The organism is Acinetobacter sp. SwsAc5, from assembly GCF_013391485.1.
In the GTDB taxonomy this organism is placed as follows: Bacteria; Pseudomonadota; Gammaproteobacteria; order Pseudomonadales; family Moraxellaceae; genus Acinetobacter; species Acinetobacter towneri.
This window is the reverse complement of sequence record NZ_JACAXD010000001.1, coordinates 115,221-172,891: the sequence shown is the minus strand read 5'-3', so window position 1 is coordinate 172,891 and position 57,671 is coordinate 115,221. Positions and strand designations below refer to the sequence as shown.

General features: G+C 41.2%; 52 protein-coding genes, 1 tRNA gene and 1 pseudogene (2 of these 54 cut by a window edge). 35 read left to right on the top strand and 19 right to left on the bottom strand.

The features are described from left to right. The 3 genes in view from recO to HYG89_RS00840 are tightly spaced (at most 39 nt apart) and all read left to right on the top strand, a layout consistent with a single transcriptional unit that may run on beyond the window. On the top strand, positions 1-111 hold the end of the coding sequence (recO, locus tag HYG89_RS00850; protein WP_178865723.1) for a DNA repair protein RecO. The gene continues 603 nt to the left of window position 1, outside the view; 111 of the gene's 714 nt are visible here — the last part of the coding sequence; its start codon lies off the left edge, out of view; the stop codon is at positions 109-111. 11 nt (positions 112-122) lie between these two features. After that, on the top strand, positions 123-848 hold the full coding sequence (pdxJ, locus tag HYG89_RS00845; RefSeq protein WP_026438307.1) for a pyridoxine 5'-phosphate synthase: 726 nt from the start codon (positions 123-125) through the stop codon (positions 846-848). A 39-nt stretch (positions 849-887) separates the two neighbouring features. Continuing rightward, complete coding sequence (locus tag HYG89_RS00840; protein ID WP_178865616.1) at positions 888-1,541, top strand: tRNA-(ms[2]io[6]A)-hydroxylase; 654 nt, start codon at positions 888-890, stop codon at positions 1,539-1,541. Positions 1,542-1,822: 281 nt separating this feature from the next. Here the strand turns inward: HYG89_RS00840 and HYG89_RS00835 are convergent. Next, positions 1,823-1,898, bottom strand: a tRNA-Asn gene (locus HYG89_RS00835). Between the two features lie 250 nt (positions 1,899-2,148). On the opposite strand from HYG89_RS00835, the gene HYG89_RS00830 reads away from it, so the two are divergent. Together HYG89_RS00830 and HYG89_RS00825 are read left to right on the top strand one after the other, a co-directional pair. Continuing rightward, positions 2,149-2,607, top strand: a complete 459-nt coding sequence (locus tag HYG89_RS00830) for a hypothetical protein (RefSeq protein WP_154320886.1) — start codon at positions 2,149-2,151, stop codon at positions 2,605-2,607. A 139-nt stretch (positions 2,608-2,746) separates the two neighbouring features. Beyond that, positions 2,747-3,574 carry a DMT family transporter gene (locus HYG89_RS00825; protein WP_096901096.1) on the top strand — a complete coding sequence of 276 codons (828 nt, stop codon included), beginning with the start codon at positions 2,747-2,749 and terminating at the stop codon, positions 3,572-3,574. A 198-nt stretch (positions 3,575-3,772) separates the two neighbouring features. Here HYG89_RS00825 and HYG89_RS00820 read toward each other — a convergent pair whose 3' ends face one another. After that, entirely contained in the window at positions 3,773-5,008 is a 1,236-nt protein-coding gene (locus HYG89_RS00820) for a pyridoxal phosphate-dependent aminotransferase (protein ID WP_004971708.1), read from the bottom strand. A 218-nt stretch (positions 5,009-5,226) separates the two neighbouring features. Between HYG89_RS00820 and HYG89_RS00815 the strand changes: the two genes are divergently transcribed. Further along, positions 5,227-5,406, top strand: coding sequence for a hypothetical protein (locus HYG89_RS00815; RefSeq protein WP_004971707.1), 180 nt, complete (start codon positions 5,227-5,229; stop codon positions 5,404-5,406). Positions 5,407-5,463: 57 nt separating this feature from the next. Here the strand turns inward: HYG89_RS00815 and HYG89_RS00810 are convergent, their stop codons facing one another. Beyond that, positions 5,464-6,252 carry a hypothetical protein gene (locus HYG89_RS00810; RefSeq protein WP_004971705.1) on the bottom strand — a complete coding sequence of 263 codons (789 nt, stop codon included), beginning with the start codon at positions 6,250-6,252 and terminating at the stop codon, positions 5,464-5,466. Positions 6,253-6,504: 252 nt separating this feature from the next. Between HYG89_RS00810 and uvrB the strand changes: the two genes are divergently transcribed. From uvrB to HYG89_RS00785, 5 genes are all read left to right on the top strand, one after another. Beyond that, complete coding sequence (uvrB, locus tag HYG89_RS00805; protein ID WP_178865613.1) at positions 6,505-8,532, top strand: excinuclease ABC subunit UvrB; 2,028 nt, start codon at positions 6,505-6,507, stop codon at positions 8,530-8,532. A gap of 170 nt (positions 8,533-8,702) precedes the next feature. Next, positions 8,703-9,302 carry a lipocalin family protein gene (locus HYG89_RS00800; RefSeq protein ID WP_004971700.1) on the top strand — a complete coding sequence of 200 codons (600 nt, stop codon included), beginning with the start codon at positions 8,703-8,705 and terminating at the stop codon, positions 9,300-9,302. A 177-nt stretch (positions 9,303-9,479) separates the two neighbouring features. Continuing rightward, entirely contained in the window at positions 9,480-10,400 is a 921-nt protein-coding gene (gene rarD, locus HYG89_RS00795) for an EamA family transporter RarD (protein ID WP_004971698.1), read from the top strand. A gap of 268 nt (positions 10,401-10,668) precedes the next feature. Beyond that, positions 10,669-12,126, top strand: a complete 1,458-nt coding sequence (locus HYG89_RS00790) for a glyceraldehyde-3-phosphate dehydrogenase (RefSeq protein ID WP_178865610.1) — start codon at positions 10,669-10,671, stop codon at positions 12,124-12,126. A 217-nt stretch (positions 12,127-12,343) separates the two neighbouring features. After that, entirely contained in the window at positions 12,344-12,697 is a 354-nt protein-coding gene (locus HYG89_RS00785) for a helix-turn-helix domain-containing protein (RefSeq protein ID WP_178865608.1), read from the top strand. Here HYG89_RS00785 and HYG89_RS00780 read toward each other — a convergent pair whose 3' ends face one another. Beyond that, positions 12,698-13,891: an MFS transporter gene (locus HYG89_RS00780; RefSeq protein WP_178865605.1), complete on the bottom strand. Its 1,194-nt coding sequence runs from the start codon at positions 13,889-13,891 to the stop codon at positions 12,698-12,700. Here HYG89_RS00780 and HYG89_RS00775 point away from each other — a divergent pair. From HYG89_RS00775 to proB, 3 genes are read left to right on the top strand one after another with little or no spacing between them, the layout of a single operon-like run. Next, positions 13,872-14,060 (top strand): hypothetical protein, encoded by a 189-nt coding sequence (locus HYG89_RS00775; RefSeq protein WP_178865602.1) that lies wholly within the window; start codon positions 13,872-13,874, stop codon positions 14,058-14,060. The two genes, HYG89_RS00780 and HYG89_RS00775, sit on opposite strands and share 20 nt — an antisense overlap. A 47-nt stretch (positions 14,061-14,107) precedes the next feature. Next, positions 14,108-15,322 (top strand): Obg family GTPase CgtA, encoded by a 1,215-nt coding sequence (gene cgtA, locus HYG89_RS00770; protein ID WP_004971687.1) that lies wholly within the window; start codon positions 14,108-14,110, stop codon positions 15,320-15,322. A 27-nt stretch (positions 15,323-15,349) separates the two neighbouring features. Further along, positions 15,350-16,483, top strand: coding sequence for a glutamate 5-kinase (gene proB, locus HYG89_RS00765; protein ID WP_178865599.1), 1,134 nt, complete (start codon positions 15,350-15,352; stop codon positions 16,481-16,483). A gap of 101 nt (positions 16,484-16,584) precedes the next feature. Here proB and HYG89_RS00760 read toward each other — a convergent pair whose 3' ends face one another. Beyond that, positions 16,585-17,289, bottom strand: coding sequence for an SIMPL domain-containing protein (locus HYG89_RS00760; protein WP_178865596.1), 705 nt, complete (start codon positions 17,287-17,289; stop codon positions 16,585-16,587). A 494-nt stretch (positions 17,290-17,783) separates the two neighbouring features. Between HYG89_RS00760 and HYG89_RS00755 the strand changes: the two genes are divergently transcribed. The 9 genes from HYG89_RS00755 (at position 17,784) to HYG89_RS00715 (ending at position 28,578) form a co-directional block, all read left to right on the top strand. Continuing rightward, entirely contained in the window at positions 17,784-19,157 is a 1,374-nt protein-coding gene (locus HYG89_RS00755; protein WP_004971681.1) for a diaminobutyrate--2-oxoglutarate transaminase, read from the top strand. A 4-nt stretch (positions 19,158-19,161) separates the two neighbouring features. Next, positions 19,162-20,694: an aspartate aminotransferase family protein gene (locus HYG89_RS00750; RefSeq protein ID WP_178865593.1), complete on the top strand. Its 1,533-nt coding sequence runs from the start codon at positions 19,162-19,164 to the stop codon at positions 20,692-20,694. A 475-nt stretch (positions 20,695-21,169) separates the two neighbouring features. Beyond that, the gene (locus HYG89_RS00745) at positions 21,170-22,192 is read left to right on the top strand and encodes a substrate-binding domain-containing protein (RefSeq protein ID WP_178865590.1); all 1,023 of its coding nucleotides are present in this window, start codon (positions 21,170-21,172) and stop codon (positions 22,190-22,192) included. A gap of 100 nt (positions 22,193-22,292) precedes the next feature. Then, entirely contained in the window at positions 22,293-23,672 is a 1,380-nt protein-coding gene (gene pstC / locus HYG89_RS00740; RefSeq protein WP_004971674.1) for a phosphate ABC transporter permease subunit PstC, read from the top strand. Then, a complete protein-coding gene (gene pstA / locus HYG89_RS00735) occupies positions 23,672-25,060 on the top strand; it encodes a phosphate ABC transporter permease PstA (protein ID WP_004971672.1) in 1,389 nt (462 codons plus the stop codon). Before pstC ends, pstA begins: the two co-directional genes overlap by 1 nt. 15 nt (positions 25,061-25,075) lie before the next feature. Beyond that, positions 25,076-26,002 (top strand): phosphate ABC transporter ATP-binding protein PstB, encoded by a 927-nt coding sequence (gene pstB, locus HYG89_RS00730; RefSeq protein WP_167845917.1) that lies wholly within the window; start codon positions 25,076-25,078, stop codon positions 26,000-26,002. Positions 26,003-26,098: 96 nt separating this feature from the next. Further along, entirely contained in the window at positions 26,099-26,743 is a 645-nt protein-coding gene (locus HYG89_RS00725; RefSeq protein ID WP_178865588.1) for a hypothetical protein, read from the top strand. Between the two features lie 73 nt (positions 26,744-26,816). Next, positions 26,817-27,779, top strand: a complete 963-nt coding sequence (sohB, locus tag HYG89_RS00720; protein WP_004971667.1) for a protease SohB — start codon at positions 26,817-26,819, stop codon at positions 27,777-27,779. A gap of 172 nt (positions 27,780-27,951) precedes the next feature. Further along, positions 27,952-28,578: a cytochrome b/b6 domain-containing protein gene (locus HYG89_RS00715; protein WP_004971665.1), complete on the top strand. Its 627-nt coding sequence runs from the start codon at positions 27,952-27,954 to the stop codon at positions 28,576-28,578. Between the two features lie 30 nt (positions 28,579-28,608). Here HYG89_RS00715 and HYG89_RS00710 read toward each other — a convergent pair whose 3' ends face one another. The 9 genes from HYG89_RS00710 to HYG89_RS00670 form a co-directional block, all read right to left on the bottom strand. Further along, positions 28,609-29,229, bottom strand: coding sequence for a DUF2238 domain-containing protein (locus HYG89_RS00710; protein WP_178865585.1), 621 nt, complete (start codon positions 29,227-29,229; stop codon positions 28,609-28,611). A gap of 91 nt (positions 29,230-29,320) precedes the next feature. Beyond that, positions 29,321-30,709, bottom strand: coding sequence for an adenylosuccinate lyase (purB, locus tag HYG89_RS00705; RefSeq protein WP_019837658.1), 1,389 nt, complete (start codon positions 30,707-30,709; stop codon positions 29,321-29,323). 55 nt (positions 30,710-30,764) lie between these two features. Further along, positions 30,765-31,496 (bottom strand): high frequency lysogenization protein HflD, encoded by a 732-nt coding sequence (gene hflD / locus HYG89_RS00700; protein WP_004971659.1) that lies wholly within the window; start codon positions 31,494-31,496, stop codon positions 30,765-30,767. Between the two features lie 12 nt (positions 31,497-31,508). After that, positions 31,509-32,642, bottom strand: a complete 1,134-nt coding sequence (mnmA, locus tag HYG89_RS00695) for a tRNA 2-thiouridine(34) synthase MnmA (protein ID WP_178865581.1) — start codon at positions 32,640-32,642, stop codon at positions 31,509-31,511. 4 nt (positions 32,643-32,646) lie between these two features. After that, positions 32,647-33,132 (bottom strand): NUDIX hydrolase, encoded by a 486-nt coding sequence (locus tag HYG89_RS00690; protein ID WP_096901080.1) that lies wholly within the window; start codon positions 33,130-33,132, stop codon positions 32,647-32,649. Between the two features lie 162 nt (positions 33,133-33,294). After that, the gene (locus tag HYG89_RS00685) at positions 33,295-33,825 is read right to left on the bottom strand and encodes a gamma carbonic anhydrase family protein (protein WP_178865579.1); all 531 of its coding nucleotides are present in this window, start codon (positions 33,823-33,825) and stop codon (positions 33,295-33,297) included. Between the two features lie 106 nt (positions 33,826-33,931). Further along, complete coding sequence (gene dacC / locus HYG89_RS00680) at positions 33,932-35,080, bottom strand: D-alanyl-D-alanine carboxypeptidase PBP5/6 (RefSeq protein ID WP_004971646.1); 1,149 nt, start codon at positions 35,078-35,080, stop codon at positions 33,932-33,934. Between the two features lie 117 nt (positions 35,081-35,197). Continuing rightward, complete coding sequence (locus tag HYG89_RS00675) at positions 35,198-35,590, bottom strand: MCR_0457 family protein (protein ID WP_004971644.1); 393 nt, start codon at positions 35,588-35,590, stop codon at positions 35,198-35,200. Positions 35,591-35,907: 317 nt separating this feature from the next. After that, positions 35,908-36,279, bottom strand: a complete 372-nt coding sequence (locus HYG89_RS00670) for an MCR_0457 family protein (protein ID WP_178865577.1) — start codon at positions 36,277-36,279, stop codon at positions 35,908-35,910. Positions 36,280-36,490: 211 nt separating this feature from the next. Between HYG89_RS00670 and surE the strand changes: the two genes are divergently transcribed. The 3 genes from surE (at position 36,491) to HYG89_RS00655 (ending at position 39,216) form a co-directional block, all read left to right on the top strand. Further along, entirely contained in the window at positions 36,491-37,267 is a 777-nt protein-coding gene (surE, locus tag HYG89_RS00665; protein ID WP_096901077.1) for a 5'/3'-nucleotidase SurE, read from the top strand. Between the two features lie 106 nt (positions 37,268-37,373). After that, entirely contained in the window at positions 37,374-38,192 is an 819-nt protein-coding gene (locus HYG89_RS00660) for a peptidoglycan DD-metalloendopeptidase family protein (RefSeq protein ID WP_178865575.1), read from the top strand. Positions 38,193-38,286: 94 nt separating this feature from the next. Further along, on the top strand, positions 38,287-39,216 hold the full coding sequence (locus HYG89_RS00655; RefSeq protein WP_104851775.1) for a LysR family transcriptional regulator: 930 nt from the start codon (positions 38,287-38,289) through the stop codon (positions 39,214-39,216). A gap of 82 nt (positions 39,217-39,298) precedes the next feature. Here the strand turns inward: HYG89_RS00655 and HYG89_RS00650 are convergent, their stop codons facing one another. Then, positions 39,299-40,510: an aspartate aminotransferase family protein gene (locus HYG89_RS00650; RefSeq protein WP_178865573.1), complete on the bottom strand. Its 1,212-nt coding sequence runs from the start codon at positions 40,508-40,510 to the stop codon at positions 39,299-39,301. Positions 40,511-40,671: 161 nt separating this feature from the next. On the opposite strand from HYG89_RS00650, the gene grxD reads away from it, so the two are divergent. Then, entirely contained in the window at positions 40,672-41,013 is a 342-nt protein-coding gene (gene grxD / locus HYG89_RS00645) for a Grx4 family monothiol glutaredoxin (RefSeq protein ID WP_019837647.1), read from the top strand. A 123-nt stretch (positions 41,014-41,136) separates the two neighbouring features. Here grxD and HYG89_RS00640 read toward each other — a convergent pair whose 3' ends face one another. Further along, complete coding sequence (locus HYG89_RS00640) at positions 41,137-43,830, bottom strand: Lon protease family protein (protein WP_131261142.1); 2,694 nt, start codon at positions 43,828-43,830, stop codon at positions 41,137-41,139. A 194-nt stretch (positions 43,831-44,024) separates the two neighbouring features. Between HYG89_RS00640 and HYG89_RS00635 the strand changes: the two genes are divergently transcribed. From HYG89_RS00635 to rpmE, 4 genes are all read left to right on the top strand, one after another. Continuing rightward, entirely contained in the window at positions 44,025-46,223 is a 2,199-nt protein-coding gene (locus HYG89_RS00635) for an MFS transporter (protein WP_178865571.1), read from the top strand. 1 nt (position 46,224) lies between these two features. After that, the gene (gene gloA, locus HYG89_RS00630; RefSeq protein ID WP_004971627.1) at positions 46,225-46,626 is read left to right on the top strand and encodes a lactoylglutathione lyase; all 402 of its coding nucleotides are present in this window, start codon (positions 46,225-46,227) and stop codon (positions 46,624-46,626) included. 190 nt (positions 46,627-46,816) lie between these two features. Then, positions 46,817-47,815, top strand: a complete 999-nt coding sequence (locus tag HYG89_RS00625; protein ID WP_171062555.1) for a bile acid:sodium symporter family protein — start codon at positions 46,817-46,819, stop codon at positions 47,813-47,815. Positions 47,816-48,018: 203 nt separating this feature from the next. Further along, positions 48,019-48,243, top strand: a complete 225-nt coding sequence (gene rpmE / locus HYG89_RS00620) for a 50S ribosomal protein L31 (protein ID WP_004971624.1) — start codon at positions 48,019-48,021, stop codon at positions 48,241-48,243. Positions 48,244-48,329: 86 nt separating this feature from the next. Here rpmE and HYG89_RS00615 read toward each other — a convergent pair whose 3' ends face one another. From HYG89_RS00615 to epmB, 3 genes and pseudogenes are all read right to left on the bottom strand, one after another. After that, positions 48,330-50,453: an EAL domain-containing protein gene (locus tag HYG89_RS00615; RefSeq protein ID WP_178865569.1), complete on the bottom strand. Its 2,124-nt coding sequence runs from the start codon at positions 50,451-50,453 to the stop codon at positions 48,330-48,332. Beyond that, positions 50,435-52,180 (bottom strand): annotated as a pseudogene (locus HYG89_RS00610) (GTPase). The gene HYG89_RS00615 and the pseudogene HYG89_RS00610 overlap by 19 nt, the downstream one beginning before the upstream one ends. 14 nt (positions 52,181-52,194) lie before the next feature. Continuing rightward, positions 52,195-53,211: an EF-P beta-lysylation protein EpmB gene (epmB, locus tag HYG89_RS00605; RefSeq protein ID WP_096901068.1), complete on the bottom strand. Its 1,017-nt coding sequence runs from the start codon at positions 53,209-53,211 to the stop codon at positions 52,195-52,197. A 312-nt stretch (positions 53,212-53,523) separates the two neighbouring features. On the opposite strand from epmB, the gene efp reads away from it, so the two are divergent. From efp to HYG89_RS00585, 4 genes are all read left to right on the top strand, one after another. Beyond that, positions 53,524-54,093 carry an elongation factor P gene (efp, locus tag HYG89_RS00600; RefSeq protein ID WP_004971615.1) on the top strand — a complete coding sequence of 190 codons (570 nt, stop codon included), beginning with the start codon at positions 53,524-53,526 and terminating at the stop codon, positions 54,091-54,093. A 577-nt stretch (positions 54,094-54,670) separates the two neighbouring features. Continuing rightward, on the top strand, positions 54,671-56,770 hold the full coding sequence (locus tag HYG89_RS00595; protein ID WP_004971612.1) for a carbon starvation CstA family protein: 2,100 nt from the start codon (positions 54,671-54,673) through the stop codon (positions 56,768-56,770). 10 nt (positions 56,771-56,780) lie between these two features. Further along, positions 56,781-57,086 (top strand): YbdD/YjiX family protein, encoded by a 306-nt coding sequence (locus tag HYG89_RS00590; RefSeq protein WP_171324790.1) that lies wholly within the window; start codon positions 56,781-56,783, stop codon positions 57,084-57,086. Positions 57,087-57,243: 157 nt separating this feature from the next. Continuing rightward, a protein-coding gene (locus tag HYG89_RS00585; protein WP_104853219.1) for a MoxR family ATPase crosses the window boundary here: on the top strand, positions 57,244-57,671 show its beginning. 532 nt of this gene lie beyond the right edge of the window; only the first 428 of its 960 coding nucleotides appear in the window; the start codon lies at positions 57,244-57,246; its stop codon lies off the right edge, out of view.

The window sequence follows — 57,671 nt, the reverse complement described above, 5'->3', positions numbered from 1 at the left end:
CAGTTACAATTACTGTCTCGGCTGTATCGACAAATGATTAGTTCACTGTTGGGTGATCGACCTTTAAAAAGTCGCCAATTGTGGATTCAGAATTCTCAAACCCAAGCGTAATGTAGGAACCTATTATGGCTTTACTCGGTGTCAATATTGACCATGTGGCAACTTTAAGACAAGCGCGTGGCACGAACTATCCAGACCCTGTGAAGGCCGCATTAGTTTGTGAACAGGCGGGTGCAGAGGGGATTACTTTGCATTTGCGTGAAGACCGTCGTCATATTCAGGATGATGATGTGCGTCGTATGCGTCCGTTGCTAAAAACTCGTATGAATTTGGAAATGGCAGTTACTGAAGAAATGATCGAGTTTGCCAAAGAAATTCGTCCACAGCATGTATGTTTGGTACCTGAGCGCCGTGAAGAAGTAACCACTGAAGGTGGTTTGGATGTAGTAGGCAATTTTGCAGCAGTTAAGGCCGCTACTCAGGAATTAACAGCAATTGGCTGTGATGTGTCACTGTTTATTGATGCAGATCTTGCACAAATTGATGCGGCCGTTGCATGTGGTGCACCGACCATTGAAATTCATACAGGCGCGTATGCCAATGCAGAAAATGAAGCTGCACAGCAAGCCGAATTGACCCGTATTGTTCAGGGCGTAGAATATGCAGCTAGCCGTGGCTTAGTGATTAATGCAGGGCATGGCTTGAACTTGGACAATGTAGGTGCAATTGCCGCTATTCAACACATCCATGAGTTAAATATTGGTCATGCTTTAATTGGTGATGCTGTATTTGTCGGCTTGGAACAGGCTGTTAAACGCATGAAAGCTGCGATTGATGCAGCGCGTTAATCTGCATATTTAAAATTGAAAGATAAAATTTGAAACGTTATGTCCAGCATAAATTATGATGAATTGATGCAGCCTGTGATAGCATTTTTAGGCTGCGAAACACCCAAAGAATGGTTGAACGAAGCATTAAATAATTTAGATATTTTGATGCAAGATCATGCTAACTGTGAGAAAAAAGCAGCAGGCACAGCCATGAATCTGATGTTTCGTTACAGCTTTTTTACCGATTTGCAGGTCAAACTGGCACAGTTGGTACGCGAAGAAATGCTGCATTATGAGCAGGTGCTAGAGTTCATGGCAAAGCGTGGGCAAATGTGGCAGGGTTTAAGTGCAGGGCGTTATGCAGGCGGTTTACGTAAAGAAATCCGCACCTATGAACCCGAAGCATTGATTGATGTTTTGGTGATTGGTGCCTTTGTAGAAGCACGTTCATGCGAGCGGTTTTATGCGCTAGCACCACTGGTGGATGAAGAATTAGGTAAGTATTACCGTTATTTGCTTAAATCAGAATCACGTCATTATGAAGACTATTTAGCACTGGCTTTGGATGTTGCAAAAACGGAAAAACTGAAAAACCCTGAAGAAGATATTCAGGGACGAATTCAGCATATACGTGAAGTGGAAAAGAATCTGATTTTAAGTCCAGATGATTTGTTCCGTTTTCATAGTGGCGTGCCTGTGCAAGCCGCTTAAAACTTGTAGATGATCTAAGATAGAAAACGGAACTTCGGTTCCGTTTTTTTATCAATCAAGTTATTGCTTAGGTATTTTGATTGTGGATTGTTGCCTAAGTCACTTAGAAATGATCAAGGCTAAGATTAGGAATTACATTAAGCTGAATTGCCCAAAACAGTTACATTCATCTTTTTGAACGATTAAGGCATGAATCGCTGCTTGGTTATTTACAGACCACATTATCCATAAATTTTAGGCAATAAAAAACCCAAGTCGTTATGCTTGGGCTTTTTAGAATTTGGCTCTCCCACCTGGGCTCGAACCAGGGACCTGCGGATTAACAGTCCGTCGCTCTACCGACTGAGCTATGGGAGAATCTGAATGCGATTATAAGCAGATTTAAGCAAGGGTCAAGCATAAATTGTCATGTTTCTTTCATTTTGACTTTATATGCTTTTTATTTGAACAAAAAACAAAATTTTATTAAAAAATCACCCACAAGACTTGCGTTACACAAAATCGGTTGTTAGTCTGAGTGACAGAACAAAGCGTTTAAGTAGCATCTTAAACAGTGTGGATTTAACCCAACTTGCCAGCACTAAAATGGCTAAATCGGAGTAAGCGAATGAATACGCTCAGCATTTCTGACATTTTTTCTCAATTTTCTTATTATCAAGAACATTATCTTTCTATCTTGTCTACGCCTGAACAATACTACACTGCTGTAGAAGGCGCGTTTATTCATGTCTGGCCTTTGGCACCTCAAGATTTGTATTTGGGCGATTTATTGCAGTTGTGGTTTAGTGAAAAATGGCTCATTCAATCGACCTGCCAATTGCTTTCAGACCATCCAGACAACGGCACAAAAAAACCATTGCAGCGTGATCATGATTTGTATTTGTACCAACTGGCGGGCAGCGCGCTTTCGGGGAGCAACCGTTCACGCGTGTGGTCTGTGTCTGAACAAAAACAATTGCGTGTAGAATTAGACTCTGCTTTTCGCTATTTATGTGAATATAAAGCGACAACTCAACCTGTAGTGTCTAAATCAGAGTTGATCGCAGCATTGAAAAACAGTATCTAATCTAAATAGTATTTAATCTAAGATGATTTATCATTTCAGCCAAATAGATTTGTATTGAATTGAGCGAAATGACTTGCACTAAAATAGTGTTCTAAACTGCGATAAAGATTTGCGAACAGCTTGAAAAGGATATTCAGCCGTGTGGATTAAAATATGCATTGCCATGCTCGCATTTGCTGCAAATTCCTTGCTGTGTCGTTTGGCATTGGCTGAACAGCAAATTGACCCTATTAGTTTTAGTTTGCTCAGGGTTGGCAGTGGAGCAGTGTGCTTAGGACTGTTCTATGCTGTTTTGCAGGTTCAACAACCAATTCAATTCCAATGGAAATCTGCACTCAGCCTTGCTGTATATCTGCTCGGTTTTTCGTTAGCATATTTGCATATAGACGCAGGCATAGGCGCATTGATTCTATTTGGCGCAGTGCAAATCACCATGATCAGTTATGCGATTTTGCATGGTGAGCGCATGACTTTGCCGCGCTGGGTCGGGTTAGGTTGTGCTATATTGGGGATGGGTTTGTTGCTATTGCCTGAAGCCAGTACGCCAACGTTCAAATATGCATTGATGATGTTACTGGCAGGTATTGCATGGGGTTTTTACAGTATTGCTGCAAAGACGATGCAGCATGCTTTAACTAATACTCTGTCTAATTTCATTCTGGCGACACCACTTGTTGCTGTATTTTTTCTTTGGCATTTACCTGAAAGTTTTATCACTTGGCAGGGTGTGGTTTTGGCAGTGTTGTCGGGTGCATTGGCTTCGGCTGGCGCGTATGTGTTGTGGTACAGCATTGTGAAAAAAATTGATCACATTACCGCAAGTACTGTGCAACTTTCTGTACCGTGTTTGGCGATTTTAGGCGGTGTGATTTTTTTAGGTGAACAACTCACCCTGTTGATGGTCGTGGCAACCTTGATCGTGTTGTGTGGTATTTTGATGGTGATTTTAACCAAACCTCGTGTATAAAACCGTTTAGATTGCTGTTGTTTTGATTTTTTTGTATTGGAATTTTTATATCAATCAAGAAATGATCTTGAGGCTTTTTAAAAGCGTTATTTGTGATCTCTCTCCTCAGAAATGAGGAAAAATGATGAGTGAAAAAACGTAATTAAAACAAAAACCCACGGTTCAATCGTGGGTTTTGTTCATCTAAACAGGTTTAGATTATTTGGCAGCTTTTTCAGCTTCGATTGAAGCAATCGCTTCATCTACACCTTCAATTGATTCTGCTGCTTTTTTGATACGTGCAAGCGCATCTACAAGCACTTCGTCTGCAGTTGCATAAGAAATACGCATGAAACCGCCTAAACCGAACGCATCACCAGGAACAACGGCAACACCAGTTTCTTCCAATAACCAAGCAGAGAATTCTGTGCAAGATTTTAAGCCTTTCGCACGAATCAATGGTTTGATGTTTGCATACGCATAGAATGCGCCATCTGCAGGTAAGCAAGAAATACCTTTGATGTCATTCAAACCATTTACAACTAAGTCGTGACGGCGTTTGAATGCTTCAACCATTGGCTCAAGTACGTCTTGTGGGCCGTTCAATGCAGCTTCTGCAGCAACTTGCGAAATAGAAGTTGGGTTAGAAGTCGATTGAGATTGAATTTTCTTCATCGCACCAATTAGTTTAGCAGGGCCCGCTGCATAGCCAATACGCCAGCCAGTCATTGCATAAGCTTTAGACACACCGTTTAATACGATTGTGCGGTCATAAAGGTCTGGTGCAACTGTTGCGATGTTATAGAACTCATCATCCCAACGGATTGGTTCATACATATCGTCAGATGCAATGAATACTTCAGGGTATTTACGTAGTACAGCAGCCAAAGCTTCTAATTCAGCTTTGGTGTAGATCATACCTGTAGGGTTAGATGGGCTGTTTAACACCACTAAACGTGTTTTGTCAGTGATCGCAGCTTCTAATTGTTCAGGCGTGATTTTGAAACGTTGTTCTTCACCACATTCCACAATGACTGGCACGCCTTCAGCAATAATCACCATATCTGGATAGCTTACCCAGAACGGTGCAGGGATAATCACTTCATCACCCTTGTTTAACAAAGCCAACGCCAAGTTAAAGAATGATTGCTTACCACCACAAGACACCAAAATTTGGTTCGCTTGGTAGTCAAGATTATTGTCACGTTTTAATTTTGCGATAATGGCTTTTTTAAGACCAGGCGTACCGTCAACAGCAGTATATTTTGTAAAACCGTTATTAATTGCTGCAATAGCTGCATCTTTGATGTGTTGTGGTGTATCGAAATCCGGTTCACCTGCACCCAAACCAATAACGTTATGACCCGCAGCTTTAAGTTCAGCGGCTTTATTGGTTACTGCAAGTGTTGGGGACGGTTTGATGGCATTGACACGATCAGAGAGACGTACGTCCACGGCATATTCCTTCTTATAGGGATAAAAAAATAAAAAGCATATTATCTTAGCCTAAATTCGATGTCTGCGTCGTTTAAAATTGCATCAAATTAATAAAAAATCACCAAATTAGACCAATTTCCTATGAAATCGTGATTAAAACTGCTGTGAGGTGGAAGTTTCTCGCATCGGGCGGCAAAAAACTTTAAAATAGTCCAAATTTTATAAGAGTGATGGTCATGAGTAAGCAGCAGCCTACTTCAAAAAAACCATTGGTGAATCTCCCATTCCCAATGCCAAACACAGCGCAGGATAATGATCAGGCGGTACATAATTCGGTGCGTCCTAAACCTGAGCAATATGCGGATAAGACTTGGCCACCGCCACGTGGTACTCGTCGTTCGATGGGTAAGCGCTAAAAAAAATGCCACAATTACGTGGCATTTTTTATTGATGGGGATTTAAAAGTATTGAAATTAACGAACATGCTTACGCGCTTTGTTGGCAGGTTTTGGCGGCGAGATTTCACGTACGCCATGCCATACATCGCTAAAATCTTGCTCGTTGATATTATACAATTCCAATAAAGCCAAAATCGCTGCACCAAATAGCATTGGGCCTTCTGAATTATTTTGGAACTCGAATACCTTACCATTTAAGTTGTGCAAAATATCCTGAATTTCAAAGACCCGATCACGCCCATTGCTGTCAGTTGGGTACATTTGTGTATTCAATATGATTTTAGCCAAGGCTTTTTCATTATCGCTCAATGCCAAGACTTCAATTAATTCATCGGTGGCAGGGGTAAAAATCACAGAATCACGGTAAATGGTGTGTAGTAATTTTTGCGTTAGTTTAGGCAATGCTTTTTCGACAAAAGGACGAAACGACGCAGGAAAAATCACATTATGGGCAATGCCTTTAAACATAGGGGCAATTTCTTCAACCGTATAACCTGCAATACCACAACCAATTGAAGTTAAAAAATACTTCATTTTAGGATGGTTTTTGGCATAGATTTTAAAGTCATCCACATAGTGCTGAATTTGCGAAAGGGGCATTTGTTGTAAATGTTCATTCATGGTTGGAATGGCAAAACTTTGTCCTGCCCAACCGCGCCCGACGCCTTCAACGGCACCAAAAAATTCTTTGGCTGTTCGTGCTGCACCACCTGCATGTTGTCCTGCCATGTTACTGCCAAATACGAAAACAGTATCTTCAGGGAGGCTTTTGATAATTGATTCGTCGTGATATTGGTAAGTCATGAATGTGTGCTTTTATGGTTGTCGTCCTGAAATTTCATGTTGCCTTTGAATAGCCAGTGGGTCAAGTATTAAAGCAGTTTCCCCGTGCTCAATTTAGTCGTAGCACATCTTCGTTCTAACAGCGTCCACTACAGAATTAAAACCGAGCAATGGCTTTGTAGCTACGCAACATCGCCACAACATATTCGGATGTCCTGAGTGTAGGCAAATCTGCTAAAATATTAGGTCGCATCAAACCTGAGAGCTGCATTTGTGAGTGATAAGCAACCTTTCGATTTAGTCACCAACTATCAACCTGCGGGTGACCAACCACAAGCCATTGAAAAATTGGTTCAAGGGATAGAACAGGGCTATCATGATCAGCTATTACTTGGGGTTACAGGCTCAGGTAAGACTTATACCATGGCCAATGTGATTGCCAGAACACAGCGTCCGACCATTGTCATGGCACATAACAAAACGCTGGCAGCGCAGTTGTATGGTGAGTTTAAAGCGTTCTTTCCGAACAACGCAGTCGAATATTTTGTCAGTTATTATGACTATTATCAGCCTGAAGCCTATGTACCATCTTCCGATACTTTTATTGAAAAAGATGCGGCTATTAATGATCATATTGACCAAATGCGACTCTCGGCCACACGTGCTTTGCTAGAGCGTCGTGATGCCATTATTGTCGCATCGGTATCTGCAATTTACGGTTTGGGTGACCCCAATGCTTATATGAGCATGTTGCTGCATGTGGTGCAAGGTGATCGGGTGAATCGTGATGATTTGATCCGTCGTTTGGTGGAAATGCAATATAGCCGTAATGAGCTAGAGTTTTTGCGCGGTACTTACCGTATTCGTGGTGAAATTTTAGATATTTTCCCTGCTGAATCTGATCAGCATGCTATTCGCATAGAATTATTTGATGATGAAGTCGATTCGATTCGTTGGTTTGATCCATTAACAGGCAAATTGGTGCGTAAAGTGCCGCGCGTGACTATTTATCCTAAAAGTCACTATGTTACGCCTAAGGATAATTTGGAACGTGCGATTGGTACCATTAAAGAAGAACTAAAAGAGCGTTTGGTGTTTTTTCGCGAACATGACAAATTGCTAGAAGCGCAGCGCATAGAACAACGTACCCGCTATGATTTAGAAATGATGCAGCAATTGGGCTATACCAACGGCATCGAAAACTATTCACGACATTTGTCTGGACGACCTGCAGGCGAAGCACCGCCCACTTTGTTTGATTATGTACCTGATGATGCCTTGCTGATTATTGATGAATCGCACGTGACCGTTCCGCAAATTGGCGCGATGTATAAAGGTGACCGATCACGTAAAGAAAACTTGGTGAATTATGGTTTCCGTTTACCTAGTGCGTTAGACAACCGTCCAATGAAATTTGAAGAATGGGAGCGCATCGTCCCATCCACAATTTATGTGAGCGCTACACCTGCACAATATGAGTTGGAAAAATCGCAACAAATTGTAGAGCAAGTGGTGCGTCCAACAGGATTGATTGACCCAGAAATTGAAATTCGTCCTGTGTTAACGCAGGTGGATGATGTGCTGTCTGAAATCAATTTGCGTAAAGAATTGAATGAGCGGGTGTTGGTCACCACTTTAACCAAACGCATGGCTGAAGATTTGACCTCGTATTTAAAAGAATACGGCATTCAAGTGGCTTATTTACACTCTGATATTGATACCGTAGAACGCGTCAAAATTATTCACGAATTACGTACAGGCGTGCATGATGTCTTGGTTGGCATTAACCTGTTACGAGAAGGTTTAGACATGCCTGAAGTGTCTTTAGTGGCAATTTTAGATGCCGACAAAGAAGGCTTTTTACGTTCAGAACGTTCGTTGATTCAAACCATTGGACGTGCAGCACGTAACTTGAAAGGTAAAGCAATTTTATATGCAGATCGCATTACCGATTCAATGCAAAAGGCGATAGATGAAACAGAGCGTCGTCGTGCCAAACAAATTGAATTTAATGAATTGCACGGCATTACTCCACGTAGTGCAGTGCGTCAGGTGGTTAAAGAAATCGACACAGGTGAAGTGCTGAACGATGAGCAAATTGATGAAAAAATCAATGCACAAAGCCGTGCTTTAAGTGACGATGAACAGCACATTTTGGCTGATCCTAAACTGTATGCCAAACATATTGCCAAACTTGAAAAAGAGATGTTGAAAGCATCTAAAGAACTGCAATTTGAACAAGCGGCTCGTTTACGTGATGAAATTTTGCGTTTAAAAGCGCAAATGTTGCAATCTGGCTAAATTGGGGCGAATTGCACTGTCAGTGTAAGTGCGAGTTTGCATACTAAACTTGCTATGTAAAATTTGAGTTGCAAAAATTACATATCCATACAGTAAATTGAAATGCTTGCGGTTATTTTTGAAGAAGATAAACAAAATTGACTGAACATTAGAGTTTAGAGGTTGGGACAATGGCTAAAAAACTTCCGTTTGCAGGTGCGCGACTTGCCAAAATTGCCCTTGGTGGTGTGGTGCTGATTGGTTTGGGTGCTGCGACTATGGCATATTCCAAAACCAATGAACCGATGAAAACGGTAGAAAAAGTCGAATTAGATAAATATTTAGGCGTTTGGTATGAGGTTGCAAGAAAGCCTTTATATTTCCAAAACAAATGCGGTTCAAATGTAACAGCAGCATATACATTGAATGAAAATGGCAATGTGCAGGTGGATAACCGTTGTATTGCAAAAGATGGCAAACAAATGCGTGCTTTGGGCGAAGCTTTTGTACAAAATGCGCCTTTTAACAGCAAACTCAAAGTTAGCTTTTTACCTGAAGTCATTCGTTGGTTGCCTGTAGGGCGTGGTGATTATTGGGTGTTAAAGCTAGATGATGACTATCAAACTGCCTTGGTGGGTGAACCACGCCGTAAATATTTATGGGTACTTTCACGTACGCCGCATCCTGATCAGGCTGTCGTGACTGAATATCTGAACTATGCCAAATCACTCGGTTATGACTTAAGTGATGTGATTTATACCAGACATACGCAAACTAAAAAGTCAGACTAAGTTGCAGCAGCTCCAGAGCTACTTATAGATATAAGCAGACAAACGTATGCAGACCAATTGACCACGCAAAAGCTGCGTGGTTTTTTATATCCTGTCATTTTAAATTTTGAACATTCGATCAATCTCTAAAACAACGTATATATGAGTATAATGCCGACTGATATAGGGGAGAGTCGGATGTATAAAGGCATTGCACTATCGGTTTTAGCATCGGTCACTTTTGGGGTGCTGTATTTTTATACCCAATTACTCAAACCTTTAGACAGCGAAGAAACTTTTGCGTGGCGTATGTTGGCAACTTTGCCATTCCTAACTTTGTTTATGTGGTGGTCGGGAGATTTAAAACATATTTCCGCGATTTTTCAGCGGCTCAAACAACAACCACAATTCATACTTTGGCTGATTTTTAGTTCTTTTTTATGCACTACGCAATTGTGGTTATTTTTGTGGGGGCCGATTAACGGGCGTGGTTTGCAGGTTTCTTTGGGTTATTTCTTATTGCCTTTGATCATGGTTTTGCTTGGCTGTGTGCTATATAAAGAAAAGTTATCGACTTGGCAGATGGCAGCAGTTGCCTTAGCCGTGCTAGGTGTCAGTCATGAAATCTGGCGCATTGGCACGGTGGCGTGGGAAACCTTATATGTGGCATTTGCCTATCCTTTATATTTCTTTTTACGTCGGGTCTTTCAAACCGATCACTTGGGCGGGTTTTGGTGGGATTTACTGCTAGTTATTCCTGTCGCGGTATATTTAGGCTTTTATTATAGTGACAGTGTAAATGTCATCGCAGCTTTTCCATATTTAATTTGGTCGGTACTTGGATTGGGCTTTTTAAGTGCATTGGGACTTGGCAGTTATATTTTGGCCAGCCGCCATTTGCCTTTTGTGATTTTTGGTTTACTGAGTTATTTAGAACCTGTGCTGTTGGCTTTTGTGTCTATGTTGTTAGGTGAACGAGTTGAAGCAGGGGAATGGCTGACTTATATCCCAATTTGGTTGGCAGTTGCATTATTGGTGGTTGAAGGGTGCTTGCATTTAAGAAAGCAAAAAATGAATCAGCAAGATTTACAGCGGAAAATTCAACAGTCATCTGAATAATAAAAGCCGTCGTTATGGTGAGATATTCAAATTTCCAAGAGGATAATGAGGTTTGGCATCATCCTCCTTTTCGTCTAAAAAATTGAACTTTTGTTGAAAAAACTAAAATCACAAAAATAATTACAACTATTTTATGAATTTATAGTGAATATATAGGAAAATATTCGGGTCAGTACCAGCTTTTGATTCAATCTTGACGACAATTCCATTACAATTATCGGGTTTTGAAATTCATGCCTAGATATACAATTAATTAGAGGACGTATCTGTGAGCAAAGAGACTATCATCGCCCTACACGCAGAGCACCAAGGTCGCTGGAAAAACCGTGAAGAAATCGCGGAACGTATGATTGCTTTACTCGGTCAGTTGTACCGTGAAAAAAATATCATGGTTTCAGTTTTTGGTCGTTCTTTAGTTAACCGTTCTGTGATTCAAATTTTGAAAGCACACCGTCGTACTCGTATGATGGACGTAGAACTTTCAGTTGTTCACACTTTCCCATTGCTTGAAGCTTTGGCAAAAGTAGACAACATCGGTTCAGCAGAAATCGACTTAGGTAAACTTGCTGTTGAATATAAAGAAAAAGGCGGCGATGTAAATGCATTTGTTGCAGACGCTGTGAAATCTTTAGCGGGCAATCCAACAACTGTAGAAAGCAAAGATGTTGTACTTTACGGTTTTGGTCGTATTGGTCGTATCCTTGCGCGTTTAATCATTGGTCAATCTGGTCTTGGCCGTGGCTTAAACCTTAAAGCAATTGTGGTACGTAAATCGTCTGATGGTGATTTAGAAAAACGTGCGTCTTTATTGCGTCGTGACTCTATTCACGGTCCATTTGCAGGCACGATTTCTGTAGATGAAGAAAATGAAGCAATTATCGCAAATGGTAACTTCATTAAAGTGATCTATGCGTCTAACCCATCTGAAGTAGACTATACGGCTTATGGCATCAACAATGCATTGGTGATTGACAACACAGGTAAATGGCGTGATGCAGAAGGTCTTGCACAACACCTTCAATGCCCAGGTGCTGCACGCGTAATTTTAACTGCACCTGGTAAAGGTGACATGAAAAACGTGGTGTACGGTGTTAACCAAGCAGACATTCTTGATGAAGATACCATTATTTCTGCAGCAAGCTGTACAACAAACGCAATTACACCAACTTTAAAAGTGTTGCATGACAAGTACACTGTTGTGAATGGTCACGTTGAAACTGTTCACTCATTCACTAACGACCAAAACTTGATTGATAACTATCACAAGGCTGATCGTCGTGGTCGCGCAGCAACATTGAACATGGTTATTACCGAAACAGGTGCAGCGAAAGCTGTTGCGAAAGCATTGCCTGCATTACAAGGTAAATTAACAGGTAACTCTGTACGTGTTCCAACGCCAAACGTATCACTTGCAATCTTGAACTTAACGCTTGAGAAAGAAGTAGATCGTGAAGAAGTGAACGAATACATTCGTCAAATTTCAATTCACTCTAATCTTCAAGGTCAAATTGGTTATACCAACTCGACTGAAGTGGTTTCAAGTGACTTCATTGGTTCGCGTACTGCAGGTGTATTTGATGCGCAAGCAACCATTACTTCAGGCAACCGTTTAACTGCTTACGTTTGGTATGACAACGAAGTGGGTTATAGCTGCCAAGTATTGCGTATTGCTGAACAAATGGGCGGCGTAAGCTATCCTAAAATTCCTGCTGAAACAAATGCATAATTTGTAGATACAGAATTTAAAATCAAAAAGAGCTTCAAATGAAGCTCTTTTTTTTGCATTTATTTCATTCTTAAATATAAGGATGAGTGTTGAAATTTCCACCTAATACGCTATCCTAAACTTACCAAAATAAAGTCTATGCTAAAAAGTAAGTAGATTTGATTTTGCTTTCAAGCTTTCAAAGCCTGAACAATAGAAATAACAGAAGGATACCGTTATGCAATATGCAACCAGTCACTTACTCGGGCAAGTCCTTGCTAAAGATTGTCCATCACGGATTCGTTTAGAACATTTAGCCAATAAATGGTCAATGTTGGTGTTGCATTGTTTAAGCGAAGGTTTGCACCGCTTTAGTGAGCTAAGACAGCGCATTGAAGGGGTGAGTGAAAAAATGCTGGCGCAAACCCTGAAAACTCTTGAGCAAGATGGGCTAATTTTACGTACAGTTTACCCAACGGTGCCGCCTAAAGTGGAATATCAACTCACTTTTGAAGGCTCACAAATTGCAGAAAAAGTTAATCAGTTGATTGATTATTTAGAAAAAAATATCAATCAGACTCTGTCAGAATAATTATCTTTCTTGCTGTCTAAAATCATAACGATCAATCAATAAAATACCTACGGCAAATATTAAAATACTCGCGACACAGCCCATCCAACCCCAGTGCTGCCATGCGTAGACCGCCGTCAGAGAACCAAGTGCTGCACCAGAAAAATAAATGGTCATATATACGGCATTAATACGTGAGCGTGCGGTAGCATCAATTCGATACACCAAGTTCTGATTCAGTACGTGAAATGCAGTGAGGCCAAAATAACTCATCAATACGCCCACTGCATAAGCCATAATATTCTGCTGTGCAAAAAAGAGTGGAATGCAAGAAAACAACATCAAACTGATACAGAGCATTGCGACGAAATTTTCGCGGCCTTTGCCCACCGTTTTACCTGACCAGCTTGAAGAAAAAATGCCTATTACACCCAATAAGCCAAAAAGCCCGATTTGAAAATCACTAAAATGATAAGGTGGATTGGCCAAGACAAAAGTCATGGAAGTGAAAACTAAAGATAAAATGGCAAAGCCTAAAGCACCTGCGCAGGCTCTGCGAATTAAATGTGGCTGGGTGGTGGCCAATTGTATTAGAGAACGATAAATAGCTACCACGGTCAAATTTTTATTGGCAGTTGTAGAAGGTAGCTTTTTCCACATCAGCCCTGCAAACAGTAGGGTGATTATGCCGCTACTTAAATAAACACCTTCCCAAGACCAAAAGGTCGAAACAAAACCAGCAAAGGTGCGCGATAAAATAATACCCATCACCAAACCACTCATCAGTTTGCCTACAATGGCAGCACTCGATTCGGGTGGACTAATGCTTGATGCAAAAGGAATTAAAACCTGTGCGGAAATCGCACCAAATGTGGCACATACGGTAAAGAAATACAGCATGGCTAAATTGCTGCTAAAAGACAGCAAAATTTGCGAAAACGCAGCAAAAACCATCAGACTGACAATCAATTTACGCTTATTTAGCAAGTCACCTAAAGGCACGAGTAACATTAAACCTAGTCCATAGCCTATTTGTGCTAAAACCACAGCAAAGCCTGCCTGACTGGTGCTAATTCCTAAACTTTTTTCAATTGAATAAATTAAAGGCTGATTAAAATATGCCGATCCCGCACACAAGCCACAGGCGGTTGCTATGAGTAAAATAAATTTAGGCGATAAAGCAGGCGTGGTTGTGGTGGCAACAGCATTAGACATGGCGGCAGAAAGCAAACAAGGGTTAAAGCACTATAAGAACTTAGATGAGGAAGGAGAAATAAGAAAAAACGATCATATCATTGCTAAAAGGAATGAGTGTTTTGAACAATCAGCGATAAAAAGCAGCTCTGTATACGATTGCATAAATATAATTCGAGAAATTCTCTAAAATATGGCAGAATATACGGCTTTTAAAGTTTTTAGAGGATTGGCAAGATGCGCTTTGTTGATGAAGCAGTCATTACCGTAGAGGCTGGCGACGGTGGCAATGGCGTAGCCAGTTTTCGCCGAGAGAAATTTGTACCATTTGGTGGGCCAGATGGCGGTGATGGTGGTCGTGGCGGCAGTATTTTTATTCAAGCCGACGACAACGCAAGCACCCTTGTAGATTATCGTTATACCCGTAAATTTCGCGCTGAACGTGGTAAAAACGGTTCGGGCGCAAACTGTGCAGGTCGTGGTGGTGAATCTGTCGTTTTGACCGTTCCAGTGGGCACAACCATTGTAGATACAGACTCTGGCGATATTATTGCAGATTTAGTCGAAAGCGGTCAGAAAGTATTGGTCGCTCAAGGCGGTGATGGTGGTTTAGGGAATACTCACTTTAAATCATCTACCAACCGAACACCGCGTAAATTCACGCATGGTACCAAAGGTGAATTCCGTGAAATCCGTTTGGAGTTGAAAGTCCTTGCCGATGTAGGCTTGCTAGGCATGCCAAACGCGGGTAAATCGACCTTTATTCGTGCCGTGTCTGCGGCAAAACCAAAAGTTGCTGACTATCCATTTACCACCATGGTGCCAAATTTAGGCGTGGTGGATGCAGATCGTCATCGTTCTTTTGTCATGGCAGATATTCCAGGACTAATTGAAGGTGCAGCAGAAGGCGCAGGTTTGGGGATTCGCTTCCTGAAACACTTGGCGCGTACTCGTATTTTACTGCACATTGTGGATGTTCAACCTATTGATGGTTCTGATCCTGCGTACAATGCCAAAGCAATTCTGCAAGAGTTGGAAAAATTCTCTCCAACTTTGGCAAAGTTACCAATCGTGTTGGTGTTGAATAAACTTGATCAACTTCCTGAAGATTCACGTGAAGAATGGTGTAAACACATTCTTGAAGAATTGCAGTGGGATGGTCCTGTGTTCAAAACTTCAGGCTTAATGTCTGAAGGTACACAGCAAGTGGTGTATTACTTGATGGATCAAATTGAGCAACAACGTGAACGCGAAGTTGAAGATCCTGAGTACGCAGCAGAAATGAAAGCATTCCGTGATCAGCTGGAAGCTGAAACACGTGAACAAACCATTGCCGCGAAAGAAGCGTATCGTGAGATGCGCCGTCAGCAACGTCTTGCAGGTATGTTGGGCGATGACGACGAAGACGATGATGGTGAAGATGGCGAAGTAGAAGTGTACTACGTACGCTAAGCGCTACAAAAAGTGACTGAGGACAAGATGATAGAAGTGGTAGATGGGCAACGTCAGCTCAAGGGTTGTAAACGAATCGTTGTTAAAATCGGATCATCTTTACTCACAGCCAATGGGCAAGGTTTAGATTTGGATGCAATCTCGCATTGGGCGGGACAAATTGCAGATCTACACAATGCTGGACACGAAATTATTTTGGTGTCATCGGGAGCTGTGGCTGAAGGTATGGTGCGAATGAAACTTGAGCATCGACCCACCGATCTACCCAGTCTTCAGGCATGCGCTGCCATTGGTCAAATGGGTCTGATTCAGACTTGGTCAAGTGTGCTGGAAAAACACCAGATTCAAACTGCACAAGTCCTATTAACCCATGATGATTTGGCAGATCGTCGTCGTTATTTAAATTCCTGTGATGCATTGCAAAACCTGATTGAATGGCGCGTGATTCCTGTCATCAATGAAAATGACACAGTCTCTACTGATGAAATTCGCTTTGGTGATAATGACACTTTGGCTGCGATGGTAGCAGGGCAGGTACATGCAGATTTGTTGATTATTTTGACCGATCAACAAGGTATGTTTGACTCCGATCCACGTTCTAATCCAAATGCAAAACTGTTCCATACTGTACGTGCTTTAGATGAAAGTCTGTTTGATATGGCAGGTGGTGGCGGCAAGTTCGGGCGCGGCGGCATGCTGACCAAAGTCCGTGCAGCGCGTTTAGCGGCTAAATCGGGTTGTCCAACTTTAATTGCCAGTGGTGAAAGTGACAACGTGCTTGCGCGTTTAATGGCGGGCGAAATGTTGGGTACGCTGTTCATTACCGACAATGACCGTATTACGGCGCATCAACAGTGGTTGGCGGCACACTTACAAACAGCAGGACGTTTGGTGATTGATGATGGCGCAGTCAAAGCCATTAAAGAAAACCACCGCAGTTTATTGCCTGTGGGTGTTAAAGCCGTAGAAGGGCATTTTGAACGTGGCGATGTGGTGGAGTGTGTAGATACACAGGGTCATCGTGTCGCTGTGGGACGTGTTAATTTTAGTTCACGTTCTGCAGATTTGGTCAAAGGCTTGGCTTCTGACAAAGTGCATCAGGTGTTAGGCGAGGCACGTTCGTTGGAGATGATTCACCGCAATCATATGGCGATTTATTGATGATGCTGTAAGTTATCATTCAATTGAAGTTATCAAAAAAAACCGCTTGGAATATCCAAGCGGTTTTTTATTACTTAAGCAATTCATGTCATGCTTCAGGTTTATTTAAACTGAATCGTTCCATTTGCATTGACTGTAATTTTAGATTCACCTGCTGCCATCTCTTGATCAGCTACAGCCGTTTCTGCGACTGCAAATTTTGCCATGCTTGCGCGCATAACAGGCTGCGGGAAATAAGAATTGGTGTTTAGATTCAAGTTTACCAAGTTATAGCCCGATTTATTCCAAGCCTGACTTAACATTTGCGCACGTTGTTGAAAGTTTTTAGATGCTTCGACCATCAACTCATTTTCAACTTTTTTACGTTGTGCATCAGACACGCTAAAATTAATAGATTGGGTCTGAAAGTTTTGTTGTAGCTCGCTCACCAATTGGCTTGCTGCTTTAAAATCGGTACTTTGTACCCGTACCTCTGCACGACCGCGCCATTCTTTTAACTTACGACTGTCATTGTCGTAAATTGGATAGGTGGTTTGCGAACCTGTTTCAACTTTCACTTGTGGATACTTGCGTGCAGTTGCAATGGCTTGGCTCATTAACTGGTTAATTTGTGATGCAAGTTCAGCAGGCTGTTTGTGACTTTTTTCAATATATAACACAGCGTGCATTTGATCATTTGAAACTTCGCGTGTAGCTTCAGCTTGAACATTGATGATATTGTAATTTAAAGATTCATTTTGTTGGGCAAAAGCGGTGCTTGCAGCACCAACAGCCAACAGGGTAGCAGCGAGAGAAAGTAAGCGCATATTCTGACCTTTTGTTCAAATTATCTAGATTTTAAAATGTGTTTTAACTGCTTTAAATTTTAGCTTTGCTTTGTGAGGATTTTTAGTTGAATTTGTGGTGGCTTTGTAAAATATGCGTTAAAAATTGCGGTAAATACTGCTTTATAAAATTCAATAAAAATAATGATCTATACTATTTTGAAAATAAATGCTGCATGACTTGAGAGATTGTGTAAAAAAAAGTATAAAAGGAAGTGGAAAGAGTTAAATTTTCTTTCCTTTGTCACAATGTAAGATGATAATTCAATCGAATCATCTGCAAGATATGTTTTTTCGATGAAATTAGGCAATATTTGGGTTAAACCTGTTTATTTTCTAGAAAAATTAGGTATTATCCCGCTTCCTAGTCTTGAAGAACAAAACTCTATCTCGCTAGATCAAAAAAGCACCGAGTCAAAGGACCGCAAGTCACCAGACTTATTTCTTTCAACCCATATCAGAGATGGTAATTCGATATGAGCGTTACTTCTGTAAACCCTGCCAACCATTCCACAAACGAATACTACTTGACTCGCCAAAGTCAGATGGAATCGAATGTGCGTAGTTATCCTCGTAAATTACCGTTAGCGATAGCGAAAGCACTGGGTTGTTGGGTTACCGATGTTGAAGGTACTGAGTACCTAGATTGTTTGGCTGGGGCAGGAACCTTGGCATTGGGCCATAACCATCCTGCGGTGGTTCAAAGCATCCAAGACACTTTAGCGAGTGGTTTGCCATTACATACCCTAGATTTAACGACACCTTTGAAAGATGCTTTTACTGAAGCGTTACTTTCACACATGCCTGGTGGTCAAGAAGAATACTGCTTGCAGTTCTGTGGTCCTACAGGTGCAGATGGCACAGAAGCGGCAATCAAACTTGCAAAAACCTATACAGGTCGTAGCTCAGTCATCAGCTTCTCAGGTGGCTATCATGGTATGACTCATGGTTCATTGGCGATGACAGGTAACTTGTCTGCAAAAAACGCAGTCAATGGTTTAATGCCTGGTGTTCAATTTATGCCATATCCGCATGAATACCGCTGTCCACTTGGTATTGGCGGTGAAGCGGGTGTAGATGCTTTAACGTATTATTTTGAAAACTTCATTGAAGATGTAGAAAGCGGTGTAACTAAGCCTGCAGCTGTGATTCTTGAAGCAATTCAAGGTGAAGGCGGTGTAGTGACTGCACCAATTAAATGGTTGAAAAAAATCCGCGAAGTGACTGAAAAGCACAACATCGTTTTAATTTTAGACGAAGTTCAAGCGGGCTTTGCACGTTCAGGCAAAATGTTTGCATTTGAACATGCAGGTATTGAGCCAGACGTGATTGTAATGTCTAAAGCTGTTGGTGGTGGTTTGCCATTGGCTGTACTTGCAATTAAACGTAAGTTTGACGCATGGCAGCCTGCAGGTCACACGGGTACTTTCCGTGGTAACCAATTGGCAATGGGTACTGGTCTTGTGGTGCTTAAAACCATTAAAGAACAAAACCTTGCACAAAATGCGCAAGAGCGTGGTGAGTTCTTACAAGCTGAATTGAAAAAATTAGCTGTTGAATTCCCATGTATTGGTAACGTGCGTGGTCGCGGTTTAATGATTGGTATCGAAATTGTAGATGAGCGCCAAGAAAAAGACCGTTTAGGTGCTTATCCAGCAGATTCTCAATTGGCTGCTGCTGTTCAAGCTGCATGTTTTGACAACAAATTGTTGCTTGAGAAAGGTGGTCGTGGTGGTACGGTGATCCGTTTACTTTGCCCACTCATCATTACTCAAGAAGAGTGTGTAGAAGTCATCGCTCGCTTCAAGAAAGCAGTTGCTGAAGCGTTAGTCGCAGTTCGAGGCGCATAAGTTTATGGTAGATTTTGCAGAACATCGTAAAGCGTTACTCTGCAATGATGCTCAATCCATTGCTGACTACAGTGCAGCAATGGATCAAGCGACTCAAGCAGTCGCGGCATGGTTGCAAAATGACAAAATGTACACAGGCGGCAGCATTAAAGAATTGCGTGAAGCGATTTCTTTCCAGCCTGCAAAACAAGGCTTGGGTGTACAAAAGTCATTGGAACGCATGGTTGAGCTTTTCTTAAACAAAAGTTTAAAAGTTCATCATCCACATTCTTTGGCACATTTGCATTGCCCAACTATGGTGGCAAGTCAAATTGCAGAAGTTCTCATTAACGCAACCAACCAATCTATGGACTCTTGGGATCAAAGCCCTGCAGGTTCATTGATGGAAGTACAACTGATTGACTGGTTACGTCAAAAAGTTGGCTATGGCGCAGGTCAAGCGGGCGTGTTCACTTCAGGTGGTACACAGTCTAACTTGATGGGTGTGTTATTGGCGCGTGATGCGTGTATTGCAAAGAACTGGAAAGACGAAAACGGTAATCCGTGGTCTGTTCAGCGCGATGGTATTCCAAGCGATGCAATGCGTAATGTGAAAGTGATTTGTTCTGAAAACGCACACTTCTCTGTGCAAAAGAACATGGCGATGATGGGCATGGGCTTCCAGTCGGTTGTGACTGTACCTGTTAATGAAAATGCACAAATGGACGTGGTTGCACTTGAGCAAACCATGGCGCATTTAAAAGCTGAAGGTAAGATCGTTGCATGTGTGGTTGCAACTGCGGGTACAACCGATGCGGGCGCGATTGATCCACTTAAAAAGATTCGTGACATCACCAATCAATATGGCGCGTGGATGCACATTGACGCAGCTTGGGGTGGTGCATTAATTCTTTCTAACAGTCATCGTGACATGCTTGATGGTATTGAGTTGTCTGATTCTGTGACACTGGATTTCCATAAGCATTATTTCCAAACTATTTCGTGCGGTGCGTTCTTACTGAAAGATGAAGCGAACTATCGTTTCATGCACTATGAAGCAGAATATTTGAACTCTGCTTATGATGAAGAGCATGGTGTACCAAACTTGGTGTCTAAGTCATTACAAACAACACGTCGTTTTGATGCATTGAAACTTTGGATGACAATTGAAGCCTTGGGTGAAGAACTTTACGGTTCTATGATTGATCATGGTGTGAAGCTAACCCGTGACGTTGCTGATTATATTAAGGCGACTGCAGGTTTAGAATTGTTGGTTGAACCACAATTTGCTTCAGTATTGTTCCGTGTTGTGCCTGAAGGTTATCCAGCAGAGTTCTTGGATAGCTTGAACCAAAACGTGGCAGATGAGTTATTTGCACGTGGTGAAGCCAATATTGGTGTAACTAAAGTCGGTAATGTTCAATCATTGAAGATGACGACTTTAAGTCCAGTGGCAACACTTGAAAACGTAAAAAACTTGTTAGGCCTAGTATTGGCAGAAGCAGATCGCATTAAAGATGCGATTGTCGCGGGTACTTATACGCCACCAATCGACTAATGCTTTCATTATTCAGATTGTTATGAAATACAACAAAAGAAGTCACTACGGTGGCTTTTTTTGTGTCTGATTAAAAATATTGCAGTGAAGTGTTGTACCGTTCTTGCTTGAATTTTGTGATGGATTGGGTGTTTTGGGCTCAAATAATGCACTGCGGATGTCATAAAAATTACGCAATTGGCGAATAAACCATCAATTTTGGTAGAAAAAACCATAAATAATGATGACATTGGCATGAATTATTACAATTTGAAATTTAAATACTGAAAAAAAATAAGCACTCTAGTGTTTTATTAGTTATTGATTTTAAATCATTTAAAAATTATTTCAGATACGAAAAGCAAATATAACCAAAGCGTAACAAAGCTGTAACATGGTTGTCATATTATAAAACCACAATGCAGTTATCGAAATAAGTACAAAACTTAATAACAAGTGACGTACTCCGAACTTGCATACTATGAGAGAGAACAGAATGCGCTTTACTAACATCGCCATTGCTTTAGCCGTATCTGCAGCAGCTGTAACAACTGCTAACGCAGCTCGTGACACCATCCAAATCGCGGGTTCTTCAACCGTTCTACCATACGCAAGTATTGTAGCAGAAGAATTTGGTAATACTTTCCTACAATTCAAAACTCCAGTTGTTGGTTCAGGCGGTTCTTCAGGTGGTTTGAAGCAGTTCTGTACAGGTGTGGGTGATAACACAATCGACATCGCGAACTCATCTCGTAAAATTAAAGATTCAGAATTAGCTGCTTGTAAAAAAGCAGGCGTAAACCAAGTTTTAGAAATTAAAATTGGTTACGACGGTATCGTATTTGCTTCTAACGCAAACAAAGCGGCTTACAAATTAAAGCCTTACCATGTATATGCAGCAATTGCAGCTCAATTACCATCTAAAGGTAAAATGGTTGCTAACCCATATACACGTTGGAACCAAATTGACAAAACACTTCCAAACGAGCCTATTACACTTGTAATTCCAGCGTCTAACCACGGTACACGTGAAGTGTTCCAAGAGAAAATGGTTGATGCAGGCTGTGAAGCTTATGCTGCAATCAAAGCATTAGACAAAGATGCGCAAAAGAAAGCGTGTACTACTTTCCGTAAGGATGGTCGTGTAATCGAAATCGCGGGTGACTACACAGAAACACTGGCACGTTTGAAAACTTCTCCAAGCGCAGTAGGTGTATTCGGCTTAGGTTTCTATGACCAAAACCGTGACCGTTTACGTGTTGCAACTGTAAACAACGTAGCGCCATCTGAAAACACAATTTTAAATGGTTCTTACCCTGTATCACGTCCATTGTTCTTCTACGTGAAAGGTGAGCACCTTAAATCAATCAAAGGTTTACCGCAATTTACTGAATACTTCTTGAGCAAGAAAGTATCTGGTAAAGGTTCTAAATTAGACAAAGCAGGTTTGATCTCTATGTCTGACAAAGAGCGTGCACAAGTTCTTGCTAACTTCAAAGCTGGTAAAGCGGTTAAGTAATTTGAGTTAAAGCAGCTGATGGCAGGGAACAACCTGCCATCGGCTTTTTGCTAAGAAATGTTTTTTCAAAAACACAAATTGAAAAAACAGTGGAGAATACATGAATCTGCTACTCATAGGTGTGTTATTGGCGATTATCGCCGTAGCCTATCAAATCGGGTTAAGCAAGAGCCGTAACCTAGCAGGTAAGGGAAATAACTCTGCAATGTTACATTCTCGCCCAGGATATTATGGCGCGTTGGTAGCATTATGGTGTGGTATTCCTGCTTTTTTAATTTTGATTGTTTGGAACTTGGTTGAACCAAGTATTCTAGAGCAAGTGGTAATTAATAATGTGCCAGCGCACATTGCTGCAAGCCTAGACCCTGCAAGTACAAGTGTTTTGGTTGATCGCGTACAAGCCATTGCATCTGGTTTTGGTGTAAGTGATACACCTGCTGCATACGAAGTTGCAGCGGCAGAGCAATTAGCGAAAATTGAAACCATTGGTTCTTATGCCAAACTTGCGGTGGTGATCTGTGCGGCCTTATTTGGTTTGCTGTGGGCAAAGAAACGTGTTTCACAACAATTCCGCGCACGTAACCAAGTTGAAAAAATCATCAACATTTCTTTGGCATTATGTTCTGGTGTTGCGATTCTAACTACGGTTGGTATTGTGATGTCCATGTTCAGTGAAGCGATGCGATTCTTTAGTTTCGTTAGCCCACTGGATTTCTTCTTTGGTACAGTCTGGAACCCTGGTTTTAGCACCTCGGGTAGTGCAGATGGCAGTTATGGTTTACTTCCATTACTGTGGGGTACATTGATGGTGAGTGGTATTGCTTTATTAGTTGCAGTACCTATTGGTTTAATGATCGCCATTTACCTTGCAGAATATGCATCGCCTAAATTCCGTGCATGGGCAAAGCCGACCATTGAAGTTTTAGCAGGTATTCCGACCATTGTGTACGGTGTATTTGCCATGATGATCATCGGCCCGTTCCTTAAAACTGCGGGTGCAATCATTGGACTAGATATTAATGCCACGAGTGCATTAACCGCTGGTTTAGTGATGGGCATCATGATTATTCCTTTTGTATCTTCATTGTCTGATGACATTATTACGCAAGTGCCGCGTGCGCTGCGTGATGGTTCTTTAGGCTTGGGTGCAACCAAATCTGAAACCATTCGTCGCGTGGTGATGCCAGCTGCATTACCAGGGGTGATTGGTGCATTCTTACTTGCTGCGTCACGTGCAATTGGCGAAACCATGATTGTGGTGTTGGCTGCAGGTAATAGTCCTTTACTACACGCAAACCCATTAGAAGCGGTATCTACGGTTACGATTACGATTGTGAACCAATTAACAGGTGATACAGATTTCGCAAGTCCGCAGGCATTGGTTGCTTTCGCACTTGGTTTGACCCTGTTCGTGATTACCTTAGGTTTGAACATTGTTGCACTATACATCGTGCGTAAATATCGTGAGCAATACGACTAATGAGTACTTCAAATACATCGTCTTTGGATCAGTTAGATCCACAAGCTGCTGCCGAATTACGTGAACAACGTAAAAAAACCATCGCCAGTTCATTGGGTAAGCGTCATCGTAAGGAAAAAACCTTCCGCTTGATGGGTTTCTCGGCAGTTATTGCAGGTTTATTCTTTGTCGTATTGTTATTCGGCAGTATCTTATCTAAAGGTTTGCCTGCGTTCTGGCAAAGCAGCATGAGCCTTCCAATTTACTTCGATCCAGCGATTGTCAATGCAGGTCCAAAACCTAAGGCGATTGCAGGCGAGTCACCAGCACAATACGAAGACCGTATGATTGCGTGGCAAACCGAAATGGGTATGGTCGATTGGGATGCTTTAATTGTGAATGGTATTGTGGCGAAAGACAAAGCGCTTGAAGCTAAGCGTGATGATCTTGGTTACTTATATACCAGTTCTGAAGCATACCGTATTCGTGACATGGTCTTGGCTGATCCTTCTTTAATTGGTCAAACCAAAGAAGTGAAAGTGCTTGCAGATGCGAACGTTGATGTATGGTTAGAAGGCAAGATTGACCGCAGCTTACCAGATGAGCAGCAACAATTAAGCCCTGAAGTACGTCAATTGGCAGATCAGCTCGAATCACAAGGTATTATTGAAAGTACTTTCAATACCAATATTTTTGTTAGCCCAGACTCACGTAGTTCTCCAGCAACTTCTGGTTTGGCGGGTGCATTCATGGGTTCATTATTCATGATGCTGATTGTGATCTTTATTTCGATTCCAATTGGTGTTGCATCGGCAATTTACTTAGAAGAATTTGCGCCAAAAAATGCGATTACTGATATTATTGAAGTGAACATCAATAACTTGGCCGCTGTACCTTCTATTGTATTTGGTTTGTTAGGTGCCGCGATCTTTATTGGTTGGATGCATTTACCATTGTCTGCACCATTGGTCGGTGGTTTGGTACTGAGTTTAATGACTTTACCAACAGTGATTATTACCACGCGTGCATCATTAAAAGCAGTGCCGCCGTCTATCCGTCAAGCTGCTTTAGGTTTGGGTGCTTCTCGTTTACAAACAGTGTTCCACCACGTACTCCCACTTGCATTGCCGGGTATTTTAACGGGTGCAATTATTGGTGTCGCACAAGCTTTAGGTGAAACCGCACCATTGTTATTAATTGGTATGAGTGCTTTCGTTGCCAGTGTACCAGCAACTCCACTTGATCAATCTACTGCGTTACCTGTGCAAATTTTCTTATGGCAGGGTAATGAATTGCGTAACTTCTTCGAGGGACGTACCGCTGCAGCCATTATCGTACTACTTGCGCTAATGATTGGCTTAAACAGCCTTGCAATTTGGTTACGTAAGAAGTTTGAAGTACGCTGGTAATTGAGGGCAGAGAATATGAATACTGTAGTAAGCACAGAAAAACCGAATTCCTTAGAACAGGATAAGCAAGTGAATCCACAACAAAGCCAATTTACATCTACCCATGTAGAACAGAAGCAATCATCGACTTCGTTTGTTTCACAATTTGATACGCAAACTTCAAGCAAAAAAGAAGCGAAATCTTCAAATGTAAAGTTAAGCACCAATGACGTGCATGTGTACTATGGTGAATCTGAAGCGATTAAAGGTATTGATTTAAATATCTATGAAAATGAAGTGATTGCCTTCATTGGTCCATCAGGTTGTGGTAAATCTACGTTCTTGCGTACTTTAAACCGTATGAACGACACGATTGATAGCTGTCGTGTAACGGGTAAAGTAATGTTGGATAACCAAGACATTTATGACCCGAACCTTGACGTGGTGTTATTACGTGCGCAAGTGGGCATGGTGTTCCAGAAGCCAAACCCATTCCCTAAATCAATTTTTGAAAACGTGGCTTATGGCCCTAAATTGCATGGTTTAGCACGTGATAAGTACGATTTAGAAGAAATTGTAGAAAACAGCTTGCGTAAGGCAGGTTTGTGGGATGAGGTGAAAGATCGTTTGAATCAACCAGGTACAGGTCTTTCTGGTGGTCAGCAACAACGTCTTTGTATCGCGCGTACCATTGCGGTAAGTCCAGAAGTAATTTTGATGGATGAACCATGTTCGGCGCTTGACCCAATCGCAACGGCAAAAGTAGAAGAATTAATTTCTGAACTTTCTACCCAATATACGATTGCGATTGTAACGCACTCAATGCAACAGGCAGCGCGTGTATCTGACCGTACCGCATACTTCCATTTGGGTGATTTGATTGAAGTGAATGCGACTGAAAAAGTATTTACTCAGCCAGACCATCAATTAACAGAAGCGTATATTACAGGGCGTTTTGGTTAATCTGCTTAAGTCCTGAAAGCTATTAAAACAGAATCTTAGGATTCTGTTTTTTTTGTTATAGTATTGATTGTTTTGTACGCGCAGCGAAAATAAAAAATGCAGTTTCCTTCACAAGAAGAACGACAACAGGCAAAACCAGCACGCCAAGCCACGAAAAAAATAATCGATGCCTTGTTTGGATTTCAACATAGTGCAGAGACGATAGCAGCACTTTTGGTTTTGCTGAGTATTTTATTGGCAACGTTTTTTAGCCATGATGGGTGGTTTCCAACCTCTCAAAGCCCCAATATGAGCAATTATCATCGTTGGTTGTATGATCAATTTGTGATAGTTTCAGGTGTGATAGTGCTAGTTGTTTATTTTAGGGTACAGCAGCAAGTAAGTGATCCTGATTTTCGGCAGGCTTGGCGAGACTATATTGATGCCAATGCTAAATTTAAGTTTTATCGCTATGTAAAAGCACAACAAAAAAATAAGTTGCCGCTCTTGCACAGTGCAGTAGGTGAATTTCTCTTCGTGATGTGTTTCTGCGTAGGTTTAGTGTGTTTCTATTCAATGCTTACACCTTCAGATCATGAGCGTAGAGGTAGTTTTCTACTGTTTGGTTGGTGGCCGATCAACGCACTTATTATTGGGATTTGCTACCAGGGGCAAATTTGGTTTGCTGTACGTTTAATGGCTGTTCGGCAGATTTCTAAACAATATTTACGATTGATTCAAAAAGAAGCTGCTTTAAGATAGAAAAAGTATTGAAAAAGTCGAAATTGACCTAATGTAGTCCTAATAAACCGAATTAAATTGAGAACTCATTTTTATGTTATTTCATTTACCTAAACTACCTGCCGAAATTCGGATTAGTCATTTGAATGCGCGAATTAATGAACAACGAAAAAAAATTGCGCAAACCACGGCATCTAAACTCGAGCTATTACAACTTTCACAACAAATGGCACGTGAAGCGCGCGCCCGTAAAAAGAACAATCAAAAAATTTATGTGTTGGATTTTAAAGGTGATACTGCTGCGTCTGCTGTAGAGCAATTGCGTGAAGAAATCACCCTAATTTTGGCAACGGCCAAAGCTGGACGTGACCGTGTTGTGGTACGTTTGGAAAGTCCAGGCGGTATGGTGCATGGTTATGGGCTTGCAGCTGCACAATTGGTACGTTTGCGTGATGCAGGTTTCCATCTCACGATTTGCGTCGATAAAGTCGCAGCAAGTGGTGGCTATATGATGGCATGTATTGGTTCAGAAATTGTGTCAGCGCCATTTGCGATTTTGGGTTCTATTGGCGTAGTGGCACAAGTGCCTAACTTTAATCGCTTGCTCAAAGAAAAAAATATAGATTTTGAGATGTACACAGCAGGTCAATACAAACGCACTGTGACCATGTTTGGTGAAAATACCGAAGAAGGCAAGGCTAAGTTTGAAGAAGAATTGCAACAAACTCATGTACTATTTAAACACTTTGTCGAAAAATACCGTCCACAACTGAATGTTGAAAAAGTGGCAACAGGTGAGCATTGGTATGGTCAGGATGCACTGGATTTAAACTTGGTAGATAAGTTACAAACCTCAGATGAATACTTACTAAGTTTGTTGCCACAGCATGATATTTATGTGATTCAAACCCGTAAAAAGCCAACTTTGGGTGAAAAACTGGGTTTGCAAGCTGCACAAATGGCAGACAGTTTGATTCCTGCAGTGATGAATAAACTGGTTGATAGCCTAAGCAAAGCCAACAGCAGTTTGTTGCAAATCCGTGATCCTAAACTGTAATAGTGATGATCTAACTTCTAAAATTTATCTAAAAATTGCGCTCAATTGAGCGCAATTTTTTTATTCACTTTTATTCAAAAATATAGGGTCTTTGATTTAAGCATCTTAATTTTCAATTCAGCTTGATGTTATATCTTTGTGATAAGAACAAAACCACCTTGATAGATTGAATATGCAAACAAATAGTGTGCCCGCGAAGCAATCAACATCTACAGATTTAATGATTCGCTTTTTGCATGTGGTGATGCTGCTAAGTTTTACAGGGGCTTACTTAACAGGTGATGCGGAAGAATGGCATCAGTTACATATGGCTTTTGGCTATACGTTGGGGATTAGTTTAGCTTTACGAATCGTATGGCAGGTGTTGAGTATGTTGAACAGCACACAGCCGACAGGAATTTCTAAACGTTTAGGCATGATTCAACAATTTGTAAAACGCGATTGGAAACAGCCACAGCAGTTTTTTTCATTACCGTTTTTAAAGTCAGGCAGTTCCAGTGCGTTTCAATTCAGTATTTTGTTGATTTGGTTGGCATTGCCTTTAACTGTGTTGGTTGGATTTTTCACCGATTATACCCAAAGTCATACTTTAAAAGAGCTACATGAATTTGCAGCAAATTTATTCTTAGCTGCGGTATTGGTGCATTTAGCGAGCTTAACTTTAAGCAGCGTATTGTTTAAAAAATGGCTTGCCAAAACCATGTTTTGGGGGTCGGGTAAACCTGCAGTATTAACGGTGTTGATCTGGATGATTTCAGTCGCAAGTTTAGCTGGCTTCTGGTGGTGGTATTGGCAATAAATTTGGATTTAGTACGAAAGAGGCATCCTGTTAGGGTTTCTTGATCAAGTAGAAGCATCCCATCAGCATTGCTCCTATCGTTGCTAAAAGCATATCCATGTGTGCATCCCAAATATCACCTTGCTGACCATTATAATTTTCAGCATCTTCTGGCGATAAGCCAAGCGCAATCAGCCATTCCACCCATTCATAAATTAAACTGCTTGCCATGACAAATTGAATGACCAAAAGATATAAAACGATAGGTTTGTTTTTTGGAAACCAGACTTCAAACAAGCGCAATAAAACAGGGTAGAGCAAAATACCATAAGCCAAATGCACAAAACGGTCATACATATTGCGTGACCAGCCCATACTCTGATCTAAATTAAAGCCGAAGCTGTGCAAAATCCAATCATTATACGGCACATAAGAATACAGATAATGCGCCCCGACAATGTGAATCAGTAAAAATATTAAATACAGCACAAAGCTAGAAAAACTCAGTCCTATTTTTTTAAACGCAATCAATAAAGCCGCGAGCATAAAAACTGTGCCTGCCTGATGCAGTAGATACGATTCAAATTCCAGTGGTTGAATACTGGCAGCAAGCATGGCGAGTATAACCAAGCCTAAAGCACAGTAATGTTGAATGCGGAATTGATTTTGCATGTGATGTTTAAGTTGGAAGATTTGTTTTATTCTAATAAAAATGCGAAGCCGAAGCTTCGCATTTTTGTATTGTGATGAATGCTTTTACAAATTAGATTTTAGCAATTAAATCTTGAATTTGTTTTGCTTGTTCAGCTGCATTACCTGTGTAAGTTGCAGGCGTCATTGTCGCTAAACGTGCGCGATCTGCTGCAGGAACGCCTTCCAACTCATTACCATTCACGAAATCTACCATCATGTCACGTGTCATAGCTTGACCACGTGTAAGAGCTTTTAATTTTTCGTATGGTTTTTCGATGTTATAACGACGCATCACAGTTTGAATTGGCTCAGCCAATACTTCTTGAGCATTGTCTAAATCTTCAAGAATACGTTGTGCGTTCAATTCAAGTTTGCCAATACCTTTAGAGCAAGCTTCAAATGCGATCAAGCTTTGTGCAAAACCAACACCCATATTACGCAATACAGTCGAGTCAGTTAAGTCACGTTGCCAGCGAGAGATTGGTAATTTTTCGCCTAAGTGAGCCAAGACTGCATTGGCGATACCCAAGTTACCTTCAGAGTTTTCAAAGTCAATTGGGTTTACTTTGTGCGGCATGGTTGAAGAACCAACTTCACCTTCTTTCAGTTTTTGCTTGAAGAAACCAAGTGAGATGTAGCCCCAAACGTCACGGTTGAAGTCGATTAGAATGGTGTTGAAACGACGTAGCGCATCAAACAATTCTGCCATATAGTCGTGTGGCTCAATTTGAGTCGTGTATGGGTTAAAGCTTAAACCTAAAGATTCTACAAATGCTTGAGAATGTGCAGGCCAGTTGATTTCTGGGTATGCAGAAAGGTGAGCGTTGTAGTTACCTACTGCACCATTGATTTTGCCCAAAAGCTCAACTTGCTTGAACTGTTTGATTTGACGTGCAAGACGATATGCCACGTTTGCCATTTCTTTACCCAAAGTTGTTGGGCTTGCAGTTTGACCGTGAGTACGTGACAACATTGGTTGATCTGCATGTTTTTCTGCCAATGCAACAATCGAATCAATGATTTGCTGCATCGCTGCAACCAATACTTCACGACCATTTTTAAGCATTAAAGCATGTGACAAGTTGTTAATGTCTTCTGAAGTACAAGCAAAGTGAATGAATTCACCTGCATTTTTCAACTCATCAATGTTGGCAATTTTTTCTTTTAAGAAATATTCAACGGCTTTTACGTCATGGTTGGTGGTGCGTTCAATTTCTTTAATGCGGTTAGCATCATCTTCAGAGAAATCTGCAACAATTGCATCTAATGCAGCATTGGTTGCAGCACTGAAAGCTGGCACTTCGGTAATTTCAGGACGATTGGCAAGCGCTTGTAACCAACGCACTTCAACAGTCACACGAGCATGGATTAAACCAAACTCAGAGAGGAAAGGGCGGAGTGCATCACATTTGCTTGCATAGCGCCCATCTAATGGAGAAAGTGCGGTTAAAGCGTTCATATCGATTCCTTAAACTTTGGAATTAAACCTAAAACAAAAGCGTGTTCAGCATGGTTTAAACCACCTGATACTGTAAACGCGCCAGATCTTGAATATCACGTAATAATTTACGTTTGCTAAATACCATGCCCCATGAACTGCCACCAAGTTGACGCCAAAGGTGTGCCATTTGTAAGCCTGTAAAAAGCGAAGCTCGAATTCGGTTGGTATGTGCAGAATCCTTAAATGCTTCTGCATTGCCACGTACCATAATGCGCGGGTTAATTTGTCCCGCAGTATCGACATAAGTTTGGGCTAAATTGGCAATAATACTGGGATGCAAATAGTTATGATCAAAAAATGAAAGTTGTTTTAAGATTTTTTGCTGCGATTGTTCAATAATTTCGACGTATTTAGGATTGCTATACACTTTCTTTTCTAATTGTAAGAGTGCCATCGCATACGACATGGGTAGTTTGGTATTGGATAATTTAGGTAAACGCGATTTAGGGGCAGTATTAAAAGGTTGGTTGATGCTGCTTTCTAGTGTTTTTAAACCTAAAGATATATCGGCCAAATGATTAAAAAAATCTAAAGTTTGCGAACTGTGGTTGCTACTTGGACGGATATTTAAACTGGCTTTAATCAATTGCTCAAAATAAAAGTTACCGCTTTCACCAATACTTTGTCGACCTGTGAGTGCAGTCATGTGCGTGAGCTGGGTGGCTTGAAACACACCCGCTAACGCCAAGGCACGATTTTGGCGAACATTCAGAGTTGGTGACTGTTGAAACGGTAACTCTGTCATCCGAAACAATCCTTAAATAAAATCGGGTTTAGGTGCATTGGTATGGTGAATCACACCACCACCTAAACACACTTCGCCTGAATAGAATACGACACTTTGACCAGGAGTGACTGCACGTTGTGGCTCATCAAATTCCACACGTACACCGCCAGGCATGCTGTCATCATTGAAAATTACACAGTCCTGATCATCTTGGCGATAGCGAGTGCGACAAGTACAACGGAAGCCTGACGCTGGAATTTCTTGTTCACCTGCCACCCAATCAATTGCTTCGCTCCATAAAATAGTGCTTTGCATGAGTGGATGTTCATGACCTTGACCAATCACTAAACGATTGTTTTCAATATCTTTATGCAGGACAAACCATGCACCTTCAGCAACACCTTTTAAGCCGCCAATACCAATCCCGCCACGCTGACCGAGCGTATAGTACATTAAGCCGTGATGTTCACCAACCTCTTTGCCATCGTCTAAAACAATTTTTCCAGCTTGAGCAGGCAAATATTGTTTTAAGAAATCATTAAAGCGACGTTCACCAATAAAGCAAATCCCTGTCGAGTCTTTTTTCTTGGCAGTGACTAAATCTAGTTCTTCGGCAATTTTTCGGACTTGCGGCTTTTCAATTTCGCCCACAGGGAACAAGGTTTTATTGATTTCACGACCATGCACTGCATGTAAGAAATAGGTTTGATCTTTATTTTTATCTAAACCACGTAACAGTGGAGCGTATGCTTCACCTTTGGAGTTGTACTGCGTTCCACCACGACGAGCGTAGTGACCTGTGGCGATAAAATCTGCGCCTAAATTCATGGCGTGATCTAAAAAGGCACGGAACTTAATTTCTTTATTGCATAAAATATCTGGGTTTGGCGTGCGTCCTGCGGCATATTCGGCAAGAAAATGCTCAAAAACCCGATCCCAATATTCCATCGCAAAGTTGGCTGTATGCAACTTAATGCCTAGCTTGTCGCACACCGCTTGCGCATCGGCAAGATCTTCCATCGCGGTGCAATATTCAGTGCCGTCATCTTCTTCCCAGTTTTTCATGAAAAGCCCTTCAACCCGATAACCTTGTTGAAGTAGAAGTGCAGCAGAAACAGATGAATCTACACCACCTGACATACCGACGATGACACGTTGTTGCATAGGATTAGGCATCCAAACTAGAAATAAGGGGAGAATTTTGGTGCTCGTAAATGAGCGATAAAGGATAAGATTGACCACTGAGCGCATCTTGAACCGCTTTCAGTACCAACGGACTTCGGGCACGTGCTGATTCAGCCAGTTCGTCTGCAGACATCCATACTGTACCAATAATATCGGGATCGAGCTGGGCTTGCGCATCATGTTGCAGCGATTCGGCTAGAAAGCAGAAGCGATAATAGGTGCGGTCAGGAAACATAGGCGGAGTATAGCTATAAATACCGAGTAAGGCATTAATTTTCACCCGATGCCCAGTTTCTTCCATGGTTTCACGTATTGCTGCTTCAATTAAGCTTTCGCCAGCTTCAACATGCCCTGCAGGCTGATTAAACACGCTATGCGTCACACCTTCTGTATGTTCTTCAACAAACAGGAATTTTCCGTTTTTTTCGATAACGGTGGCGACAGTAACGTGAGCAGTCCAAGCGGTCATTGAAAAGCACCATGGGGTAAAACGCATATTCTACAAAATTTAGGGGGATGTGGCTATGTTGAAAGGGGATTTCTTTAAAACTGTAAATCTAGGTTGATGTTTCAGTTCAATGCATAGACCTGCAAAATCCCCCACAAGAAAGTGTGTTTGTAGAGGGGCATTTTATTGATAATTCCCTGCAACCTTCACATAGTGCCGTGCAGAATAAGGCAAAAACTCTTTTTCCTTGTCGGTTAAAGGACGAACTTTTTGCACAGGGCTACCCATGTACAAATAGCCACTTTCCAAACGCTTACGCGGTGGCACTAAAGACCCTGCGCCAATCATTACATCATCTTCAATAATGACATCATCCAAAACAATTGTGTTGATGCCCAATAACACCCGATTGCCAATGGTGCAGCCGTGTAAGGTCACACCATGTCCAACTGTGACATCTTCGCCAATAATCAGCGGTGAACCTTCAGGTTTGTCGGCTTTTTTATGGCTAACATGCAGCATGGCATGATCTTGCACATTGGAATTTTGACCAATCCGAATATGGTTAACATCACCACGAATCACGGCAAATGGCCAAACCGATACATTTGCGGCCAAATGCACATCACCAATCACCACCGACAATTCATCTACATAACAGCTTGCATCAATTTTTGGGGTTTGCTCTAAATAAGCACGCACATTTTTTTTCATGATGGACAAATCTTTAGCTTATAAATTTAGGATTGAGGACAGTATAAAATAAAAAAGCACACATGCGGGCATGTGTGCTTTGCGCTTTAGTCTAAGCTTATGAATCTTAGAATAAGTTGCTAAAGAATTGTTTGATATGGTCTAGCATACGTGCAAAGAAACCCGCTTCTTCCACTTCCTGCAACGCCACCAATGGTTTTTCAGCAATCACTTTACCATCTAAGGTTGCGACATATTTACCAATAACTTGACCTTTTTTCAAAGGAGCAGTCAATTTAGGTTGAACCACCAATTGAGTTTTAATTTGGTTGGCTTTGCCTTTTGGCATGGTCACGTTAAAGTTTTCTGGCAAACCAATTTGTGCTTCTTTGCTTTTACCGTACCATACTTTTGCTTTAGCTAAGACTTGGTTGGCAGGCTGTACACGTACAGTTTCGTAGTTTGCATAACCCCAAGCTAACAATTCACGAGTTTGAGTTGCACGAGCTTGCATGGTTGGCGCACCAAAAATCACCGAAATTAAACGCATTGGGCCACGTTTAGATGAAGTGGTTAAGCAGTAACCCGCTTCGTTGGTATGACCTGTTTTTAAACCATCCACGCTTGGGTCGGTATATAACAGGGCATTACGGTTGCCTTGTTTAATTCCATTAAAAGAAAACTCTTTTTCAGAATAAATTGGGTAGTATTTTGAGCTGTCATGGATGATGTGCTGCGCTAAAGTCGCCATATCTTTTGCGGTAGAAAAGTGACCTTCAGCAGGCATACCCGTAGAGTTCATAAACTGGGTATTGCTCATGCCAATACGTTTGGCTTCTTCATTCATCATGTGAACGAATGTGCCTTCATTACCTGCAATGTGCTCTGCCATGGCTTTAGATGCATCGTTGCCCGATTGCACGATAATTCCGCGTAGCATTTCAAGTACGGTTGCTGTGCCATTTAAAGGAACATACATACATGATTCTGTGCTGCTGCCACGACACCATGCAGACTCATTCATGCGGACTTGTTCATCTTCCGTGAGTTCGCCTTTTAATAACTTTTGTTCAATGATGAAACTAGTCATCATTTTGGTCATTGAGGCAGGGGCGAGTTTTTCGTTTTCATTTTTTGAAGCTAAAATTTGTCCCGTCTCATAATCCATCAAAACGTATGATTTGTTATTGAGTTCTGGTGGTGTAGCTAAGACAGTTGCTGCATAAGAAAAGCTTGGTAATAGTAATAATGCAGCAAGGGCGCTTTTTGGGGTCATTCTAAGAGGTTCCAATACTTGAGGTATGCACAAAAGAGCTAGCATTTTAGGGCAAAGCTCAGCCGACTTCTATGGGAGAAATCGGCTTATTGATAAAAGTATTGTAACCAAATTGTATTATCTGCTATATGCTGTCAATTCTTGGCAAATTGCTTGGTTTTTGGCTGTTCCAGCAGCTTTGGCATCGGCACGGGCTTCTTTTAAAATTGGCTGGAAGCTTTTTTGTTTGCTGAGTTTACTTAAGGCAGTAACAGCGTCTTTTTCTTTAGGCATATATTCTTGGGCAAGTTTTGTATAACCCTGATGAAATTGATCTTGTTCTTTGACTAGTGAAGGGCAAACTTCAGATAACACATAAATAGCGGCTAATTCTTGCTGAGTCACTTGTTGTAATGGCGTCACTTCAATATTTTCTTCTTGCGCAATTGCGGCTTGACTTAAACCCAAACTGAGCGCAACTGCGCCAAAAAAATGAACTGCACGTGAATTTTTTAAGCCAGAAAATTGCATATCAAGTACCTTAAATATTGTTTGAACTGAATCTACCGATTCATTTAAGTGCTTATAAGATGAATCATTTATTTGCGAATTGAAAGAGTGAAAATGTATTAAAGCTGTGTGATCTGAGCGCAAATCATGTATAAAAAGTGAAGATTAAAGTCTGAAATTTGAAAATCAGTGGCTTGATATAAAGCGTAAAATAATAGTGGAAAAATACCAGATATAAAAACTAAGCATAAAATTTAAGGCAAACTTTGAAAGTTTGCCTTAAAGGGTGAGTATGCAAAATTATTTACAGGCTCAAAATAGTATTTAAATCATGTGATTTAAAGTGCTAATTCTAAAGCTTCCTGACACACTACTTTTTGCTCTTCTTTGGCTGTATCTTTTGCTGCTTCACGCGCTTCAGCTAAAACGGATTGATATTCTGCGTCGGCTTGTAGTTTGGCAAGCGTCATGTTCGATTCTGAATAATCTTGTAGATAAGTTTGAATCAGTGCTTGAATATTGGCATCTAATTTTGCATTTTTTCCAATCAGTGCAGGGCACATTTCAGTCATGACTTGTGCCGCTGCAACATCTTCTTTCACAATCGTATTGGCTTCTGCTGCAGTCAAATCTTCTGCAATTACAGACTGCGTTAATACAGTAGCAAAACCTAGACCCAATAAACGACGAAATGACAAAGCTAAAATCATGAGAATCACATATATTTTTGGATGGATGTTAAGCGCTAAATATATATAATCTTTTGTATATTTCAATGAAATGTGCTGATCAGTCATTTTGTTGTCGTGTGCTTATTAAATGTGCTTAGGCATGAATCAGGCACAAACAAGTTTAAGATTGAACCGACGTTGCTATATTTTAGTATATAACCTTTATATTTGTTTTATCTGAGATTTTTCTGTGAATATTTTGATAGCCAATGATGATGGCGTGTTTGCACCTGGTATCCAAGCTTTGGCGAAAGCCTTAAAACCTTTGGGTCGCGTGGTGATTGTTGCACCCGAAAGTGAACGCAGTGGTTTTTCGAGTGCGCTGACTTTAGACCGACCATTACGTCCTGTGCAAATTGCTGAAGATGTCTGGGCAGTGAATGGTACACCTGCAGACTGTGTCTATTTGTCGATGAATGGATTGTTCGATTTCGAATTTGATTTGGTGGTCAGCGGCATTAACAGCGGTGCAAATCTAGGGGATGATGTACTGTACTCAGGCACAGTCGGTGCGGCATTTGAAGGACGTTTGATGAAACAGCCTGCGATTGCGGTATCACTTGCAGGGCATAATGTACGTGCTTATCAGCATCCGCAAGATTATATGCAGGCAGCGCAGTGGGTACATGACTTTATTGCTCAAGGTTTACCAAGTTTACCTGCACGACATATTTTTAATGTGAATATTCCAGATGTGCCAGTGTTGCAGGGCACAAAAATTACCTATCAAGGACAGCGTACCCAATCTAAGCCAATTACTAGTCAGGTCGATCCACGAGGGCGTCAAGTGTATTGGATTGGTTTGTCGGGCGAGGCAGTGGCTGCACCGAAAAAAGGCTTAACTGAAATTGAGTCTGATTTTTTTGCGGTAGCAAATGGCTATGTCAGCGTGACACCAATTCAGATGGATGCCACCAATTATGACGTTTTGCAATCATTGCACAGTCAATTTTCCCAAATTGGCTAACTAATGTTATAACTTTGTGAAAAAGTAGCTTGTAAGCCTCATTACAAGGACTTTTTTGCTACTCTTAGCGCAATAGAAAATATTTAGAATTTGTAGAGAGGAAAGAATGCCTGTGGTGTTTCAGTATCGTTTATTTAGCACACCAACAGCATTGTTGAAAACCTTAGTGTTATCAAGTGCTGTTGTGGCTACCGTCGTGTTGAGTGGTTGTGCCTCTAAACCTCAAGTGAATAATTCTGCACGTTATGCAACAGCGCCGAATTTTTATACTGTACGTTCAGGTGATACTTTAAGTGGTATCGCTGCACGTTATGGTTTGAGCTATCTCAGCATTGCAGAAATGAATGATATTGCACCGCCGTATCGTATTTATGTCGGGCAGTCGATTCGTTTGAAAGCGGGCAATGCACCACGTACAACAAGCACTCGCCCTGTAACGCAGGCTGCACCAATTCAACGTCAAACAGTCACTTTACCAACGACACCTGCACCGGTAACATCGACTACAACCACGACCACTAGCTCAACAACACCAAGTACACCGGTGCGTAGCAGCATATTGCGCTGGGTGAAACCATCTCAAGGTGCTGTGATTGCACAGTTTAATTTGGCAAGTAATATCAAAGGAATTCGTTACGGTGGCAATGTAGGTGACCCAATTTATGCCGCAGCAGATGGGCAGGTGGTTTATGCTGCAGATGGCTTAAAAGAATATGGAAACTTGATTTTAATCAAGCACATTGATGGTTATATCACCGCCTATGCACATAACAGTAAGATGAATGTGAGCAGTGGTCAAAACGTAACAGCGGGTCAAAAAATTGCAGAAATGGGCTCTTCGGGTGCTACACGTACCATGTTGGAGTTTCAGGTACGCCTAGATGGTAAGCCAATCAATCCGACTAATGTTTTACCAATAAATTAAATTTTGCAAATACAAAACATAAATTTCACCGTATAATACAATAGGTTGCTTTTATCGAAAGATAAGAGCACCTGTATAATTTCAGAGGGAATTTATGTTAGATCAACTTCGAGCAATGGGTGTATTTGCTTGTGTTGTTGAAAAAAGCTCGTTTAGCGGTGCAGCGCGTGATCTAGGGATCACCACAAGTGCCGTCAGTCAACAAATCCGTTCATTAGAACAAGAAATGGAAGTCACACTTCTGCATCGTTCTACTAGAAAACTGAGTTTGACTGAAGCAGGACAAGCTTTTTTCCACAGCTGTCAAGAAATGCTCGCCGCTGCTGAGCGCGGAAAAATCCGCATTAATGAATTAAGAGATGATCTGGTCGGTGATTTACGAATTGCCACCACTCCTGAGTTAGGTGCGAATCATGTGATTCCTGCTCTTTCACATTGGATGTCGGCCCATCGTGGTTTATCTATCCATCTAGAAACCGACAATCAATACATTGACCTGATTGATGGTCGCATTGATATTGCGCTGCGTATGAGTCCAAAAATTGAAGATCAAAACCAGCATGTGATTCCAATTGCCCATATTGACCAAGTTTTAGTCGCATCACCTAGTTATTTAAATCAAACCGCGCCCATTTCACGTCCTGAAGATTTAAAACATCACGAGTTAATTCCATTAACCATTATGAAGAATTTTCAGCAACTCAATTTTAAGCATATCAGCACTGCTGAAAATGTGGATGTAGAGTTGGGCTCGCGTCTATCGACCAATAATGTGTTGGTGTCTAAATCTTTGTGTATGCAAGGGCATGGGCTTGCGCGAATTTTGCATTTGGATATTCAAAAAGATTTGCTTAATGGCAGTTTGGTTGAAATTTTGCCTGAGTGGAAATTACCCGCATTTACCTTGTATGCAATCATTTCCAAACATGAGCAACAACCGATGAAAGTACATCGTTGTTTGGAAGCCTTAAAACAATATTTTTCTCAATTGCCGGGTGGGCGAGTGTTTCAAGAAGCATCTTAATTGAATGTTGATAATATACTGATCGACCATTTAGTTAGCAAAAAGCCGCAGTTCAAACTGCGGCTTTTTGTTAGGGATTTATTTAAGCCAAGAATTTTTTAATCATTGCTACAAGGCGTTCAATCAATTGATCTGCCTGGGCTTGAGTAATATTTAATGTTGGCAATAAACGCACCACAGAACCTGCAGTTACGTTAATAATCATTTTGTATTCATCGCGGGCAATATCGACCAACTCTGCACATGGTTTTGGTAATTCAATACCAATCATCAAGCCAAAACCACGCACGCTTACATTTTGGTCTGCGAGTTGTTGACGCAATTGTTCCACAATGTAGCCACCCATTTTTGCTGCATTTTCTACCAAGTTTTCTTTCTGGATGGTGTCAATAACAGTGTAAACCACGCGTGAACCTAACGCAGTACCACTGTAGGTTGAGCCATGATTACCAGCAGTAAGAACGCCCACACCACGACCTTGAGTCATGACTGCACCAATTGGGAAGCCATTGCCCAAACCTTTCGCTGTAGTCAATACATCAGGCACAATATTGGTGTGCTGATAAGCAAAGAATTTACCTGTACGACCATTTCCTGTTTGTACTTCATCCAGCATCATCAGCCAGTTGTGTTGATTACAAATACGGCGGATGTCTTCTAGGTAGCTAAAGCCTTGTGGTGCAGTATTCACACCGCCTTCACCCTGAATCGGCTCGACTAAAATAGCCACAATATCAGGATGCTGAGTCGCAGCTTCTTCAATGGCTTCGACATCACCAAAAGGCACACGAATAAAGCCTTCAACCAAAGGTGCAAAACCTTCCTGAACTTTTTTATTGCCAGTTGCAGACAGGGTAGCCAAAGTACGACCGTGGAAAGAGTGATCTGCAACAATAATTTTAGGATTGGCTACGCCTTGCATATGACCGAATTTACGTGCAATTTTAATTGCACCTTCGTTAGACTCTGCGCCACTGTTTGAAAAAAACACTTCTTCCATGCCAGCAACTTGCGCCAATTTTTGTGCAGCAGCAGTCTGCCACGGCACTTCAAACAAGTTACTGGTGTGAATTAAGGTAGCCGCCTGATCTGCAATGGCTTCGGTAATTGCAGGGTGTGCGTGACCTAAACCACATACGGCAATGCCTGTAAGTGCATCTAAATATTCTGTGCCATCTTCAGTATAAAGATAAGAACCTCGACCGCGGACAAAGCTGATCGGCTGACGGCCAAATACAGGCATCAAATGTGATGGTTGATCAGTTTGCACAGGAGCAAGGGTAATGTTATTCATGACTAACTCTTATCTGTTAGGTTGGAGGGAAAAACTTATATAAGCAAAATCTACTGCAGATGAAAAGCCTAATTGTAAATAAAATTGGATTTATTGCTTTAGACGTACTGTTTTGCTCGGTTTTGGGTATAATGCCACACAGATGAGTTGAGGATTTACCAATGACTGAACAAGTACGCGATACCGAAGCGTTAATTCGTGAACAAATTGCTAAACATGCTGTTCTTCTTTACATGAAAGGCACACCACAATTTCCACAATGCGGTTTTTCTGCGCGCGCAGTAGAAGCACTCAGTCAAATTGGTCGTCCTTTTGCTTATGTGAATATTTTAGAAAATCAGGATATTCGTACCACTTTGCCAAAAATTGCCAACTGGCCAACTTTCCCACAATTGTGGATTAACGGTGAGTTGATTGGTGGTAGCGATATTATGTTGGATATGTTCCAGAAAGGTGAGTTAAAGCCTTTAGTTGAGCAATACAGCCCAGCACCTGAAGCTTAAAGTATTGGACTTGGGTCACACTAGACCAAAGTCATCCATACAAAAAAGTTGATATAAAAAAAGCGCCTTGGCGCTTTTTTTATATCTGGAATTCACTTGAATAGCTGATTTGAATCACTGCACTTAGTTTACCGCAGTACTTTCAGTTGCAAGTTCAGCAGTTTCAGCCGACTCAGCAGTGACTTCATCAGAAGTTGCCGCATCAGATGGTTCAGCCGATTTCTGTTTTTTCTTGGCTTTTTGCGCTTTGTCCTTTTTCTCTGGGTCTTTTTTGTCCTTTTCTTTCTTGGACTTTTTCTTTTTCTTTGGCTCTTCTTCAATTTCAGCACCATCTTCAATGGCTTGCCAATACTCAAGTTGTTCCATCACTGCAGCGTAAATTGAACCTTTACTGTAACGTCCTTTTTTAGTGAGTTTACCCACAGGACGCGCCATTAAAATTTCTAAGGCTTGGTCAATGGTATCAATGGCGTGAATGTGGAACTGACCTTGTTCTACGGCTTCAATCACATCTTTACGCAACATAAGGTGCTGCATATTTTGACGTGGAATAATCACGCCTTGCTTGCCAGTTAAACCTTGCAGTTTGCAGGCATCAAAGAAACCTTCAATTTTTGCATTCACGCCACCAATTGGCTGTACTTGACCAAGTTGGTTCATGGAGCCTGTAATGGCCCAAGATTGGTCAATAGGTAGTTGGCTGATTGCAGAAATCAAAGCAGAAAGCTCTGCCACTGTTGCACTGTCACCATCAACCTGACCATAACTTTGCTCAAAGGCAAGGGCAGCAGAAAAATGTAAAATTTGCTCACGGCCAAAATGTGCTTTGAGGAAACTGGCCATCAACAACACGCCTTTGGCATGTAAAGAACCGCCAAGTTCAACACTGCGTTCAATATCTAAAATATCGCCGCCGCCTTGATAGACTGAGGCGGTTAAGCGCGAAGGTAAGCCAAACTCGACATCGGCATAGTGAATGACCGACAGGGCATTAATTTGCCCTAAACGATGTCCGCGAGTTTCTATTAACTGCGTACCGCGTGATAAATCTTGCCAGTACAGTTCTCTTAAATAACCTAAGCGATATTTACGATGATCCAGTGCAGTATTGATATGCTGTTCGGAAACCGTTTTATCGCCCGCCTGTGCCGCATGGTGATGCGATTCACGAATTAAATCCCCCAAGGTGAGGGCATGTAAGGAGAGTGAGCTTTGATCTTCAGCTTGACGGCTTGAGTCAGTAAGTAAAGCCGCCAAAGCAGAACGGTCAAATGGTAATAATTTGTCAGATTGCACATAGTCGGCAATCAGCTGCATATATGCCTGCTCGTTTTCGTCATTACGTTGTAATGTATCGGTAAAGTCGGCACGGATTTTAAACACGCTGCCAAGTTCGGGTTCTAGCTCTAAAATTTCATAATAAATTTCAGGCTCTGCCAGTAAAATCACTTTAATATTTAGTGGAATGGCTTGCGGTTCAATGGAAATGCTGCCTGTTAAAGTTAGCATGTGTTCCAAAGATGAAAGTTTCAATTGCCCCGATTTTAAAGCGCGTTTCAGTCCTTGCCATGCATAAGGCTGTTCCAGTAACTGCTCTGCTTCGAGCATCAAAAAGCCGCCATTGGCTTTATGTAAGCTACCTGCACGAATTAAGGTGAAGTCAGTGGTAATGGTGCCGTTTTGCGTGAGTTGTTCTACATGCCCCAATAAATTGTAATGGGTTGGAAAATCTTCAAAAATAACAGGTACACCGCTGTTGGGTTTGTGCGTCACAATAATATTGGCTTGGTAGCGCGCAGGAATACGGCTAAAGGTGCCAGGACGGAAATCATCTTCTTCCTGTTCTAAAACAAACTCGACATTATTAATAATATCTTCGGCATAGTATTGTAAATATTCAGTCAAACCTTCGACACTAGGATATTTATTTTGAATAATATCAATGCGTGGCATTACCACTTGTTTGGCAATATCACGGTTCAGGTCTTGTACTTTGTCACGTGCGTCATCTTCTAAATCGCCTAAATGCAAACCCAAACGCTCCAGTTTTTTATTCATATAACGAATATTGGACGCAATTTCTGCACGGGTTTTGCTGTCCAAGGCGTTAATATCTTCCTTAGACATTTCCTGCATTTTGTCATTTTTCAGATGCACGGGTACAAAGCAATGTTCATCTTCCTGCGCAATCAGTTTTAAATCGAGTTCTTCACCTTCACTGGTCAGCTCAATTAAGGCTTGTTGCTGTTCATCACCCGCTTGCTGACGAATCATTTCAATGCGGTTGTGATAGGTTTCTGCGGTAAAGCGACGTTCGAGTTGCTTTAAAATAGTTTGCCAAGTTTGATGTAACAAACTTTGAAATTTAGGCGCTTGACCTGCAGGCAGTTGCAAGGCAATCGGTTGGCGCGGGTGTTTGAAATTATTGACATAAACCCAGTCATTCGGTGTGGGCATGCTCTTGGCATGTTGCTGCAGCAAACGCTTGACCATGGTACGTTTGCCCAATCCCGCCGTACCCACTGCAAAAATATTGTAGCCAGAATATGGCAGGGAAATACCTGCTTCCACCGAAGCGCGTGCCCGATCTTGTCCTAAAAAATTATTCAGCGGTTTAATGCGTCGGGTCGAAGCGGGAATGTTATCGTAATTTGGAATATGGGTTAGTTGTGTTGCTTTGAGTCGTGTATTTTCTAAAGTCGTTTGTATTTCGCTTTGTTCAAAGGCAGAGCTGAGAAGCGGTTGTTGTTCATCTTGCGCTGCTGTTGTTGTGTTGGTTGTCATTGATGGGGTGATTTGATCAAGTCTTTGGGTCACTGTAGAAATCCAAAACGAAATATTGCAGTTAGAAGTTTAAAGGTATACAGGTTTAAGCGGAAAATTCAAGCTAAGCCGTAATTTTTACTACAAAATGACAAGGCTGTTGTGGATAATTTCATAAATACTGTTGAAACAGAAGCTATTCCGCGATTGAATAACAACAATTTGGCTTGATAGAAAATAATAATCGAATGACCACACAACAGACTGGGCAAACTTCAGCACAAAATACAGGGTGGAAAGCAGCATTTACGGCATTTTTAGACCGTCGTGCGCTGATCATGCTGTTTTTGGGCTTCTCTGCAGGTATTCCAATTTTACTGATTTTTTCCAGTCTATCTTTGTGGTTGGGCGAAGCAGGCATTGACAAAAGTGCGGTCACTTTCTTTAGTTGGGCTGCTCTAGGTTATTCCTTTAAATTTGTTTGGGCACCATTGATTGATGAATTACCCGTACCCTATTTAACCAAAAAACTAGGGCGACGTCGGGCATGGCTGCTCATTGCTCAATGTTTAATAGTCTGTGCAATTGCAGTCATGGCATTTTCTGACCCAGCTTTGGGGCAGGCACATTTATATCAAATGGCATTGGGTGCAGTATTACTAGGCTTTTCTGCAGCCACGCAAGACATTGTGATTGATGCTTACCGTATCGAATTGGCTGAAACTCAAATGCAAACCGTGTTGGCATCGACTTATAACGCGGGCTATCGCATTGGGATGATTGTTGCAGGGGCAGGTGCTTTATTTTTGGCTGCATCTTTAGGTACTGCTAAAGGCAACTATATTTATAGTGCATGGAAAATTACTTATTTGGCGATGGCTGCGGTGATGCTGATTAGCATTATCACGACTTTGGTGATTCGTGAACCGCAAGTGAATCGGGTCAGCAAGCATTATCAACGACGCGACTATTTTCGTCTGGTTACGGTGTTTTTTGTTGCGGTATTCAGTTTTGTATTGTGCTACGTCTTTTCGGGTAATTTTACCGAAGCCTTAAAACAACAATTCCAACTCAAAGATGCATTTTTATTATTTTCTATAGAAGCTTTACGTTTTATTGCATCGGGTGCGGCTGCTGTAGGCATGGGCACAATTTTGGTCAAATTGGGCGCAGTTAATAAACAGATGGCATTTGAAACATGGGTGCATCCTGTTGCAGATTTCTTTAAACGCTACGGCATGAAACTGGCACTGGTGTTATTACTCTTGATTGGTTTTTATCGAGTTTCAGACATTATTGCAGGTGTAATTTCCAATGTGTTCTATCAGGATTTGAACTTTAGCAAAGAACAAATTGCCGAAGCGGTTAAGGTTTATGGGGTCATTTTCAGTTTAGTGGGTGGCTTCTTGGGAGGTTTACTGGCACAGCGTATGAACATTATGAAATTAATGTTTGTTGGCGCGGTGTTGGCATCATCCACCAATCTTATTTTTATTGGTCTGGTGAAGTCAGGACAGCAACTGAGCGATGTGCAAGTTTCTGTGGGGCAGCAACAATATCAAACCCAGGCCGATGAAGTTGGATATTGGAAAGTGGCTGTGCCTAGTCAGGTTTTAGCAACACAGGATGAAATTCAGGTACGTGCGCAATACCAAACGGGCGATACGCCGTCACGTTTAGTGTCGATGCCGTATTTGCACCAAACTGAGATTGAAACTGCACAACTCCAGTTTTTACCACTGACTTCGGATAATCGTATTAGCGAAAATGAAGCCAGCAACAGTATTGTCGTACGTGGGCAATATGCAGGGCCTGCCTTAACCGAACAGCAAAAAATTGTACTGCAGCTAGATGGTCAAAATTTTGATGCAAAACTAGATGCACAAGGAATTTTTACGGTAGCGATTGCAGGGCAGCTTTTGGCAGACTCACCAAGTAAACAACTGCAAGCCGTATTATTGAATAGACAGCAAACAGTACAACAACACAGCCAAACCTATCAGGTCGATTTAAACACACATGAAGCCAATGCTTTGGATGTAGATATACAACCTTTGCCGATCGTTCAATCATCTTCAAACAATATGGTTGAAATTCAGGGCAAGGTGATTAAGCCATATAGCACAGCATGGTTATATTTTGCGATTATTGTCGATAACTTGGCTTCAGGTTTAGCGGGCGCGGCTTTTATCGCATTTTTATCCAGTTTAACCAGTGTGTCATTTACTGCTGTGCAATATGCAATTTTTAGCTCACTCATGACCTTGACTCCTAAGATTTTAGGTGGTTATTCAGGTACTATAGTGACCAATATTGGTTATCCAAACTTTTTCCTCATGACCACATTAATTGGAATCCCTATTTTAATTTTAGTGGTGTGGGTGGCGAAATTGTTACGTGACCATCAACACATACAAGCAAAACCGATTGAACAAAAGGATGAATGACATGCGCATGCTGCATACCATGTTACGTGTAGGTAATTTAGAGCAATCATTAAAATTTTATACAGAAGTTTTAGGCATGACTTTGCTGCGTAAGCGTGATTATGAAGAAGGTCGTTTTACCCTTGCTTTTGTAGGCTATGGCGATGAAGAAAATCACACCGTTTTGGAGTTGACGCATAACTGGGATACAGACAGCTATGATTTGGGCAATGGTTATGGTCATATTGCAATTGCGGTAGACGATGCCTACAAAGCATGTGAAGAAATTAAAGCGCGCGGCGGCAATGTGGTACGTGAAGCAGGGCCAATGAAAGGTGGTGTAACTGTCATTGCTTTTGTTGAAGACCCAGATGGTTATAAAGTTGAATTGATTCAGCAAGATCAGAACGCACGTAATAACTAAGTCTTCATCAGTGAAGCAGTAAAAACCAAACCTTTATGGCGCAATAAACTGAATGTTGTTCAGTATTCATTTTGAAAATATTGAACATCGCCTGAAAATGCTCGCTTTTTGAATATTGCTCAGTAATATACCTTTATCGAAAGGTAAAAATTGCTGGGCTTTTTTGCAACAGTAAAAGAATATACAGGATGTGTTTATGTTGAAGTTATTGGCATTGGATCGCTTTACCATTCTTTTGTTTGTGATGGTCATCCTCGCCAGTGTCGTGCCTGTGTCAGGGCAAGCAGCCGAAGTTTTTAGTGTGATTACGACAGTTGCCATTGCAATCTTATTCTTTTTGCATGGGGCGAAATTATCACGTGAAGCTGTCATTCAGGGCATGATGCATTGGAAATTGCATGCGTTGGTATTTACTTTTACCTTTGCGTTATTCCCAATTTTAGGTTTGCTGGCAAAGCCAATTCTAGTGCCAATGCTCGGGCAGGAGCTGTATTGGGGCTTTTTGTTCATGTGCTTTTTGCCTTCAACCGTGCAATCTTCAATTGCCTTTACGTCAGTGGCAAAAGGCAATGTTGCCAGCGCAGTCTGCAGTGCGTCATTCTCTAATTTAATTGGGATGTTTATTACCCCAGTTTTAGTAGGCATCTTTATTTTAGGGCAGTCTGAACACGGTTTTGACCCGACAAATTCGATTATTCAAATTACTTTATTGTTATTGGTGCCATTTATTTTGGGGCAGTTATTACGTCCTTATGTTTTTCCTCAGATGTTGAAATTACCAAAGCTGGTCAAGGTATTTGATCAGGGTTCGATTTTGATGGTGGTTTATGGTGCATTTAGTGGGGCAGTGGTAGCAGGATTGTGGCATCAAGTTAGTGGTATGACTTTATTGCTGTTGATTATTGCTTGTTCCGTGTTATTGACCCTTGTGATGTGGTTGGCGTGGGTTGTGCCGCAATGGTTGGGTTTTGCACGTGAAGACCAAATTGCCGCATTTTTTTGTAGCTCCAAAAAAACCTTAGCCAGTGGTGTACCGATGGCGCAAATTTTATTTATTGGGCAGCCGTTGGGGATGATTGTTTTACCGATCATGATTTTCCATCAAATTCAGTTGATGGTGTGCGGTGTGATAGCCAATTATCTCGAAAAGCAGCCCGATTCGACTGAACCTCAGGAATTAAATTCCTAAGAATAATTAGCTTTAAAATATTTTATTCCGTATAATATTGCCCAACTTGTTGTGCTTAGCTCTGACGGTATCCGTCTCGGTGGGCCAAAAGAATGGTCTGTTGTGGTGTTGGTCTGCTTTTAAAGCATGTCCTCATTTTTTTAATGAGAGTGACCAATTGCGATGACAGCTTAAGCCTTCTTAAATCTTAGGAGTAATCGACGATGCGCGCCGATATTCACCCAAAATATGAAAAATTAGTTGCAACTTGTTCTTGCGGTAACGTAATCGAAACTCGTTCAGCAGTTGGTAAAGAAACTCTTTATCTTGACGTATGTTCTGCATGCCACCCGTTCTACACTGGTAAGCAAAAGAACGTTGACACTGGCGGTCGTATCGACAAGTTCAAACAACGTTTTGCTGGTATGTCACGTTCTATCAAACGTTAATATCCAGTACGAAAAAAACGGGCAATTGCCCGTTTTTTTGTGCCTTAAATTTTAGGGTCTACAAATAGACCCTAATGCACAAGACCTTATTGGTCTTGCACATCAATTAAATGATCGAGTTTTTTCTGGAAATAATCACCCTGAATAAAGCGCGCATCGACATTCCACGCATTCGCAAACAGGTTCATATCATTTAAGTCACGCAATAACACTTCTACAGGTTTAATTTCACTATAAATGCTCAATTGTTCCTGTAATTCTTGCGTCGAGTCATCAGCAGCCAGTTTTTCAGTCAGTGCACTGTGCAAGGTCAAGTAGTGAATATCGACTTGTTTCAAGATAGATTCACTATAAATCGAATGACCAAAATCACGCAGAGAAATTTCAGCGCCGTGCTGACGTAATAAACTGATTTGTTTCTGCGCATCACCTAAGTTTTGGCTGATGTCTTCTTCAGAGAATTGCAAAATTAATGGATGGCTGAGGCGGCTACCAATAATCGTTATCAGTTTAGACACAAACTCAGGGAAGCTGCGGTCTTGTAATAAAACAAATTTGTTTAAATTGATAATCAGCTTTGCTTCAGGATATTGGGTGATGAAGTTGTGCAATTGTTTACAAGCTTCGACCAAAATCCAACGATCCAGTTTAATGGATAATTCTGGGTCTTCAGCCAAATCTATTAAGCCTGTCAGTGATTTCCATTCACTATTGAAAATAAAGCCACTAGTTACTTCATAGGTATATAAATTGGTGTCTTGCTTATCATAAAGTTGTTGATACTTCAGATGAATTTCACCACGATCAAGACTTTGACGTATCGCTGCAATAATAGCAGATTCACTATAGGATTGTGGTACAGCTGCAGCAGATTCAATTACATTTAAGTTAGATTCACCAAAGGACAAGTCTAAGGTTAAACCTGAGTTATGTTGTTCTTGCTGTTGTGGTAATGCGTTGGCAAAACCTTGACTAATCAGTTGCTCAAAACTGCTTTCATTTTGAATGTCTGGAGTGAATGGCACATAACCAATACGCAAATTAAGTGGGTAAGTATGTTGATCTACCGTAAGTAATTGCGGTTTCGTGAGTGAATTTAAGCCAATCAGTTTCGATTCTAAAATTGCAGGCGATTCTGCTTGGAACAAACCAACCACTAAACCATTACTCACATTAAATAAAGGTACATTGGTCTGTTCTTTTAAAAAGTTTCGGATGTTGGCAAAGTAATTTTTTGTGGTTTGCCAGTCGGCTTGGAAAATTGATTCAGGGCAGTTCGCCAAAGAAAACACCACCAAAGCATTGGCATTAGATGGCTGTTTGGCTAAAGTGCGATTTACCAATTGGTAGGTGCTTGGTTTTGTCGCTGCTTTGTCTGCTGTCGTTTGAGCAGGGACAGTATTTTGCGCCGTATTTTCAATATCTATGGTGATTTGTATGGCGTCGTCAGCTGCTCCAACAAATTCAATTTTGAGCGGGTTTTGTTTTGCTAATAGCGGGTTTTGGCTATGAATATCAAAACGGCCGTGTTCAAATTGTCCTTGACTGACTTTCTTAAAGCGGAATTTAAAATCTGTAATATCTTGCGGTTGCAATAAATCCAATAATGGCAAGCCAATAAGGTCATCTTCACTTTTTAAACCAAATAGCTGTAAATATTCAGCATTGGCTTGTGCATGAATTCCTTCCTGAATAATGGCTACTGCTTTGCTACTGTCTTCGACCAACGCCTGAGCTTGTGATTGTGCATTTTCCAGTTCAGTCATAAGTTGTTCTTGTGACTGCTGTAAGCGACTAAAAGACAGTGCGCGAATTAAGCCAAAATAGAAGCGTTCGGGGTAATCTAAATTGATAATGTCATAGATGCCTTTGCGCACATAACTGGTGTATTGCGTGGCATCGTAATCGTCTGGTTTGAGCAAAAGTAGCGGTAAATTTGGTTGCTGTGATGCACGAATTAAAGTGAGTGCCTGATCGACTTTTAGGTCATAAGCACGACCAAAGATCACCAAATCCCAAGTTAAATGTAATTGTTTTTCAAAGTTTTTAATGTCATCTAATAGATAAGCCTGAACACGGTGCTCATTTGCAGTGAGTTGTTCACAAATTTGATTAAAACGTATTTGGTTGTCATCGATTATGAGTAAACGTGTTTCGGTACGTTTGAGCTTTTTAGACAATAATGGATTTCTCACTTTAATGCTTCCCATAAATCGTGATTTTTAACTTCATTCACTTGTTTCTGAATAAAACCATCAAGTAAAGGCTGTTGTTGGTCATTCAACAACTCAAAATCAAAGCGCATAAAGCTTTGGGTAATCAATAACGGCTTAATTAAGAACACTTTTAGTTCTTCTTCACCTAAACGTAGCTGTACGGTTTGTTTGTCTCGTAATAATTGCAGACTTGGCAAAATCAATGAGGTATTGACTTCATTGACCTGCGTACTTTGTACCAATAATGCTGGATGATAATGTCCTGTATGCCGATCTGTTTTAACAAAAACAGCACAAGGGTAAATATCTTGGGTTAAAATTTCCAAGCCAAGTTCTAAGCTTTTTTCAGCAGATTGTTTAATCCAGCGAATGACACCACCACGCTACGGACTTTGGCTATTTTCCTGAACCAGAATAAATTCACCTGTTTTAAGGTTTTTCGGTGTTTCACCCGTCCATTTAATACGATAGCCGTTGACACTAATATCTAAAACATCGGCATTGTAAATTTGTTTGGCTTCACGGTCTAAGGTTTTAACAGCGCTAATATCTACCGTAGAGTTGGTATGCATGGCATTGATAAACTGGCTTTCATTCTGGAATTGGTAGTTATCGCCCAAAGCCAGCGTTTCATTGAAGTTTTTACCATTAGACAGATAAAAATGTGCCACAGTCAAACCAAAGCAAATTTTAATCCGTGCCGAATATTCATAACGCTCATGCACACGTTCTGCTGTATTGGTCAAAATATTGTGCAAATGGAAATGCAAAGCAGGGGTTAAGAATAGCTTTTCATTGCGTGATAAATGTTCACCTTTACGACCTTGAACTTCATTTAAATGATCGAGTAGGGGTTGAGTTGCAATAAAAATATTGGCATGAAAACCTTGGCTTTGGTGCGTATTGTAAATAGGTGGATGATCTTTGCTTGCATCGACCACATAACGTGAAAGCGTCGTTTCTTTGGGTAAAACTTGAATCAGTTTTGCCCAATCAAAGCTACAGAGATATAAGCCTTGAATTTCTGCAGGTCGAATTTGATGGGTATTGAAAATTTCCAATAAAATCAGCTGTGCATAGGCTTGAGCAATATTAATCAGTTGATGTTGTGTGCCTTGTAACTGATTAATATTATTTAAATAATAATGTTGTTGAATGGCTGTATCTAAAAGTTGGTGTGCAATTAACCACTGATTTGGCAAGGCGTGGCTATAAAGCATGTGTTGTTGATAGCGCAGTAGAGCTAATTGTTGTAAAGCATAATAGCTAGATAGAACTCGTGCAGTTTGTAAGTTCTTTTTTAAATTAAAGGCAAATAAAGAAAATTTTTGTTGGGTGAGTTGTTGGTGGCTACGTCGGGAAATATTAATATAGACTTTGGCGAAATGACTGCGTAATAACAGCGCGAGTTCAATAATATGATCGTTGCGGTCATTACTAATCAAAGCCTGGTTGAAAAAATGCTTTTCCAGACTGGTAAGCACATTTTCAAGTGTCGGATGAATAGCTTGAATTAAGTCAAAACGTAATGTTTCCTGACATTTCAGTTCTGAAATTTCTAAAAGTGCATTAAATAGAGCTTGGGAAGAATCACCCAATTGTAAAATGGATAAATCCGCTGCCCATGCCTGAATGCTTTTAACCGTATTTTGACAAAAACTCAATTGCTCCAGCTTTAGTTCGCTGGGAACTAGAAAAAGATCTGAAGTATTCATATTCATGATTGTTATTTAACTCAATAAGTTGAAACCCCAAAAAGCGGTGTCTTGTTTTTTTCGCCCGCAATTTCCCTAACGAGTTTAGGAACTAAATAGCCGGGTAAGTTCGCTAAAAGCTCTTTATAGATGTGATCAATGTCTTGCGGCATTAAATCAAAATGATGCGCTCCTTTTACTTTATCTAACACGTGTAAATAGTAAGGCATCACCCCTGCATCAAAAAGACGATAGCTTAAATCGACCAAGACCTGAGCAGAATTATTGACCCCATTTAATAAGACTGCTTGATTCAGAACGGTGATGTTTTGTTCGACTAACTTGGCAAGTTGCGAACAGGTAAAGTCATCTAATTCTGATGCGTGGTTCGAGTGTACCACTAGAATAATACGCAGCCTACTATTTTTTAGTAAGGAAATCAGCGATTCATCGACACGGTTGGGAATAACAATCGGAACTCGTGAATGAATTCTCAAAAATTTTATTTGCGGGATAGACGCCAATCGCTCAATCCAGATATTTAATTTACGATTTGACAAAGTGAGCGGGTCGCCACCACTTAAAATCACTTCATTAATATCGGGCTGACTTTCAATGTAATTACGGATATTGTCCCAGTCTTCAGTTTTTGGCAGATTTTCCTGATAAGGAAAGTGCCTGCGGAAACAATAACGACAATGTACTGCGCAAGCACCAGTCAAGGTCAGCAAAAAGCGTGATTTATATTTGTGTAAGACTCCAGGTTGTTGATTGGCTTGTTCCTCACCCAAAGGGTCGGTCACAAATCCAGGATGATCTTCCAGTTCTAAATGATGCGGCAGAACCTGTAACAGTAAAGGATCGAGTGGATTGCCTTTTTGCATTTTGGCCACAAATGCACGCGGGATACGCAATTTAAACTGATTGGATGCCAGTAAAGCACCTGACAGCAACTGCTGTTCAGACAGCTCTAAAATATTTAACAATTCGCGTGGGTCGGTGATCAAGTCACTGAGTTGAGATTGCCAGTTTTGTTCTTGGTACAGGTAGTTGATCATGCCAGAAAAGATTTAAATATGAGGTGAAAGGAACCAAGTACACATCTATTTAGCGTAGATGAATTCTTTGTTCATTGAGCGTGAATGCCGCGAATGATTAATCGCTTTGAATCAGAATCATTACAAAACAGCTGATTTTACCGATATCTTGAGGTGATCGGTAGTGGATTTTCATTGCTTCGTTATGGCTTGCTCATTTACAATACGTCCGATGAAAAAAGATGTTGCAAGATGGCGAGCATCGCAAAGCTGCGTTGGTCATTTGCTTTGTAACATAAATAGTTAAGTTAGTCAGTTTGGAGTGTGCCAGTCATGGCCTATTATTCTACGAATGATTTCAAGTCAGGCCTTAAGGTTATGCTTGATGGTAACCCATGTTCAATCATGGAAAATGAATATGTAAAGCCAGGTAAAGGTCAAGCGTTTAACCGCGTAAAACTTCGTAACCTTCGTTCTGGTAAAGTTTTAGAAAAAACATTTAAGTCTGGTGATTCACTAGAAGCAGCTGACATTGTAGAAGTAGAAATGGAATACCTCTACAACGATGGCGAAATGTGGAACTTCATGGATCCTGTATCTTTTGAGCAAATTGCTGCTGACAAAACCGCAATGGGCGATGCTGCAAAATGGTTAAAAGATGATTCAAACGAAAAATGTACCATTATGTTGTTTAACGGTGTGCCTTTAACTGTAAACGCACCAAACTTCGTGGTATTAAAAATTGTCGAAACTGATCCGGGTGTACGTGGCGATACTTCTGGTGGTGGCGGTAAACCAGCGAAATTAGAAACAGGTGCAGTGGTACGTGTTCCTTTATTCGTACAGCAAGAAGAAAGCGTTCGTGTAGATACACGTACAGGTGAATACCTAGAACGCGCATAATGATTTATTGATAAATCATAAGTAAAAGAGGGGGATGATTCGCGTCATCCCCCTTTTTTGTTGATTTGATTATGTGGTAAAAGAATAGGTGAAAAGTATAGGAAACTGTTGGTGCTCCATTTAAGTGTACGGTAGCGCACACTATGGATGTAAGGGCAGCAGACATCAAAATAAAAGGAGCAGGATCAACCAAGGATTTAGGAATTAAAGCAAGGGTCTGTAGACATTTCATAAATGGCTTGCGCTGTAGGCTAAAACTGAGCAGATCAGGCATGAAACGCAGGGAATAGCGAGACTATTGCCAAGTTTCATAACGCAATCTGAGAAAGTTTTAGCCACAGCCTTAGCAAAAACAAGCACTGCTTTGTTTGCAGTGCAAGGCGCAGCGAAGGATAAGCATATTTTTTTGCTGCTATTTCGTTATGAGTCAGTCATTTAGAATGACTAAATTTCCTGCCTCATGCCCTATATCAGTTAAAAAATATGCGTAGTCGCAAACATAGACGAAGTGTCTACAGCCCCTAAATCTCGACAATAAAAGTAACGCTTAAAAAATGTAACAAGAAGAGAGATTGACATGGAAACAGTTCAACCGAAGTCAGGTCTGACTTCAAAAATTATATGGCTTTTGGTCGCTATATTGGGTGCAGTATCTTTTGGGATATTGGCAGTCAGTAGAGGCGAACACGTCAATGCAGTCTGGTTAGTTTTAGCTGCGGTCTGTGTCTATAGCATTGCATACCGCTTCTACAGTTTATTTATTGCCACCAAAGTATTTGAGTTAAATGAGCGACGCTTAACGCCCGCACATCGTTTGGCTGACGGTTTAGATTATGTGCCCACCAATAAAAGTGTGTTATTTGGTCACCACTTTGCCGCGATTGCAGGTGCAGGCCCTTTAGTTGGGCCTATTCTTGCAGCACAAATGGGTTATTTACCCGGCACGATCTGGCTTTTAGTCGGGGTGGTGTTGGCAGGTGCAGTCCAAGACTTTTTGGTTTTGTTTATTTCTACACGTCGTGATGGGCGTTCTTTGGGAGAAATGGCAAAACAAGAGTTGGGTTCATTTGCTGGTGTGATTGTCATGCTGGGTGCGCTGGGCGTGATGGTGATTATTCTTGCCGTACTCGCTTTGGTTGTCGTGAAAGCTTTAACCAATAGTCCGTGGGGCGTATTTAGTATTGCAGCCACCATCCCAATTGCGATTTTCATGGGCATTTATATGCGTTTTATTCGCCCGGGGAAAATTGCTGAGGTTTCCATTATTGGTTTTGTCCTGATGATGATGGGTATTATTTATGGTGAAAATGTTGCACAGCATCCATTCTGGGGGCCTTTATTTACTTTAAGTGGCACAGAATTAACGTGGTGTTTAATTGCCTACGGTTTTATTGCTTCAGTTTTGCCAGTGTGGTTGTTATTGGCGCCACGTGATTATTTATCGACGTTCTTAAAAATTGGTGTTATTGCGGGTTTGGCTGTCGGGATTGTGTTTGCAATGCCTGAAATGAAGATGCCTGCGGTGACCCATTTTATTGATGGTACAGGGCCAGTATTTGCGGGTTCATTGTTCCCATTCTTATTTATTACCATTGCCTGCGGTGCGATTTCAGGTTTCCACGCCTTAGTGTCTTCAGGTACGACGCCAAAACTAGTCAATAACGAAAAAGACATTCGGATGATTGGTTATGGCGGCATGTTGATGGAGTCTTTCGTGGCAATCATGGCAATGATTTGTGCCACGGTGCTAGACCCAGGCGTGTACTTTGCCATTAATGCACCCACTGCAGTTTTAGGTACAACGGTGGAAAGTGCAGCAGAAGCGGTACGAAATTTAGGCTTTGTAGTGACTCCTGAGGCTTTAACCATTTTGGCAAAAGAAGTCGGTGAAAGCTCGATTCTGTCACGTACGGGTGGTGCGCCAACGTTTGCAATTGGTATGGCACATATCATCACCGAGATTTTTAATAACCGCTCAATGATGGCATTCTGGTATCACTTTGCCATTTTATTTGAAGCCTTATTTATTTTAACTGCAGTAGATGCAGGCACACGTGCTTGCCGTTTTATGGTGCAAGATACTGTAGGTATTGTTATTCCTGCAGTGAAAAATTCACATAACTTCTTTGGTAACTTGCTTGGCACAGCAGTTGCGGTGGCTGGTTGGGGCTTCTTCGTCTATCAAGGCGTGGTCGATCCTTTAGGCGGTATTAATAGCTTATGGCCTCTATTTGGTATTGGTAACCAAATTTTGGCAGCGATGGCGCTCATTTTAGGTACAGTGATTCTGTTTAAAATGAAAAAAGAAAAATATGTTTGGGTGACGATTATCCCTACAGTTTTCTTGTTCATTACTTCAATGACTGCAGGTTGGCAAAAGATTTTCCACGACAATCCCAAAATTGGTTTCTTGGCGCAAGCAGATCGTTTCAATGCTGCAATTCAACGCAATGAAATTTTAGCACCTGCAAAAACAGTGACTGAAATGCAAACCATTGTCATGTCCAATCAAATTAATGCCGTGTTATGTGGTTTCTTTATGATTGTGGCATTTGTGATGTTGTTCGCTGCCATTGGGGTGATTCGTCGTGCCTTGGCAAGTCCAACACCAACTGTACATGAAGCTGAAGCGATTTATCGTGATCCTGAAACGATTCAGCCGAATAGTGGTCATTAGGAGTGAGCACATGATTAAGCTTAAATTTGCCCAACAGGGTAAAACGGTGATTTACAACATCATTAAAATGACCATCATGTCGCAAAAGGATTTGATTCTGAATCCGAAAAACTGGTCGCGTATCGCTACTTTATGGCAGCGTTTGCAACAAAGTTTTCGTTTAATGGTCGGTGTACCCGATTATCAGAATTATTTGGAACACATGCGTAAGCATCATCCAGATTTAGAAGCCATGGATCCGAAGACTTTTTATCGCTACTGTGTCGATGCGCGTTATCCATCGGCAAAAGGTGGTTTGAAAAAGTGTCCGTGTTAATCCCGTATCACGATGGAAACGTATAGAGATACGAGCTGTTTAAAACTTACTTTTTTAGGCAGTTTAGAATATCTCGAGGATTTCTTTGGAAATTTAGCAAAACGGTGTATGTTTAAACATGCGCCGTTTTTTATTGGGGATAAGGGGATTTACTGTGATTTGGGGTACAGAAAAAGTTCAAAAACAACAACTGACGCAAGCGCAGCAACAGCTCAATGCACAGATTGAATCTTATGCTGGAAAAATTCAGGCTTTTTTGACTGAAATTAATACCATTATTTTAGATAAAGAACAGCAGACCAAATTGGCGTTAAGTTGTTTGTTGGCGGGCGGGCATGTGCTTTTTGAAGATTTACCCGGATTAGGTAAAACGACTTTATCGAGTGCCTTATCGCACTTGGCGGGTCTGCAATTTCAGCGTATTCAGTTTACCAATGACATGCTGGCCAGTGATGTGATTGGCGTGAATATGTTTAATCAAAAAGAACATCAATTTGAGTTTAAGCAAGGCCCTATTTTTACCCAAATTTTATTGGCAGATGAAATTAACCGTTGTTCGCCTAAAACCCAAAGTGCCTTGTTGGA

Coding starts and splice junctions, on each gene's coding strand:
- HYG89_RS00840 (WP_178865616.1), top strand. CDS start 888: ATGTCCAGCATAAATTATGATGAATTGATGCAGCCTGTGATAGCATTT.
- HYG89_RS00830 (WP_154320886.1), top strand. CDS start 2,149: ATGAATACGCTCAGCATTTCTGACATTTTTTCTCAATTTTCTTATTAT.
- HYG89_RS00815 (WP_004971707.1), top strand. CDS start 5,227: ATGAGTAAGCAGCAGCCTACTTCAAAAAAACCATTGGTGAATCTCCCA.
- HYG89_RS00810 (WP_004971705.1), bottom strand. CDS start 6,252: ATGACTTACCAATATCACGACGAATCAATTATCAAAAGCCTCCCTGAA.
- HYG89_RS00800 (WP_004971700.1), top strand. CDS start 8,703: ATGGCTAAAAAACTTCCGTTTGCAGGTGCGCGACTTGCCAAAATTGCC.
- rarD (WP_004971698.1), top strand. CDS start 9,480: ATGTATAAAGGCATTGCACTATCGGTTTTAGCATCGGTCACTTTTGGG.
- HYG89_RS00785 (WP_178865608.1), top strand. CDS start 12,344: ATGCAATATGCAACCAGTCACTTACTCGGGCAAGTCCTTGCTAAAGAT.
- HYG89_RS00780 (WP_178865605.1), bottom strand. CDS start 13,891: ATGTCTAATGCTGTTGCCACCACAACCACGCCTGCTTTATCGCCTAAA.
- cgtA (WP_004971687.1), top strand. CDS start 14,108: ATGCGCTTTGTTGATGAAGCAGTCATTACCGTAGAGGCTGGCGACGGT.
- proB (WP_178865599.1), top strand. CDS start 15,350: ATGATAGAAGTGGTAGATGGGCAACGTCAGCTCAAGGGTTGTAAACGA.
- HYG89_RS00760 (WP_178865596.1), bottom strand. CDS start 17,289: ATGCGCTTACTTTCTCTCGCTGCTACCCTGTTGGCTGTTGGTGCTGCA.
- HYG89_RS00755 (WP_004971681.1), top strand. CDS start 17,784: ATGAGCGTTACTTCTGTAAACCCTGCCAACCATTCCACAAACGAATAC.
- HYG89_RS00750 (WP_178865593.1), top strand. CDS start 19,162: ATGGTAGATTTTGCAGAACATCGTAAAGCGTTACTCTGCAATGATGCT.
- HYG89_RS00745 (WP_178865590.1), top strand. CDS start 21,170: ATGCGCTTTACTAACATCGCCATTGCTTTAGCCGTATCTGCAGCAGCT.
- pstC (WP_004971674.1), top strand. CDS start 22,293: ATGAATCTGCTACTCATAGGTGTGTTATTGGCGATTATCGCCGTAGCC.
- pstA (WP_004971672.1), top strand. CDS start 23,672: ATGAGTACTTCAAATACATCGTCTTTGGATCAGTTAGATCCACAAGCT.
- pstB (WP_167845917.1), top strand. CDS start 25,076: ATGAATACTGTAGTAAGCACAGAAAAACCGAATTCCTTAGAACAGGAT.
- HYG89_RS00725 (WP_178865588.1), top strand. CDS start 26,099: ATGCAGTTTCCTTCACAAGAAGAACGACAACAGGCAAAACCAGCACGC.
- sohB (WP_004971667.1), top strand. CDS start 26,817: ATGTTATTTCATTTACCTAAACTACCTGCCGAAATTCGGATTAGTCAT.
- HYG89_RS00715 (WP_004971665.1), top strand. CDS start 27,952: ATGCAAACAAATAGTGTGCCCGCGAAGCAATCAACATCTACAGATTTA.
- HYG89_RS00710 (WP_178865585.1), bottom strand. CDS start 29,229: ATGCAAAATCAATTCCGCATTCAACATTACTGTGCTTTAGGCTTGGTT.
- purB (WP_019837658.1), bottom strand. CDS start 30,709: ATGAACGCTTTAACCGCACTTTCTCCATTAGATGGGCGCTATGCAAGC.
- hflD (WP_004971659.1), bottom strand. CDS start 31,496: ATGACAGAGTTACCGTTTCAACAGTCACCAACTCTGAATGTTCGCCAA.
- mnmA (WP_178865581.1), bottom strand. CDS start 32,642: ATGCAACAACGTGTCATCGTCGGTATGTCAGGTGGTGTAGATTCATCT.
- HYG89_RS00690 (WP_096901080.1), bottom strand. CDS start 33,132: ATGACCGCTTGGACTGCTCACGTTACTGTCGCCACCGTTATCGAAAAA.
- HYG89_RS00685 (WP_178865579.1), bottom strand. CDS start 33,825: ATGAAAAAAAATGTGCGTGCTTATTTAGAGCAAACCCCAAAAATTGAT.
- dacC (WP_004971646.1), bottom strand. CDS start 35,080: ATGACCCCAAAAAGCGCCCTTGCTGCATTATTACTATTACCAAGCTTT.
- HYG89_RS00675 (WP_004971644.1), bottom strand. CDS start 35,590: ATGCAATTTTCTGGCTTAAAAAATTCACGTGCAGTTCATTTTTTTGGC.
- HYG89_RS00670 (WP_178865577.1), bottom strand. CDS start 36,279: ATGATTTTAGCTTTGTCATTTCGTCGTTTATTGGGTCTAGGTTTTGCT.
- HYG89_RS00660 (WP_178865575.1), top strand. CDS start 37,374: ATGCCTGTGGTGTTTCAGTATCGTTTATTTAGCACACCAACAGCATTG.
- HYG89_RS00655 (WP_104851775.1), top strand. CDS start 38,287: ATGTTAGATCAACTTCGAGCAATGGGTGTATTTGCTTGTGTTGTTGAA.
- HYG89_RS00650 (WP_178865573.1), bottom strand. CDS start 40,510: ATGAATAACATTACCCTTGCTCCTGTGCAAACTGATCAACCATCACAT.
- grxD (WP_019837647.1), top strand. CDS start 40,672: ATGACTGAACAAGTACGCGATACCGAAGCGTTAATTCGTGAACAAATT.
- HYG89_RS00635 (WP_178865571.1), top strand. CDS start 44,025: ATGACCACACAACAGACTGGGCAAACTTCAGCACAAAATACAGGGTGG.
- gloA (WP_004971627.1), top strand. CDS start 46,225: ATGCGCATGCTGCATACCATGTTACGTGTAGGTAATTTAGAGCAATCA.
- rpmE (WP_004971624.1), top strand. CDS start 48,019: ATGCGCGCCGATATTCACCCAAAATATGAAAAATTAGTTGCAACTTGT.
- HYG89_RS00615 (WP_178865569.1), bottom strand. CDS start 50,453: ATGGGAAGCATTAAAGTGAGAAATCCATTATTGTCTAAAAAGCTCAAA.
- epmB (WP_096901068.1), bottom strand. CDS start 53,211: ATGATCAACTACCTGTACCAAGAACAAAACTGGCAATCTCAACTCAGT.
- efp (WP_004971615.1), top strand. CDS start 53,524: ATGGCCTATTATTCTACGAATGATTTCAAGTCAGGCCTTAAGGTTATG.
- HYG89_RS00595 (WP_004971612.1), top strand. CDS start 54,671: ATGGAAACAGTTCAACCGAAGTCAGGTCTGACTTCAAAAATTATATGG.
- HYG89_RS00590 (WP_171324790.1), top strand. CDS start 56,781: ATGATTAAGCTTAAATTTGCCCAACAGGGTAAAACGGTGATTTACAAC.